This window comes from Pseudoalteromonas sp. K222D, assembly GCF_017653575.1.
Classification (GTDB): Bacteria; Pseudomonadota; Gammaproteobacteria; order Enterobacterales; family Alteromonadaceae; genus Pseudoalteromonas; species Pseudoalteromonas nigrifaciens.
In genome coordinates, this window is sequence record NZ_JAGGDL010000025.1 from 1 (window position 1) to 51,368 (window position 51,368).

At 40.6% G+C, this 51,368-nt stretch carries 50 protein-coding genes and 6 tRNA genes; 33 read left to right on the forward strand and 23 right to left on the reverse strand.

Going from position 1 to position 51,368, the window contains the following annotated elements; genetic code table 11:
• Positions 1–162: 162 nt before the first annotated feature.
• The 11 genes from rlmM to hemA all read right to left on the reverse strand — a co-directional run bounded on the left by rlmM (position 163) and on the right by hemA (position 10,046).
• Positions 163–1,248 carry a 23S rRNA (cytidine(2498)-2'-O)-methyltransferase RlmM gene (gene rlmM / locus J5X91_RS12475; protein ID WP_011327753.1) on the reverse strand — a complete coding sequence of 362 codons (1,086 nt, stop codon included), beginning with the start codon at positions 1,246–1,248 and terminating at the stop codon, positions 163–165.
• A 9-nt stretch (positions 1,249–1,257) separates the two neighbouring features.
• Positions 1,258–1,626: a DUF423 domain-containing protein gene (locus J5X91_RS12480; RefSeq protein ID WP_041454382.1), complete on the reverse strand. Its 369-nt coding sequence runs from the start codon at positions 1,624–1,626 to the stop codon at positions 1,258–1,260.
• A 19-nt stretch (positions 1,627–1,645) separates the two neighbouring features.
• Positions 1,646–2,275: an alpha/beta family hydrolase gene (locus J5X91_RS12485; protein WP_208834946.1), complete on the reverse strand. Its 630-nt coding sequence runs from the start codon at positions 2,273–2,275 to the stop codon at positions 1,646–1,648.
• 1 nt (position 2,276) lies between these two features.
• A complete protein-coding gene (locus J5X91_RS12490; protein ID WP_011327750.1) occupies positions 2,277–3,173 on the reverse strand; it encodes a transcriptional regulator GcvA in 897 nt (298 codons plus the stop codon).
• A 110-nt stretch (positions 3,174–3,283) separates the two neighbouring features.
• Positions 3,284–4,138, reverse strand: coding sequence for a 3-deoxy-8-phosphooctulonate synthase (gene kdsA, locus J5X91_RS12495; RefSeq protein ID WP_011327749.1), 855 nt, complete (start codon positions 4,136–4,138; stop codon positions 3,284–3,286).
• A 9-nt stretch (positions 4,139–4,147) separates the two neighbouring features.
• Complete coding sequence (locus tag J5X91_RS12500; RefSeq protein WP_011327748.1) at positions 4,148–5,401, reverse strand: DUF819 family protein; 1,254 nt, start codon at positions 5,399–5,401, stop codon at positions 4,148–4,150.
• 14 nt (positions 5,402–5,415) lie between these two features.
• Entirely contained in the window at positions 5,416–6,246 is an 831-nt protein-coding gene (locus J5X91_RS12505; RefSeq protein ID WP_011327747.1) for a tetratricopeptide repeat protein, read from the reverse strand.
• Between the two features lie 148 nt (positions 6,247–6,394).
• Positions 6,395–6,769 carry a SirB2 family protein gene (locus J5X91_RS12510; RefSeq protein ID WP_179808147.1) on the reverse strand — a complete coding sequence of 125 codons (375 nt, stop codon included), beginning with the start codon at positions 6,767–6,769 and terminating at the stop codon, positions 6,395–6,397.
• Between the two features lie 83 nt (positions 6,770–6,852).
• Positions 6,853–7,692, reverse strand: a complete 840-nt coding sequence (gene prmC, locus J5X91_RS12515) for a peptide chain release factor N(5)-glutamine methyltransferase (protein ID WP_086997954.1) — start codon at positions 7,690–7,692, stop codon at positions 6,853–6,855.
• Positions 7,693–7,697: 5 nt separating this feature from the next.
• Entirely contained in the window at positions 7,698–8,783 is a 1,086-nt protein-coding gene (gene prfA, locus J5X91_RS12520) for a peptide chain release factor 1 (RefSeq protein WP_011327744.1), read from the reverse strand.
• A 6-nt stretch (positions 8,784–8,789) separates the two neighbouring features.
• A complete protein-coding gene (hemA, locus tag J5X91_RS12525) occupies positions 8,790–10,046 on the reverse strand; it encodes a glutamyl-tRNA reductase (protein ID WP_208834947.1) in 1,257 nt (418 codons plus the stop codon).
• Between the two features lie 83 nt (positions 10,047–10,129).
• Between hemA and lolB the strand changes: the two genes are divergently transcribed.
• From lolB to J5X91_RS12585, 12 genes are all read left to right on the forward strand, one after another.
• Positions 10,130–10,717: a lipoprotein insertase outer membrane protein LolB gene (gene lolB / locus J5X91_RS12530; RefSeq protein WP_208834948.1), complete on the forward strand. Its 588-nt coding sequence runs from the start codon at positions 10,130–10,132 to the stop codon at positions 10,715–10,717.
• 2 nt (positions 10,718–10,719) lie between these two features.
• Entirely contained in the window at positions 10,720–11,574 is an 855-nt protein-coding gene (ispE, locus tag J5X91_RS12535) for a 4-(cytidine 5'-diphospho)-2-C-methyl-D-erythritol kinase (protein WP_011327741.1), read from the forward strand.
• A gap of 87 nt (positions 11,575–11,661) precedes the next feature.
• Complete coding sequence (locus J5X91_RS12540) at positions 11,662–12,609, forward strand: ribose-phosphate pyrophosphokinase (RefSeq protein WP_011327740.1); 948 nt, start codon at positions 11,662–11,664, stop codon at positions 12,607–12,609.
• Positions 12,610–12,779: 170 nt separating this feature from the next.
• The gene (locus J5X91_RS12545) at positions 12,780–13,394 is read left to right on the forward strand and encodes a 50S ribosomal protein L25/general stress protein Ctc (protein WP_011327739.1); all 615 of its coding nucleotides are present in this window, start codon (positions 12,780–12,782) and stop codon (positions 13,392–13,394) included.
• Between the two features lie 18 nt (positions 13,395–13,412).
• Positions 13,413–13,997, forward strand: a complete 585-nt coding sequence (gene pth / locus J5X91_RS12550) for an aminoacyl-tRNA hydrolase (RefSeq protein ID WP_011327738.1) — start codon at positions 13,413–13,415, stop codon at positions 13,995–13,997.
• 52 nt (positions 13,998–14,049) lie between these two features.
• Complete coding sequence (ychF, locus tag J5X91_RS12555) at positions 14,050–15,141, forward strand: redox-regulated ATPase YchF (protein ID WP_011327737.1); 1,092 nt, start codon at positions 14,050–14,052, stop codon at positions 15,139–15,141.
• Between the two features lie 319 nt (positions 15,142–15,460).
• Positions 15,461–15,537, forward strand: a tRNA-Met gene (locus J5X91_RS12560).
• Positions 15,538–15,602: 65 nt separating this feature from the next.
• Positions 15,603–15,687 (forward strand) — tRNA-Leu (locus J5X91_RS12565).
• A gap of 36 nt (positions 15,688–15,723) precedes the next feature.
• Positions 15,724–15,798 (forward strand) — tRNA-Gln (locus tag J5X91_RS12570).
• 5 nt (positions 15,799–15,803) lie between these two features.
• Positions 15,804–15,880: transfer RNA gene (locus tag J5X91_RS12575), tRNA-Met, on the forward strand.
• Positions 15,881–15,972: 92 nt separating this feature from the next.
• Positions 15,973–16,057 (forward strand) — tRNA-Leu (locus J5X91_RS12580).
• 38 nt (positions 16,058–16,095) lie between these two features.
• Positions 16,096–16,170: transfer RNA gene (locus tag J5X91_RS12585), tRNA-Gln, on the forward strand.
• Positions 16,171–16,446: 276 nt separating this feature from the next.
• Here the strand turns inward: J5X91_RS12585 and J5X91_RS12590 are convergent.
• Positions 16,447–17,616 (reverse strand): FAD-dependent monooxygenase, encoded by a 1,170-nt coding sequence (locus J5X91_RS12590; protein ID WP_208834949.1) that lies wholly within the window; start codon positions 17,614–17,616, stop codon positions 16,447–16,449.
• Between the two features lie 264 nt (positions 17,617–17,880).
• Here J5X91_RS12590 and miaB point away from each other — a divergent pair, with 264 nt between their 5' ends.
• Genes miaB through lnt form a run of 5 tightly spaced genes read left to right on the forward strand, consistent with a single transcriptional unit; the run spans position 17,881 to position 23,339 of the window.
• Positions 17,881–19,329 carry a tRNA (N6-isopentenyl adenosine(37)-C2)-methylthiotransferase MiaB gene (gene miaB, locus J5X91_RS12595; protein ID WP_086994706.1) on the forward strand — a complete coding sequence of 483 codons (1,449 nt, stop codon included), beginning with the start codon at positions 17,881–17,883 and terminating at the stop codon, positions 19,327–19,329.
• A gap of 50 nt (positions 19,330–19,379) precedes the next feature.
• Positions 19,380–20,438 (forward strand): PhoH family protein, encoded by a 1,059-nt coding sequence (locus tag J5X91_RS12600; protein ID WP_011327734.1) that lies wholly within the window; start codon positions 19,380–19,382, stop codon positions 20,436–20,438.
• A gap of 4 nt (positions 20,439–20,442) precedes the next feature.
• Entirely contained in the window at positions 20,443–20,901 is a 459-nt protein-coding gene (ybeY, locus tag J5X91_RS12605; protein WP_011327733.1) for an rRNA maturation RNase YbeY, read from the forward strand.
• Between the two features lie 22 nt (positions 20,902–20,923).
• Positions 20,924–21,808, forward strand: a complete 885-nt coding sequence (gene corC, locus J5X91_RS12610) for a CNNM family magnesium/cobalt transport protein CorC (protein ID WP_011327732.1) — start codon at positions 20,924–20,926, stop codon at positions 21,806–21,808.
• Positions 21,789–23,339 (forward strand): apolipoprotein N-acyltransferase, encoded by a 1,551-nt coding sequence (gene lnt / locus J5X91_RS12615; RefSeq protein WP_176359666.1) that lies wholly within the window; start codon positions 21,789–21,791, stop codon positions 23,337–23,339. The genes corC and lnt overlap by 20 nt, the downstream gene beginning before the upstream one ends.
• Positions 23,340–23,422: 83 nt before the next feature.
• On the opposite strand, the gene J5X91_RS12620 is transcribed toward lnt, so the two are convergent.
• From J5X91_RS12620 to J5X91_RS12635, 4 genes are all read right to left on the reverse strand, one after another.
• Positions 23,423–23,716, reverse strand: a complete 294-nt coding sequence (locus J5X91_RS12620; protein ID WP_086994712.1) for a type II toxin-antitoxin system RelE/ParE family toxin — start codon at positions 23,714–23,716, stop codon at positions 23,423–23,425.
• Positions 23,713–23,994 (reverse strand): type II toxin-antitoxin system Phd/YefM family antitoxin, encoded by a 282-nt coding sequence (locus J5X91_RS12625; protein ID WP_011327729.1) that lies wholly within the window; start codon positions 23,992–23,994, stop codon positions 23,713–23,715. Before J5X91_RS12625 ends, J5X91_RS12620 begins: the two co-directional genes overlap by 4 nt.
• Before the next feature lie 469 nt (positions 23,995–24,463).
• Entirely contained in the window at positions 24,464–24,775 is a 312-nt protein-coding gene (locus tag J5X91_RS12630; RefSeq protein ID WP_011327728.1) for a monooxygenase, read from the reverse strand.
• A 126-nt stretch (positions 24,776–24,901) separates the two neighbouring features.
• The gene (locus J5X91_RS12635; protein ID WP_208834950.1) at positions 24,902–28,144 is read right to left on the reverse strand and encodes a S41 family peptidase; all 3,243 of its coding nucleotides are present in this window, start codon (positions 28,142–28,144) and stop codon (positions 24,902–24,904) included.
• A gap of 338 nt (positions 28,145–28,482) precedes the next feature.
• On the opposite strand from J5X91_RS12635, the gene J5X91_RS12640 reads away from it, so the two are divergent.
• Positions 28,483–29,079 (forward strand): hypothetical protein, encoded by a 597-nt coding sequence (locus J5X91_RS12640; RefSeq protein WP_208834951.1) that lies wholly within the window; start codon positions 28,483–28,485, stop codon positions 29,077–29,079.
• Between the two features lie 113 nt (positions 29,080–29,192).
• Here the strand turns inward: J5X91_RS12640 and J5X91_RS12645 are convergent, their stop codons facing one another.
• The 5 genes from J5X91_RS12645 to J5X91_RS12665 form a co-directional block, all read right to left on the reverse strand.
• Positions 29,193–29,981 (reverse strand): hypothetical protein, encoded by a 789-nt coding sequence (locus J5X91_RS12645; protein WP_011327725.1) that lies wholly within the window; start codon positions 29,979–29,981, stop codon positions 29,193–29,195.
• Between the two features lie 141 nt (positions 29,982–30,122).
• On the reverse strand, positions 30,123–30,638 hold the full coding sequence (locus J5X91_RS12650) for a hypothetical protein (protein ID WP_208834952.1): 516 nt from the start codon (positions 30,636–30,638) through the stop codon (positions 30,123–30,125).
• A 143-nt stretch (positions 30,639–30,781) separates the two neighbouring features.
• The gene (locus tag J5X91_RS12655; RefSeq protein WP_011327723.1) at positions 30,782–31,258 is read right to left on the reverse strand and encodes an FKBP-type peptidyl-prolyl cis-trans isomerase; all 477 of its coding nucleotides are present in this window, start codon (positions 31,256–31,258) and stop codon (positions 30,782–30,784) included.
• Between the two features lie 2 nt (positions 31,259–31,260).
• Positions 31,261–33,684 (reverse strand): AAA family ATPase, encoded by a 2,424-nt coding sequence (locus J5X91_RS12660; RefSeq protein ID WP_011327722.1) that lies wholly within the window; start codon positions 33,682–33,684, stop codon positions 31,261–31,263.
• Positions 33,685–33,760: 76 nt separating this feature from the next.
• Complete coding sequence (locus tag J5X91_RS12665; protein WP_208834953.1) at positions 33,761–34,219, reverse strand: hypothetical protein; 459 nt, start codon at positions 34,217–34,219, stop codon at positions 33,761–33,763.
• A gap of 232 nt (positions 34,220–34,451) precedes the next feature.
• On the opposite strand from J5X91_RS12665, the gene leuS reads away from it, so the two are divergent.
• The 13 genes from leuS to lipA all read left to right on the forward strand — a co-directional run bounded on the left by leuS (position 34,452) and on the right by lipA (position 47,516).
• Positions 34,452–37,040 carry a leucine--tRNA ligase gene (gene leuS / locus J5X91_RS12670; protein WP_011327720.1) on the forward strand — a complete coding sequence of 863 codons (2,589 nt, stop codon included), beginning with the start codon at positions 34,452–34,454 and terminating at the stop codon, positions 37,038–37,040.
• Between the two features lies 1 nt (position 37,041).
• The gene (lptE, locus tag J5X91_RS12675) at positions 37,042–37,533 is read left to right on the forward strand and encodes an LPS assembly lipoprotein LptE (protein WP_011327719.1); all 492 of its coding nucleotides are present in this window, start codon (positions 37,042–37,044) and stop codon (positions 37,531–37,533) included.
• Positions 37,533–38,570: a DNA polymerase III subunit delta gene (gene holA, locus J5X91_RS12680; protein ID WP_192532061.1), complete on the forward strand. Its 1,038-nt coding sequence runs from the start codon at positions 37,533–37,535 to the stop codon at positions 38,568–38,570. The genes lptE and holA overlap by 1 nt, the downstream gene beginning before the upstream one ends.
• 15 nt (positions 38,571–38,585) lie before the next feature.
• The gene (gene nadD / locus J5X91_RS12685) at positions 38,586–39,230 is read left to right on the forward strand and encodes a nicotinate-nucleotide adenylyltransferase (RefSeq protein ID WP_041454377.1); all 645 of its coding nucleotides are present in this window, start codon (positions 38,586–38,588) and stop codon (positions 39,228–39,230) included.
• Positions 39,231–39,322: 92 nt separating this feature from the next.
• Positions 39,323–39,640 (forward strand): ribosome silencing factor, encoded by a 318-nt coding sequence (gene rsfS, locus J5X91_RS12690; RefSeq protein WP_011327716.1) that lies wholly within the window; start codon positions 39,323–39,325, stop codon positions 39,638–39,640.
• 42 nt (positions 39,641–39,682) lie between these two features.
• The gene (gene rlmH / locus J5X91_RS12695; protein ID WP_058372938.1) at positions 39,683–40,153 is read left to right on the forward strand and encodes a 23S rRNA (pseudouridine(1915)-N(3))-methyltransferase RlmH; all 471 of its coding nucleotides are present in this window, start codon (positions 39,683–39,685) and stop codon (positions 40,151–40,153) included.
• A gap of 8 nt (positions 40,154–40,161) precedes the next feature.
• Positions 40,162–42,030 carry a penicillin-binding protein 2 gene (gene mrdA / locus J5X91_RS12700; protein WP_011327714.1) on the forward strand — a complete coding sequence of 623 codons (1,869 nt, stop codon included), beginning with the start codon at positions 40,162–40,164 and terminating at the stop codon, positions 42,028–42,030.
• Positions 42,027–43,133: a rod shape-determining protein RodA gene (gene rodA, locus J5X91_RS12705; RefSeq protein WP_011327713.1), complete on the forward strand. Its 1,107-nt coding sequence runs from the start codon at positions 42,027–42,029 to the stop codon at positions 43,131–43,133. Before mrdA ends, rodA begins: the two co-directional genes overlap by 4 nt.
• The gene (locus J5X91_RS12710) at positions 43,133–43,906 is read left to right on the forward strand and encodes a septal ring lytic transglycosylase RlpA family protein (protein ID WP_041454376.1); all 774 of its coding nucleotides are present in this window, start codon (positions 43,133–43,135) and stop codon (positions 43,904–43,906) included. The genes rodA and J5X91_RS12710 overlap by 1 nt, the downstream gene beginning before the upstream one ends.
• Positions 43,907–44,220: 314 nt before the next feature.
• On the forward strand, positions 44,221–45,384 hold the full coding sequence (locus J5X91_RS12715) for a serine hydrolase (RefSeq protein WP_011327711.1): 1,164 nt from the start codon (positions 44,221–44,223) through the stop codon (positions 45,382–45,384).
• 218 nt (positions 45,385–45,602) lie between these two features.
• Positions 45,603–45,881: a DUF493 family protein YbeD gene (ybeD, locus tag J5X91_RS12720; protein WP_011327710.1), complete on the forward strand. Its 279-nt coding sequence runs from the start codon at positions 45,603–45,605 to the stop codon at positions 45,879–45,881.
• Between the two features lie 19 nt (positions 45,882–45,900).
• On the forward strand, positions 45,901–46,554 hold the full coding sequence (lipB, locus tag J5X91_RS12725; RefSeq protein WP_011327709.1) for a lipoyl(octanoyl) transferase LipB: 654 nt from the start codon (positions 45,901–45,903) through the stop codon (positions 46,552–46,554).
• Positions 46,551–47,516, forward strand: a complete 966-nt coding sequence (gene lipA, locus J5X91_RS12730; RefSeq protein WP_011327708.1) for a lipoyl synthase — start codon at positions 46,551–46,553, stop codon at positions 47,514–47,516. The genes lipB and lipA overlap by 4 nt, the downstream gene beginning before the upstream one ends.
• Before the next feature lie 101 nt (positions 47,517–47,617).
• Here the strand turns inward: lipA and J5X91_RS12735 are convergent, their stop codons facing one another.
• Positions 47,618–48,337, reverse strand: coding sequence for a hypothetical protein (locus J5X91_RS12735; protein WP_086998357.1), 720 nt, complete (start codon positions 48,335–48,337; stop codon positions 47,618–47,620).
• A 134-nt stretch (positions 48,338–48,471) separates the two neighbouring features.
• Positions 48,472–48,750 (reverse strand): YdcF family protein, encoded by a 279-nt coding sequence (locus J5X91_RS12740; RefSeq protein ID WP_089367965.1) that lies wholly within the window; start codon positions 48,748–48,750, stop codon positions 48,472–48,474.
• 300 nt (positions 48,751–49,050) lie between these two features.
• On the opposite strand from J5X91_RS12740, the gene J5X91_RS12745 reads away from it, so the two are divergent.
• Positions 49,051–49,290: a hypothetical protein gene (locus J5X91_RS12745; RefSeq protein WP_011327707.1), complete on the forward strand. Its 240-nt coding sequence runs from the start codon at positions 49,051–49,053 to the stop codon at positions 49,288–49,290.
• A gap of 305 nt (positions 49,291–49,595) precedes the next feature.
• Positions 49,596–51,209, forward strand: a complete 1,614-nt coding sequence (locus J5X91_RS12750; RefSeq protein ID WP_197181868.1) for a M28 family metallopeptidase — start codon at positions 49,596–49,598, stop codon at positions 51,207–51,209.
• Positions 51,210–51,368 lie beyond the last annotated feature (159 nt).

Genomic DNA, 51,368 nt, shown 5'->3' on the forward strand with positions numbered 1-51,368 from the left:
GTTACCAACAAGGCGTCATGAGCGCAGCTTTCCACGATGTGTGAAAAAGAAACCATCTAAATATCCCTATAAAAAAAAGCCAGTCAGTGTTAACTGACTGGCATTAGGTCACTTGACCCATTTTTTATTTAACCTTAACTCTGGTTATTTACTAATTCATCATTAGCTATACAAGCTTTGTGGCACTTTGGTCACATTTAAATGCACGGTCACTTCCTCGCGATCATGATATAAATGCTTAGCTTGTAACTCATAGCTTATACCGTATTTTTCTAGTTCAGCTCTGATCATGCTTAAGCACTCGTAAACACTATCAAAGCGTTTTTTCATTGGCAGCTTTAAGTTAAAAATAAGCTCTTTAGCATATGCATTTACTGCCCAGTCAATCATTAGGCTGGTTACTTTAGTTGGCTTTTCTACCATGTCACATACTAACCAAGTAATGTTGCGTTTTTCTGGGCGATATTTAAAGCCATCGGCCCTAAAATGTTTTACCTGCCCTGTTTGCATTAAATCGTCGTTCATTGGGCCATTATCTATCGCGCTTACAAACATACCACGGCGCACTAACTGATAAGTCCAGCCACCTGGACACGCCCCTAAGTCAACACTGCGCATTCCGGCTGCAACGCGTGACTCGCGTTGTTGTTCTGGAATAAACACATTAAATGCTTCATCTAATTTTAAAGTAGAGCGGCTTGGCGCATCACTTGGCATACGTAAACGTAAAATACCCATAAAAAATGGCGAGTTATTAAAGCTATACGAGTAACCCACATAAGCGGTGTTGTTAGTTAAAAACAGTACATGCATTACTGGGCGGTTTGCTTTTGGCTCGCGCAGTACAATATTACGTTTTTCGAGGGCTTTTTTAAGGGGCGTTGATATTTTTTTACAAAAGGTTAAAAGCTCTTTGCCTTCGTTGGTATCGGGGGTTTCTACACGTAGCTCAGAGCACAAGGTAAAATCTTTAGCAGCCTCTACAACCGCCCCTACACGATCTTCTACTGGCATGTTTTCGATCAGCGTACCAGCAAACCATTGACGAGCAAACACCATGTTTTTAAAATCAACTTTTTTAATTATTTCGTCGCCATGCTGCGCGTCAAAACACTCATAAATAACATAACCGGTATTTGGCTTTGCTTTAACATAACCGGCAAAACCTTGCTCGGCAGCGTGGAACGTTATTTCAGCAGCGGCATCGTTTTCAAACCCACTACGACAGTAAATCACAACACTAGACATATTAACCCTTTAAAACTTAAATCGTGCAACTTGCACTAAAATAACAATCCAACCAATAATAAAGCATAAACCACCCAATGGGGTTATTGGGCCTAGCCACTTCATACCTGTTATGGCAAGTAAGTATAAACTGCCACTAAAAAGCAGTGTGCCCGCAATAAAAAAACCGCCAGCCCAATTGAGGTTAATACCCCACTTAATTAACACCGCCACAGCTATAAGCGCTAATCCATGCACCATTTGGTACTCAGCTGCGGTTTTAAACACACCTAATGAGTACTCCGACAGTCGGCTTTTTAAACCGTGGGCGGCAAACGCCCCTAGCATTACCGACAGCATACAAAAAAAGCTCCCGGTCATTAAAAATAATTTAATCATTTATTACTCTCTCGAATACTTATTTAACAATGCATTTTATAAAGCGCACAGCACTTTGTACTGCAGTTGCTCGATTTTGCGCTTCACTAACGCCACTTTTTTTACGCGGTTTTAGTGAGTGGTCGCCATCGGGTAGCCAGCAATATTCTGGTTGCTTGGGCATTAACATAGTAGCTAGCTCCTCACGAGTACCAAACGTATCGCGCTCACCTTGTAATACCAAAAATGGGCAGCCTATATCAGCAAAGTGATCGGTGCGTAGCTTTTCAGGCTTGCCTGGCGGATGAAACGGATAGCCAAACGCTAATACACCTAAAATAGCATGCTCGCTAGTACAGGCAAGCATTGACGCCATTCGTCCCCCCATAGATTTGCCACCAATAAATAACGGCAACCCTGGCTGTGCATGGCTAAGTATTTGCTCATAGTAGCTAAGCAATTTAGGCGCACGTTCGGGTGGGCGGCGTTTATTGGTTTGTTTCGCTATTTGCATATATTCAAAATCAAATAAACCAACATCAATCCCTTGCTCACTAATGAGTTGTGCCATATTTTGCATAAACTCATGGTCGCTACCTGCTCCTGCACCATGGGCAAAAATAAACTGTGCTATAGCTGGCTGCTGTGTACTTTTAAACCATTCAATCATATTAATACTCTTGTTCTTGCTCTACTAAGCTCAGCATCCATTCTTTAAATGACACTATTTTACCCATTTCAGTTTGCGACTCGCGCAGCACTAAATAATAAGCGTTTTTACTCTCTAAACTATGATTAAACGGGATCACTAATCGTCCGGCGTCAATATCGGGCTTAGCGAGTACACTATTGCCTATAGCCACACCTTGGCCATGTACTGCGGCTTGTAACACCATAGATGAGTGACTAAAAATGGGCCCTTGGTTAACTTGCACATTACGTACACCGGCGGTTTTCATCCATGTTTTCCAATTTTTACGTGTGGTGTCGTGCAATAAGGTATGGTGCGCTAAATCACTGGGTTGATTAAGTGGCTTAATGCCATTTAATAATAGCGGGCTACATAGCGGCACTAAATACTCGGTATGTAACTTAAAAGTTTGCACCCCACTCCAATGCCCACGGCCATAATAAATAGCAACGTCGACATCGTCGGTTAAAGAGTTTTCGTCTAGATCTTGCGCTTTTATTCGCACGTCTATTTCTGGGTGTAACTCATTAAATAAACTTAATCTGGGCACTAGCCACTGAATCGCAAAGCTTGGCGTTAAGCTTACCGTTAAAGAGCCTTTTGCACCTCGTGCTAGTAATTTTTCGGTGGCGTCTATTAGTTGGGTAAATATTTCTTTTATATCGAGAAAGTAACCCTGCCCTTCTTCGGTTAATAATAGCGAGCGGTTTCTGCGTATAAATAGCTTTAAGCCCAAATGTTCTTCTAATGTTTTTATTTGATGACTTACAGCGGCTTGCGTTACATATAGCTCTTCTGCAGCTTTGGTAAAACTTAAATGACGTGCTGCTGCTTCAAAGGCTTTAAGCGCGTTTAATGGAGGGACCCGTCTTGACATGATAACCACGCTTTGAATTAGTTTTTCTTATGCATGGAATTATATATTTAAGGTGTAAAAAAAGCGACCTTAGTCGCTTTTTAAATATTACCTAATATATAGGTTATAAATTATAAATCGCTGGCACTGGTATCAAGCGGTGCGAAGCTTTTAATTAAATCATCTACGGCTTTCATTTGTGTTAAGTAGCCTTCTAATTTACTCAATGCTAGTGCACATGGGCCATCGCATTTTGCTTCATTTGGATTTGGGTGTGCTTCTATAAATAAGCCCGCAATACCAAGTGCCATACCACTGCGAGCAAGCTCTGCTGCTTGGGCGCGACGACCATCAGCCGAATCTGCACGGCCACCTGGGCGTTGTAGTGCATGGGTAGCATCAAAAATAACAGGTGCCATTACTTTCATGTCATCCATGCCTAGCATATCAACCACTAAGTTATTATATCCAAAGCTTGAACCACGCTCACACAGTGCCACGTTGTTATTACCTGCTTCGTTAAATTTAGTAATAATATGGCGCATTTCGTGTGGGGCTAAAAACTGTGGTTTTTTTACATTTATAATTGCGCCGGTTTTTGCCATAGCAACAACCAAATCTGTTTGGCGTGCTAAAAATGCCGGTAACTGAATAACGTCAACTACTTCAGCAACAGGTGCTGCTTGATGTGGTTCGTGTACGTCGGTAATTAACGGAATATTAAATGTTTTTTTAATTTCTTCAAATATTTTTAAACCCTCGTCTAAACCCGGGCCGCGGTAAGAGTTGATTGATGAGCGATTAGCTTTATCAAACGACGCTTTAAATACATAAGGGATATTTAATTTAGTGGTTACTTCTACGTAATGCTCTGCAACACGCATGGCTAAATCACGAGACTCTAATACATTAATACCGCCAAACAATACAAACGGTTTGTTGTTTGCAAGTTCTATATCATTAATTTTAATAATTTGGTTGTTCATTTTTATTCCTTATGGTGCAACTGCTTGCATCATTAATCCACAAATATAAGCCATATAAGTACCTACGCCATAGCCAAGTACCGCTAATAATACACCTACAGGAGCAAGCGATGGGTGAAATGCAGCGGCAACAACGGGTGCAGATGCCGCGCCGCCTACGTTGGCTTGTGAGCCTACCGCCATATAAAATAACGGTGCTTTAATTAGTTTAGCTACTATTAACATTAAGCTCGCATGGGTAAGCATCCATATAATGCCAATTACAAAATACATTGGTGTTTCAAAAATCGCCGTTATATTCATGTGTAAGCCGATTGATGCAACCAAAATATACAAAAATGTAGAAGCAACTTTCGACGCGCCAAACGATTCTATATGGCGTACTTTAGTAAACGATAAACTAATACCAATAGTGGTTGAGATCACGATTAACCAAAAAAACTTACTGTTTAAGCTGTACTCTTGTGCCCATGGGAAATTAGCACCAAAGTAAGGGCCTAAAAAGTCAGCACAAAAATGTGCCAAGCCGGTAATACCAAAGGCAATGGCAATAATCATCATATAATCGTTAAGCGTTGGCATGCGCGCATGCTCAGCATGATACTTTTCAACCCGGTTTTTAAGATCTTCAATGGCGCTGGTATCGGCACCTGTTCTTGCATCAATGGCTTTATGATTAGCTGCCATTAATAATAAAACGGCCATCCATAAGTTAGCAACAATGACATCTACCGTCACCATGGCCGAAAATATATCACCGCCAACTTCAAACATTTCTTTCATTGATGCTTGATTAGCACCGCCACCAATCCAGCTACCTGCTACTGTGGTCATACCGCGCCATACGGCATCAGGGCCATGTCCGCCAATTGCTTCTGGGTACACTGCGCTCATAATTAAAATAGCTAAAGGGCCACCAATAACAATACCAGTAGTACCGGTTAAAAACATAATGAGTGCTTTGGGGCCTAAGTTTATAATGGCTTTTAAATCAATACTTATAGTCAGCAGTATTAAACACGCTGGCAATAAGTAGCGTGACGCTACGTAATATACGTTTGATTTATTACCATCAACAATACCAAAGGTATTAAGTAATGAGGGCAAAAAGTAACATAACAGTAAAGCGGGTACATATTTATAAAATGCTTTAAAACCTGGGTGCTGGCTGTTAGAGGTTTTAAACACAAACCCTAAAATAATAGCCAGTAAACCAAGTACCACAGCATCGTTAGTAATTAATGCAGTTTGGGCTTCAACCATAGTTATTCCTATTTTTAATGGTGAGTTTTATTATTATTGTCTTCTAGTTCTTCTATTTGGTGTTGAATAATCTCTATTGCAGGATCGTCTGGGCATTCATCTACAAAAAACTGTAAATCGTCACGTGCCATTTTAGGGCAACCTAATTGATTGAGTAAATACCCTCTGTCGCGTCGCTCATAAGGGTCGTCACCAATTATATCCATCAGCATTTCGACGCAGTTTAACGCATGACCAAATTTATTTTCGCTAATAAACGACCACTTTTGCTGGGCTAAAAATAATTTATATACTTCGTCGTCAAAAATGAGCTCAAGTGGCTCTTGCTCTTGGGCATTATCTTCATCAACGTTTTCAGGAATGATATACCAGCTTTGTTGGCCGCTGCTTGGCTCAATGGTATAGCCTTCTTCATCACTCATAGCTACATGTATACCAATATCACCTTGGGTAATACTTACACAAGCGTCTAGTTTGGCATGTTGTAAAAAATGGCTGAGTAAAATAGCAAGTGTTGTTGGTGAACCACTGCGCATAGTTAATGTATAGCTTATGCAATTTAATTTGTACTCTGGCACTTTTAAGCTAGAAGCACTAAACAGCCATTCACTATAAAAGCGATCTAATAGCTTATCTAAACGCACATGCTCGTCAGATGTTTGCAGACACAAAGCATCTATTTCCTGTTCAAAGGAAGTTAAAATTTCATAGCTAGGCGTTAAGTCAATCTGAGGGTCCCATTTAGATTCGGCTTGAATACAACGATAAATCGCCGGTGGCAAAAAATCATCATAAGCTTCATCAAAATAAGAATCATCGTGTTCATCAAACCCGAGGGTGGTCATTCATACTACAACATTTTAGAAAACGAAGGCGTAGTTTACTACTTTTTAAGCTAGATACCAATGTAGAGGGGCTTGAATGTGAACTTATGTTTAGAAATAGTTGAGCTTTGTACACAATTATACAAAGCTCAATTGGGCTAATTATTACTTATAAAAGCAGTGCCGACTTAGCGGTTGCTAAATAACCGATAGCTAAAATAACCAAAGTGTTAAAAATGGTATATGCTACTTTTGGTGCTGTTTTTGTTTGTTTTGAGCTAACAATACCAACGGCAATATAAATAATCACTAGCACTATCTTTTCTAATAACCAATATTGCTCAAACGGATTAATTTTAGCGATCCCCATTAGCATTAATGCTGAAACAAGTAACAAAGTGTCTATGCCGTGGCTGCCAATAAACACCAGTTTATTTTTTGCCAACTTACCACTACCCATGCGTGAAAATGAGCGTACATAAAATAAAATTACACTCAACATCGCAATAGCCATGTGTGAATGTTTAACTGCTAAATAATCCATAGTTTTAATACTTCTGTTTAGTTAAATGTTTTTATTTTTAAAAACGAATAAGCTGTGCAAATATTACACTGCTGTAATTTAGTTTAAGAGCACTGTGCAAGTGTAACGCGATCGTTATTGCCTAAGTCTTTCACTGTTTTAATATTTATAAACCCCATTTGTGCAAAAAATTGGCTAACCGCACCACTTTGCTCAAAACCATGTTCGATCAAAAGATAACCTTTAGCGTGAAGATAGTCACGTGATTGGGTAATTATTTGTTTTATATCAGCCAGTCCATCATCATCTGCAACAAGTGCTGAGAGCGGTTCAAAGCGCACATCACCTTGCTTGAGGTGTATATCGGTTGTTTCTATATACGGCGGATTAGATACAATTAAATGAAACTTTTCGCCATTAAGCGCGCTAAACCAATTACTTTGCTTTACTTGCACATTATTAATGGCTAATCGCTGTTGGTTACGTGTAGCAAGTGCAACAGCATCAGCTACTCTATCTACTGCGGTAATTTGCCAAGTGGGCATTTCGCTCCCCAGTGCTAACGCGATTGCGCCAGTCCCTGTGCCTAAATCGAGCACCTTTGCATTACTTGGCACCGCCATTTCAAGCGCTTGCTCTACTAAGGTTTCGGTATCTGGACGCGGTATTAAAGTGGTGGCATTAACCTCTAGCGATAAACTCCAAAATTCACGTTGCCCTGTAATATGTGCAACTGGCTCGCCATTTAAACGCCTTTGGCAAAATGTATCAAATTGCTGCTGTTGCTCTGTACTAAGCGTGCTTTCTGGCCAAGTAAAAAGATAACTGTGAGGTTTTTGCAATATATGCAGTAGTAAAACTTGCGCGTCTAATTTAGCGCTTTCGCTGCTAGGTGCTAATAAATTAGCGCCTGCAGCAATTGCTTGTTCTAGGGTTTGGGTCACTATTATTACTCGTCGCCCATGGCCGCTAGTAAGTCGGCCTGATGCTCTTGCATTAATGGCTCTACAATACAGCTTAAATCACCGGCTACCACTTCGTTTAAGCGATATAGGGTTAAGTTAATACGGTGATCGGTAATACGACCTTGTGGATAGTTATAAGTACGAATACGCTCAGAGCGATCGCCACTGCCTACTAAGTTACGACGCTCAGAGGCTTCTGCTGCATCGCGCTTTTCGTCTTCAGCTTGTTGCAAACGCGCTGCAAGTACCGACATAGCTTTAGCACGGTTTTTATGTTGCGAGCGCTGATCCTGACACTCTACAACCACACCGGTAGGTATATGGGTAATACGAATAGCAGAATCGGTTTTATTTACGTGCTGACCACCCGCGCCTGATGCACGAAACGTATCAACTTTAAGATCGGCCGAATTAATTTCAATTGCCTCAGCTTCTGGTACTTCAGCCATTACCGCAACCGTACACGCAGAGGTATGAACTCGACCTTGCGATTCGGTTTCTGGTACACGTTGTACACGATGCACGCCAGATTCAAATTTCAGCTGACCAAAAACGCCTTCACCACTAATATTAGCAATTATTTCTTTATAGCCGCCGTGCTCACCTTCGTTGGTGGTCACCACATCTACTTTCCATTTTTTAGTTTCGGCATAACGGCTGTACATTCTAAATAAGTCGCCGGCAAATATAGCCGCTTCGTCGCCACCAGTGCCCGCTCGCACTTCTAAATACACGTTATTATTGTCTTTAGGATCTTTTGGCAGCATTAATACTTGAATTTCATCTTCTATGGTCAGTATTTGTGCTTTAGCTTCTTTGTATTCTTCTTGCGCCATTTCACGTATATCTGGGTCTGAATCTTTCAGCATTTCTTCTGCGCTTATTACATCTTGTTGCGCTTGTTGGTAGCTTAAAAACGTTTTTACTACCTCTTCTAAATCTGAGTATTCTTTAGAAAGTGCACGAAAGCGGTTTTGATCACGAATGACCGATGGGTCGCTTAGTAGCGCTTGTACTTCTTCATAACGCTCAACTAAGATTTCTAACTTATGATAAACGGATTCTTTCATTAACTGCTATTCCTGATCAATACCTAACATTTTTTTCAATTGGTTTAACTGAGCCACTTCACCTTTTTTCGCTGCATCTTGAATAGCACGGGTAGGCGCGTGCATTAAGCGATTGGTTAACTTATTGGCCAGCTCTAAAATAACTTTTTCGGCATCTTTACCTGTATTGAGCTGACTCACTGCTCGCTCTACAAGTTCGGACTTTATTGTTTGTACATCGTTTCGATAGTGGCGAATTAAATCCACCGAATCGAGTGAGCGTATCCACATTAAAAACTCTTTAGTGCGCTCGGTAATAATAACTTCAGCCTGCTCAGCGGCTTCTTCTCGGGCACTCATATTCTCGCTAACAATGGTTTGTAAGTCATCAACAGAATATAAATAAGCATCGTCAAGTTCACCCACTTGGCTTTCAATATCGCGAGGAACCGCAATATCAATAAACAACATAGGCTTATAACGACGCTGTTTAAGTGCTTGCTCCACCACACCCTTACCAATAATAGGCAGTGTGCTGGCGGTAGAACTAATAACAATATCGGCTTTATGTAAACGCTCTGGTAGCTGAGCAAGTGCAATTACATCACCCGATACTTGATCCGCTAAACTACGTGCACGCTCAAGGGTTCTGTTCGCAACCGTAATGTTTTGCGGCTCATTTTGGTACAAATGTTTGGCTACTAGCTCAATTGTTTCACCGGCACCAATGAGAAGTACATTGGTTTTATCGAGCTTGCCATAAATATGTTTAGCTAAATTAACCGCCGCATAAGCAACCGACACTGCACTGGCACCAATGTTGGTTTCAGTACGTACTTGCTTAGCAACTGAAAACGTTTTTTGAAATAATCTATCAAACGTCACGCCCACAGCATTATGAGTTTTAGCACTGTTATACGCTTGCTTTATTTGCCCCAAAATTTGCGGCTCGCCCAGTACGAGTGAATCTAGGCCACAGGCTACGCGCATTAAGTGATTTATAGCTTCACTACCTTCATGGCAGTAAATGTTTTTACTCAGTTCATGTTCATCCAAACCATGGAAACTAGATAACCACTGCAACAGTGTTTGGGAATTTTGCTGTGCAAGGCTACAATACACTTCAGTTCGATTACAGGTGGAAACAATCACTGCCTCATTAAAATGGGCGTGGCCACTTAATTGCTGTAGCGCCTCTGAAATTTGCTCAGGGGAAAAAGCCACTTTTTCACGTAATTCTACGGGAGCGGTTTTGTGATTAATACCAAGTGCGATTATGGTCATATTTGCCAAATATTGATGAGCCCTACTTTAAAGGCCGCAATTTTATCAAAAATCTCAGGAATATGGAAAGTAAGGAGCAACATTTGATTCGACAATATTTTATTTTAGCGATGTTTTTCTTGTTTTTAGCCGGCTGCGCTCAAAAAAGAAACTTAGAAACAAACACTTACGAAAACTGGAAAACACATCTTGCCGAGCAAAGTATTTGGCAAGTAGAAGGTAAACTTGCTTTTATTAGCCCCGATGAGCGCCAATCTGCAAACTTAAACTGGCAACAGAGCCAAAATAACAATAATTTAGTGCTCACCACTTTTATTGGTACACGTATATTGTCACTCAAACAAACTGCAAATACGGCAGAACTAAACTATGATGGCGAGCAGTATTTTGACACCAATGCAACGGCATTACTAAAACGTTTAACTGGCTTTGCTTTACCGGTAAATAACGCCGACAGTTGGTTAAAAGGCACCATTGATGACCAAACTTTAAAGGTTGATCAATTAGGCCGCGCTAAAAGCGTATTATGGTTTGATAGTACAGGTAAAAAATGGCAAATTGAGTACGCTAGCTTTGTGCAAAAAAGCGGCTACTGGCTTCCCAGCAGACTGACCTTAACCCATCAAAAAATTAAAATTAAAATTCAACTCTACGATTGGCAGTTTAATTAACCATGAATAATATCACTTCATTTTCACTTATTGCGCCGGCAAAGCTCAATCTTTTTTTACATATTAATGGCCGCCGAGATGACGGTTACCATGAACTAGAAACCCTGTTTACGTTTTTAAATTATGGCGACGAACTTAGTTTTGAGTTAAGCGATTTACCTGCAATTATTGTTACCGGCGACACAAATGGCATAGCCACAACCGACAACCTTATCTATAAAGCGGCTTTATTATTGCAAACACAGTGCAAAATAAAGCAAGGCGTGAAAATAAATTTAATTAAACGTTTGCCAATGGGCGGCGGTGTTGGCGGTGGATCATCAGACGCTGCCAGCACATTATTAGCCTTAAATAAGTTGTGGAAAACAGCCCTCAGTTTAGATGAATTAGCTCATTTAGGCTTACAACTAGGTGCCGATGTACCCGTATTCATACATGGTAAAAGCGCCATAGCGCATGGGATTGGTGAGCAATTAGAACAAGTAATGCTTGAGCAAAAGTGGTATTGTGTGGTCTTCCCTAATCAACATGTAAGTACTGCTAAAATATTTACTCATCCTGAACTAAAACGCGACACGCCAAAAATTTCAGGAGACTGGCAACAGCATATTTTAACTAACGATTGCGAATCTTTAGTGAAAAAGCTGTGTCCCGAGGTTGAAAAAACCCTGCAGTGGTTGCTAAAATACGCTCCATCAAAGATGACCGGAACAGGTTCATGTTGTTTTGTAGAATTTGCTACGCAAGTTCAAGCACAAGATGTACTTGCTAATCTCCCCCATACTTGGCAGGGGTTTATCGCATCAAGCGTTAATACTTCTCCCGCTCATACGGAGTTAGCCGCCATATTTGATTGAAGTAACGTACAAGTAGTCATAAGTTAACACGCAGTGGTTTAATTATTGCCTGTTAGTCCAAAAATTCAGTGCCTGAGGAACCCTACCGTGCCTGACATGAAGCTCTTCGCTGGTAACGCAACACCTGAGTTAGCTCAAAAAGTTGCAAAACGTTTATATATTGAATTAGGCGATGCTGTTGTTGGCCGTTTTAGCGACGGTGAGATCAGTGTTCAAATTAATGAGAATGTTCGTGGATCGGATGTTTTCATCTTACAATCAACCTGTGCCCCTACAAACGATAACCTTATGGAACTTATCGTTATGGTTGATGCTCTACGTCGTGCATCTGCCGGTCGTATTACTGCCGTTATTCCTTATTTTGGTTATGCTCGTCAAGATCGTCGTGTACGTTCTGCCCGTGTACCCATTACCGCTAAAGTCGTTGCCGATTTCTTATCTAGTGTAGGTGTTGACCGCGTTCTTACGGTTGATTTACACGCTGAGCAAATCCAAGGCTTCTTTGATGTACCTGTAGATAACGTATTTGGTAGCCCTGTTTTACTTGAAGATATGAAAGCACGTCATTTTGACGACGTTGTTGTTGTATCTCCAGATATTGGTGGCGTTGTACGTGCGCGTGCTATTGCAAAACTACTAAACGATACCGATTTAGCTATTATTGATAAACGTCGCCCACAGGCAAACGTTTCTCAAGTGATGCATATTATTGGTGATGTTGAAGGTCGTGATTGTATTATCGTTGATGATATGATTGATACCGGCGGTACATTATGTAAAGCAGCTGAAGCACTTAAAGAACACGGTGCTAAGCGCGTATTTGCATATGCTACTCACCCTATTCTTTCGGGAAAAGCGGCTGAAAACTTGCGCAATTCAGTGATTGACGAAGTTATTGTAACTGACTCTATTCCACTGTCTGCAGAGCTTAAAGCACTTAATATTGTTAAAGTACTTACACTTGCCGACATGCTTGCAGAAACTATTCGTCGTATTAGTAACGAAGAGTCTATCTCAGCAATGTTTGAGCATTAATTAAAGATCTACTTTAGCGAAGCTAAGTAACTTTAATTTTAAAAAGCGCCTTTTGGCGCTTTTTTCGTAACTGTTATATATTTTGCTGGGGGGCGATGTTATGATAGCGCGCCTTTTGGCTAGGGACCTTGGTCGCAAAGGCCCTATACTTTTAATTATTGGAAACTATTATGTCAAACAAAACTTATGTATATAACGCAGAACTTCGCGAGCAAACTGGTACTGGTGCGAGCCGCCGCCTACGTCGCGAAGACAAAGTGCCTGCTATCGTTTACGGCGCAAACAAAGAAGCTACTTCAATCACTTTAGATCATAAAGATGTGATTAAAGCTCAAGAAAGCGAAGGTTTTTACACGCAAATTCTTACACTTAACATTGGCGGCGAGTCTGTTGAAACTATCCTAAAAGATATTCAACGTCACCCTTTCAAGCCTAAAGTTACACACCTTGATTTCCAACGTATCGATGCAAACCAAAAGCTACATACTATTGTTCCAATCCACTTTGTTGGTGAAGACGTTGTAGAAAAACTTGGTACAACTGTTGTTCGTCAGTTAACTGAAATCGAAATTTCTTGTTTCCCTAAAGCAATCCCTGATTTCGTAACAGTAGATGTTTCAAAATTAGTTGCAGGCGATTCTCTACATATTTCTGATGTTGCATTACCAGCTGGCGTTTCATCAATAGATTTAGCAAAAGGTCCTGGTCACGATCAGTCTATCCTAATTGTTAAAGCTAACAAATCAGCTCCAACTGAAGATGAAGCTGAAGACGCTGCAGAATAATATTTAAGGCTTAACACCTTGAATTCTATTCAAATGCTTGTGGGCCTGGCTAATCCAGGCCCCGAATACGCAAACACACGCCACAATGCAGGTGCTTGGTTCATTGAGCAACTCGCTGCACGCTATAACTGCACTCTAAAACACGATCCTAAATATCACGGCCTTACAGGTAAAGTGATTATTCAAGATCAAGAATTCAAATTATTGATCCCCACTACTTATATGAACTTAAGTGGTAAAGCGGTCGGTAGTTTAGCTAATTTTTTCAAAATTCCTGTGGAAAGCATTTTAGTTGCCCACGATGAATTAGACTTAGAACCTGGCGTTGCCAAATTAAAGAAAGGCGGCGGACACGGCGGTCATAATGGCTTAAAAGACATTATTGCAAAAATGGCAAATCAAAAAGACTTTATGCGCTTGCGCATTGGTGTAGGTCATCCGGGGCATCGTGAAATGGTAACTGGTTGGGTGCTAGGAAAAGCGGCCAAAGCAGACCAAGAAAAAATGGATGCTGCCATTGATGAAGCGGTACGCTGCATGGAAATACTTGCAAAAGATGGTGTGTTAAAAGCACAAAACAGACTACATTCGTTTAAACCCTAGTAACTTGGGTACAAGTTCGCCGTTTAAACGAATCTAAACAAGGTATCTTACTATGGGTTTTAAATGTGGCATTGTTGGCTTGCCTAATGTGGGTAAATCGACACTTTTTAATGCATTAACAAAAGCGGGTATTGAAGCCGCTAACTTTCCTTTTTGTACCATTGAGCCTAATACAGGTGTGGTACCAGTGCCTGATCCTCGCCTAGACGCACTTGCTAAAATTGTAAACCCACAGCGCATTCTTACAACAAGTATGGAGTTTGTAGATATTGCCGGTTTAGTAAAAGGCGCATCTAAAGGTGAAGGTCTTGGTAACCAGTTTTTAGCTAATATTCGTGAAACTGACGCCATTGGCCACGTAGTTCGCTGTTTTAATGATGATAATATTATTCACGTAGCTGGCACTATTGACCCTGCTGATGATATTGACGTTATAAACACTGAATTAGTGCTTGCCGATATGGACAGCGCTGAAAAAGCATCGTTCCGTAATGCTAAAAAAGCTAAAGGTGGCGATAAAGACGCAAAAGAGCAAAATGCAGTACTTGAAAAAGTAAAAGTACACCTTGATGAAGGCTTAACATTACGTTCTTTAGAGTTAACTAAAGAAGAAAAAGCAGCTATCAGCTCTATTAACTTTTTAACTATCAAACCAACAATGTATATTGCTAACGTTGCTGAAGATGGTTTTGAAAACAACCCATACCTTGATGTTGTACGCGCTATTGCCGCAGCAGAAGATGCGATTGTTGTTCCTGTATGTGCTGCTATTGAATCTGAGCTTTCTGAGCTAGATGAAGAAGACAAGCTTGAGTTTATGGCTGATCTTGGTTTAGAAGAGCCAGGCCTTAACCTTGTTATTCGTGGTGGCTATGAATTACTGCAATTACAAACCTACTTTACAGCAGGCGTAAAAGAAGTACGCGCATGGACTATTCCTGTAGGTGCAACTGCGCCACAAGCAGCAGGTAAAATTCATACCGACTTTGAGCGTGGCTTTATTCGCGCACAAACGATTGCTTTTGACGACTTTATTGCCTTTAAGGGTGAGAGCGGCGCAAAAGAAGCAGGTAAAATGCGCCAAGAAGGTAAAGAGTACATTGTAAAAGACGGCGATGTAATGAACTTCTTGTTCAACGTATAAATATACATTACCCAAATTTAGTGTGGTGATGATTTTAAAGGCTCGTTTTTACGAGCCTTTTTTATTTCTTTAATACCTGCTGTGGTTTTTTAACCTCTGTATTTGTTTAGCAAAATTGAAGAACTGCGAATAAGTTTAAGTTTAGTGTTTTTAATGCAGCTAAAAAAACAGCATTTATGCTAAATTTTAGCCGCTTAGCTTACTTTTCCTGCAAACAAACCAAGTTAAGTGTTTTTTTGCAAAAAAGGTGTTGACGAATTTGGGCCATATCAGCATAATACGCCCCGCACTCAGCGATGAAGTGCTAACGAAAAAATATGGCTAAGTAGCTCAGCTGGTTAGAGCACATCACTCATAATGATGGGGTCACAGGTTCAAATCCCGTCTTAGCCACCATTATTTTTTTGTTACTCAATGAAGAGTTTAAAATAACTACCTAGTGTTTAATTACACAAAGTAATGCGGGAGTGGCGGAATTGGTAGACGCGCTGGATTTAGGTTCCAGTATCTTAGGATGTGAGAGTTCAAGTCTCTCCTTCCGCACCATTCTTGATAAGAATTAAAACTATCAATTGTTTTTGTTGGGATATCGCCAAGCGGTAAGGCACCAGGTTTTGATCCTGGCATTCCCAGGTTCAAATCCTGGTATCCCAGCCAACAATGGCTAAGTAGCTCAGCTGGTTAGAGCACATCACTCATAATGATGGGGTCACAGGTTCAAATCCCGTCTTAGCCACCATTTCTTCTTTTAGAAATGGCTCTGCAAGAGTTAAATTGCAGCTCAATGAAGAGTTTAAAATAACTACCTAGTGTTTTATTACACAAAGTAATGCGGGAGTGGCGGAATTGGTAGACGCGCTGGATTTAGGTTCCAGTAACTTCGGTTGTGAGAGTTCAAGTCTCTCTTTCCGCACCATTTCTTGATAAGAAATAAAACTATCAATTATTCTTTGTTGGGATATCGCCAAGCGGTAAGGCACCAGGTTTTGATCCTGGCATTCCCAGGTTCAAATCCTGGTATCCCAGCCAATTTGTTTATACTTCCTACTTAAATTACTCTTCCTTTTTTGTATTACTCATAAGTACTCATAACTACTCATTTTAAATCTATTTATTTTAAACTTCTGTATTTTTAATCTATCTATAAAATCTTATTTTAATAACTGTATTTAAACAGCCGTATTTTAGTGGCTATATTTTATTAGCAGCCCCTCTGCTACCGCACTTTTAATCAATAAATAAGCATAAAAAAAAGACCCATAAATGAGCCTTTTCAATAGTTCGCAAATGTTATAGCAATTAGTCTTAATTTAACTCGCCGCTAATAGCGTATTTTAAAACCCAGTTTTTTACCGGTCCGGTATTGTTAGCTATTTTTAAAAATTGGCTACGCGCCCATTTTAATGGCGCAATTTGATTAGAAAAGCCAAAGTAGCAGGCATCCATCATACTCATCATTAATAAGTTTGCTTTGCGGCGCGATTTTTCATACTCATTTAATTTTAATGGGCAACCTATGTCATCAGCACTTAATAGCACCTGTGCAAGCGCTACAACGTCTTGAAAGCCTAAATTTACGCCCTGCCCGGCTAATGGGTTAATAGTATGTGCAGCGTCACCTACAAGCACTAGTCGCCCTTGCGAATATTTGTTTGCGTGCTGGCGAGCCAGTGGAAACACCGCGTGCTTTAACACGGTAAAATCACCGACAAGCTCAGGAAATTTTTTAACAATATGTGTTTTAAGTTGCAGCGGGTTTAAACCTTTAAAGCTTTGCAGTGTATTGGCATCGTCATACCAAATTAAATTAGCGTAAGGAGCCTGCATAGGTAAAAAGGCCAAAGGGCCGGTGGGAGTAAATTGCTGCCACGTTTTTACTTGTTGCGGCGCATCAAGTTTTATAAGTACGCCCATGCAGTGCTGCTGATACTGCCAACCGGTTATACCTATGTTGGCTTTAGCGCGTAATTGCGATTGCCCGCCGTCGGCTGCAATAACTAAATCAGCGGTATACGTTTGCTCACCATACACTAGCGTAATTGCATCTGAGGTTTGCTCAATACTCGTAATAGGCGCTGCTTGCTCAATAACTTCAATGTTGTATTGCTCAAATTGCTGCCATAAACTGGCTTGAATTAGGTTATTTTCAATTAAGTGGCCTAAATGCGTGGTGTTTATATCGGCGCAATCAAATAATAAATTATCGCCACCGCGCTCAAATGCTTCTAATTGTTGATACGGTGCTAACCTGCTTTGTTTTAAAAGTGGCATTGCGCCCAATTCGTCTAGCAGCTTTTCTGAAAAACGATTTATTGCCGATACGCGAATATCAACCTGATCACTGCTTAAAACTTGCTGTGGATTTATTAGTTTTTTTTCTATTATGCGCACTGCTTTACCTTGCTGAGCAAGTTTAATTGCCATAGCAGCACCCACCATGCCAGCACCCACAACAATTACTTTATTTTTTGTCATGTTCTCATCTTTTTAATTTCTTAAAACTATTTTAATTGTATCGTAATTAGCTTGTTATGTGCCAAAGGATACGCTCAACTGTGGATAAAACTAAAGCTGCATTGATTTGAAATCACAAACATGAAAACTATACTTGGATTTACGTGTGTATCCAGCTAAAATACGCGTCCTTTAAGTGGGTATAGCGCAGTAATGCATTTCACTTAATCCTGTTTCTAGCACATTTTTGTGCCACTATCGAATTGAACACGAGGCAATATTTCAATGAGCAAAAAGCTGCATATTAAAACCTGGGGTTGTCAGATGAACGAATACGACTCTCAGAAAATGGCTGAACTTTTAGATGCCACCAATGGCTACCAGCTAACTGATGATGCAACAGATGCCGACGTAATTTTACTTAACACCTGTTCAATTCGTGAAAAAGCACAAGAAAAAGTGTTCCACCAGTTAGGTCGTTGGAAGTTGTTAAAAGACGACAAGCCAGACTTAATTATTGGCGTAGGTGGTTGTGTTGCCTCACAAGAAGGTGACTCTATTCGCCAGCGTGCGCCATTTGTAGACGTTATTTTTGGCCCACAAACGCTGCACCGTTTACCAGAAATGATTAAACAAGTGCAAGGCGATAAAGGCTCATCGGTTGTTGATATTTCATTCCCAGAGATTGAAAAATTTGACCGTTTACCAGAGCCAAAAGCCGATGGCCCATCTGCGTTTGTATCTATTATGGAAGGCTGCTCTAAGTACTGTACTTTTTGTGTTGTACCATACACTCGCGGCGAAGAAGTTAGCCGCCCAGTAGATGACGTACTATTAGAAATTGCCCAGCTTGCTGAGCAAAACGTACGTGAAGTAAACCTACTTGGCCAAAACGTAAACGCGTACCGCGGCGACACACACGATGGCGAAATTTGTTATTTTTCGGATTTAATTCGTCTTATTGCTGCCATTGATGGTATTGACCGTATTCGTTACACCACATCGCATCCAGTAGAGTTTACCCAAGATATAGTTGACGTATACGCCGATGTACCAGAGCTTGTAGATCATTTACATCTACCAGTACAAAGTGGTTCAGACCGTATTTTAAACCTAATGAAACGCGGCCATACGGCAATTGAATATAAGTCGACAATTCGTAAGTTACGCAAAATTCGTCCTAACTTAAGCATGTCGTCAGATTTTATTATTGGTTTTCCGGGTGAAACCCAAGATGACTTTGAAGCAACCATGAAGCTAATTAGCGACGTTGGTTTTGATATGAGCTTTAGCTTTATTTACAGTGCACGCCCAGGTACACCAGCGGCCGACTTGCCAGATGACGTAACCGAGCAAGAGAAAAAAGAGCGTTTATACTTACTGCAAAATCGTATTACACAAATGGCGCAACAAATTAGCCGTCAAATGTTCGATACAGAGCAGCGTATACTCGTTGAAGGTCCTTCTAAAAAGAACCCAATGGAATTACGTGGCCGTACCGAAAACAACCGTGTAGTTAACTTTGTTGGCCCACATACAGTGATCGGTCAGTTTGTTGACGTACGTATTACCGAGGCACTACCAAATTCTTTACGTGGTGACTTAATTCGTACAGAATCAGAAATGAACTTACGTCGTGAAATCGCTCCTTCAGCTATTTTAACCAAAGCTGCAAGCCTTGAGCCTAAACCTGACACTATAAACGAAATTGGCGTTGCTACTTTCGTCCCTTAGTGGAAATTTTAGCGCCAGTTAACACTGGCGCCATGCTATAGGAAGTAATTTTGAGTAATCAGTTAAAAACATTAGAGATTTATTTAGAACCTGCCGATAACAAACGCCTTTCTTCTTTATGTGGCCCGTTTGACGAAAACATCAAACAAATTGAACGCCGACTCGGTGTTGAAATTATCCACCGCGATAACTTTTTTAAAGTCACAGGCAAAACTTACAGTAGCGCCAGCGCTGTAGAAATTTTAAAAAACCTTTATATTGATACTCAACCTGTGCGCGGCGAAATTGGCGAAATAGAACCCGACAACGTGCACTTAGCCATTACCGAATCAAACGCCCTTGAACAAGACGCCACAACCAGCACTTACACCAAAGAAATGGTGATTAAAACGCGCCGTGGTGTTATAAAGCCGCGTAACGAAAACCAAGGTATATACGTTTCTAATATTTTGCATCACGATATTACCTTTGGCATTGGCCCTGCTGGTACAGGCAAAACATACTTAGCTGTGGCAACTGCAGTTGATGCCCTAGAGCGCCAAGAAATTCGCCGTATATTGCTTACCCGCCCAGCGGTAGAAGCAGGTGAAAAGCTCGGTTTTTTACCGGGCGATTTAAGCCAAAAGGTCGACCCATACTTGCGCCCGCTTTACGATGCGCTATTTGAAATGCTTGGCTTTGAAAAAGTAGAAAAACTAATCGAAAAAAACGTTATTGAAATTGCCCCACTTGCTTATATGCGTGGGCGTACGCTTAATGATGCCTTTATTATTTTAGATGAAAGCCAAAATACCACCGCAGAGCAAATGAAAATGTTTTTAACCCGTATTGGGTTTAACTCAAAAGCGGTTATTACTGGCGACATAACGCAAGTAGATTTACCACGTGGTGTGCGCTCAGGCTTACGCCATGCAATGGAAGTACTCGATGGCGTAGACGAAATAAGCTTTAACCACTTTAAAGCCCAAGACATAGTTCGCCACCCTGTGGTTGCGCGTATTGTTGAAGCCTACGAGCGCAACGATGAAAGCGAGCGACTTATGCGCCTAGAAAAGCAAAAAGCCCGAGAGCAACTTGCCGCTCAACAACCGCCTGCTACTAAAGAGTAATACCGTGAACACTGAACTTGATTTACAAATAGCCTGTGAGTTTGACAACTTACCAAGCGAGGCACAATTTGCGCTTTGGGCCGACAAAGCCCTTAGCCAATACCGCGACGAATCTGAACTCACTATTGTAATTAGTGACGAAGCGCAGTCGCAACAACTCAACAACGACTACCGTGGTAAAAACAAGCCTACCAATGTACTGTCGTTTGAGTTTGAAGCACCACCGGGAATAGATATTCCTTTAGTAGGTGATTTAGTTATTTGCCCAGCTATTGTATTGGCTGAAGCAATTGAGCAAGAAAAGTCATTTCATGACCACTTTGCTCATATGGTTATTCATGGATGCTTGCATTTGCTTGGATTTGACCATATAAAGAGTGAAGATGCTTTTGAGATGGAAAGTATAGAAAAGCAATTACTTGCTGAGCTAAACATAGCAGACCCATATCGGGACGAAATTTAAATAAACGGAGTAATCAGATATAATGAGCGACGGTAACTCGCATTCTAGCCAGGGTTCTTCTGGAAAAAGCTGGCTGGGCCGAATAGCCCAAAAGTTTCAAGGGGAACCCCAGAACAGAGAAGAGCTGGTTGAAGTAATTGCCGATGCGCAAGAGCGGGATGTAATCGATCCAGAAACCAAAGAGATGATTGAAGGTGTGCTTGGCGTGTCTAAGCTTAAAGTGCGAGACATTATGGTGCCGCGCTCACAAATGATCACCCTTGAGATCGACAGCCCGCTTGAAGAGCTCATACCTATGATGGTTCACTCTACGCACTCACGCTTTCCGGTGGTGTGTGAGGACAAAGACCATGTAGAAGGGATTTTACTCGCTAAAGATTTATTACCCCTAATCTTAAACAAAGACGACTTACTGCCCTCACTGCGCGATTATTTACGCCCAGCAATGGTAGTACCCGAAAGTAAACGTGTCGATACCCTGCTTAACGAATTTCGTCAGCAACGCTACCATATGGCTATTGTTATTGATGAATACGGCGGTGTATCGGGCTTAGTCACTATTGAAGATATTCTTGAAATAATCGTGGGCGAAATAGAAGACGAACACGACGAAGAAGAAGAGCAACAAGATATTCGCCAACTTGCTAAGCATGTTTACGTAGTACAAGCGCTAACCCCTGTTGATGACTTTAACGAGCATTTTAAAACAGGTTACAGCACAGATGACGCCGATACTATTGGTGGCACTGTATTACATGCCTTTGGCCACATGCCAAGCCGTGGCGAAACCATTGATATAGAAGGTTACCAATTTAAAGTAACCAACTCTGACAATCGCCGCATCTTGCAACTGCAAGTCACCGTTCCTAAGGTTGATGATAACTACAGTGAAGATTCTGCTAACTAAGTTCACCTTATTAGCAAAAGATAAAAAAGCATGGCTCGCATTAATTGCGGGCCTTATTTTAACTTTTGCCTATGCCCCCTTTGAAATTTGGCCCATTGCATTTTTTAGCCTTGCTGCCATCATTTTTTGTATTAATCCAAAAAACACCGGTAAAAAACACGCAAAAACAGCCGCTAAATATGGCTTTATATTTGGTTTAGGTTGGTTTGGTGCTGGTATTAGCTGGGTACATGTATCTATAGCCACTTTTGGCGGCATGCCATTAATCGCTTCTTTAGCGCTTATGGCCTTATTGTGTTCATACTTAGCGTTATTTCCTGCACTTGCCTTTTGGGCAACAACTCGCTTTGCCAGCGGCCCTAAAAGTTATGGCGCATTATTAATTGTAAGTTTTGCCATAAGCGAATACTTACGCGCACACTTACTAACAGGCTTTCCATGGTTAAGTTTTGGTTATACGCAAACCGACAGCCCACTTAGACTGCTTGCCCCTTATATTGGCGAATTTGGTTTAACCTTAGTATGTATTGCCATTGGTTTTGCATTGTATCGCCTAAGCCAAAAAGATTTTAAAACACTGGCCATAACCAGCAGTGCTTTAGCACTACTTTTTGCTGGTGCATACACCACAGGTACAGCACAGTACTCTGGCAAAAGCATGTCGACATTACTTGTACAAGGTAATATAAAACAAAATCTGCGCTTTGATCCCAGCCAGTTTTGGACCACCATGAGTAAATACCAAGACCTAACCCGCACACACTGGGACGCCGACTTAATAGTATGGCCCGAAGCCGCAGTACCCGAAATAGAAGCGCTTGCCGACTCATACCTAGCAGGCTTAGACAGCGCCGCTTCATTTAATAAAACCGCGCTAATTACCGGTGTTGTTGACTACCAACTCGACACTAAAACTATTTTTAATACCCTTATAGTAGTAGGTAATAAAAATAAAGATGATGAACACGGCCACTACCGCTACCTAGATAAAAACCGCTATCAAAAACACCAATTACTCCCTATTGGCGAATTTGTACCATTTGAAGATTTACTGCGCCCTATTGCACCGTTGTTTGATTTACCTATGTCGTCGTTTACCCGTGGCGACAAAGTACAAAACAACCTACGTGCTAACGGCTTTAATATACTACCCGCTATATGCTACGAAATAGTATTTGCCGACCTAGTGCGTGGTAATTATCAGCACAGCTCAGATTTACTCTTTACCGTAAGTAACGATGCTTGGTTTGGCGACTCCATTGGCCCCCACCAGCATATGCAAATAGCTCGCATGCGCGCTCTAGAGCTACAGCGGCCACTAATACGTGTTACTAACAACGGCGTAAGCGGCGTATACGACCCAATAAGCCACACGCAACAAAGCATGCCACAGTTTGAAGCAACCACCATGAAAGCCGACGTTAAGTTAATACAAGGCGACAGCGTGTACAGCCAATACGGCAACATGTTTGTATGGGGATTTGTGTTGTTGCTGGGTGTTGGCGGGTTTGGGATTAGGTTTAAGAGATAAATGAAAAATTCTAAACTTAGAGAATTAGCAATAGATTAAGCCCAGCGCAGTCTCTGGGCTTAACAATTAACTTTTCTGGTCAATTATTGCTCTACATCGCTCAAGCTAAGCAATTGACGCCTATTGCGTAATGTGAGTATTTTAATTTCATGTTCAACTTTATAAATAATTCGATAGCTACCAAATATTAATTCACGATATCTTGAGCCTAATAATTCTGGCACTTCCCGACCTAGTTCAGGTTGAGTACCAAGTAAATCTGTTCGATCAAAAATATCATTAACCCATTTGTCAGCCGCCGATGGTTTATCAAAAGCAATAAATTTAGCCATAGTGACTAATTTTTCTAATGCTAAAGGCGACCAAACTACTTTCAATCTTTAATACTCTTTAAAACTTGCGCACGAGCATCTGAGTTTGAAATACCCAGCCCCATAGAGAGTTGATCTTCAGCTTTTTGTATTTCCTCTAATAACTCTATTTTTTCCTGCATAGATTCATATTCAGCAACATCTAAAACCACAGCAACGCCTTTACCCCTTTGAGTTATTACAATTGGCCTTCTGGTTTCATTAACTTGGCGTATAAATGATGCAGCTCCAGCTCTAAAATCTGAAAGCGGCTGAATATCTTGATCTAAATGAAGCCTACTCATGATCGTACCTTTAGTTGTACTTTATATGGTACAAACTATAGTTAAAATAAATGTTAAATACAATACTTTATACTTAAGCTCAATAACAATATCGAGCGAAGTATATAAATCCAATTATACTAACTCTAAGGTAAACAAGCTTATTAAGTATCAAAATGATGCTAAATAAGCTTATATGACACCTTCTTTAGCGACTTATGTTTTGTGAATGTTGTTAAAAACTAAAGCATGGATGTTCTGTGTAGCAAAGCATATCTAAACACTCTGAGATGAATAGAGTATTATTAATTCCCTTGTTCGGTTTCGCTCCGCTCTTGCGTAACTCCTCTATATAAAATACGTTATTTAATTTGTGGGCTTTGAAAAAAGGCTGCACTAGGCAGCCTTTAATTTAAATGATTTTTTAACCCGTCTTATTATTTGGCTGCTTAACTATTTAACTAACTATTTAACTAACTATTTAACTAATCTATTTAACGGTAAGCGGTGCGTTATTAATCGCTGATAATGGCAGGTTTACATCGAATAATTGGCCACGAACTTGGGCAACCCCCATAGCCTTTAAGCGTGCTGTGTGCATAGTTAAATACGCATTAGCTGATGCTTCATCTTCAAATAGGTAAATACCACCAGCAAGTTGACCTTGTTGGTTTTCGGTCCAAATTTTCCAAATAATACCGGGTTCATGGTTAATTGATTCGGCTAAATCTTTTAATGCTGCTGACATTTGCTCCCCAAACGGGCCTGCAAAATCAAAGTCTACCTGTAATAATTTTTTCACTATAAGCTCTCTTTTAACTAAAGCGCGGTATCACGCTTTTAATAATACTCTAATAAATTAGTTAGCTACCAAGCACACGCAAAGTAGCTAACAGGCTGCGTAACTTAGCAGCTTAATTTATTGCAATTAGCGACCAAATTCACTCGGTGGTGCTGGCACTACCAATGGTTTTTTCGGATTTGCTTTAAGCTCTTTTAATAACTCTTTTACAGCGCGTTCAATCGACGGATCTTGTCCGGCTTGAATAAGCTCTGGGCGATCAATCACTTCTATGTCTGGGCTTACGCCTTCATTTTCAATGATCCAGTTACCTTCGTTATCTAAAATTCTAAAAGTAGCGGCAATAACTGAGCCACCATCTACAAGCCCAGGGTTGCCCGAAATACCAATTAAACCGCCCCAGGTACGCGTACCAATTAATTTGCCTAAACCTGCTTGGCGAAAGTAATACGGTAGTGCGTCGCCGCCTGAACTAGAGTAGCCATTGATCAGCATAGCTTTAGGGCCATCGTGTGCAAACTGCGGGGTTTTAGTTGGCTCTACACCACGGCGTTTCCAGTAGTTAAGCGGTTTACGCGCTAACCAGGTGATCATATGTTCAGGTATAAAACCGCCGCCATTGTAACGATCGTCTATGATCATCGCGTCTTTATTAGTTTGCGGTAAAAAGTTTTTAAATAACGAACGGTTACCTTCGTAATGGGTGTTAGGTAAATGCACGTAGCCAATACGCCCATCTGAAAGCTTATTAACATACTCAGCGCGCGATTGTGCCCACTGTAAGTAACGCAATCCAGTTTCGCTGGCAATAGGCGTTACCATTACTTTCCAGCTGTTTTTTAGGCTTGGTGATTTACTGAGTAGTAATTCAACCGATTTACCTTGGGTGTTTTCTAGTAGTTCGTAAAAGTTGACTACGCTTTTTACTGAGCGGCCATTTACTGCAATTATGTAATCGCCTACATTGGCGTTAATGCCGGTTTCGTTTAGCGGTGAGCGAAAGTTTTCGTGCCAGTTTTCGCCTTTAAAAATAGTCTCTATTTTTACAAAGCCTGATTTATGCGCGCTAATTTCTGCGCCCAATAAGCCATGCTGTAAACGAGGAGATGTTGGCATATCGCCCGAGTTAACATAAATATGCCCTGAGTTTATTTCGCCTGCTATTTCACTTAATACATAATCTAGGTCGGCTCGATGTGCAATAGCGTCTGCCATAGGTTGGTAACGCGCTAAAATAGCATTCCAATCTTGGCCATGATGGTTTTCGTCATAAAACCAGTCGCGCAGAGTGCGCCAGCCTTCACGATACATTTGTGCCCATTCGGTTTGCGGGTCAATTTTTAATACCATGTCTTGCAAGTTAAGTTGCGTAGCTTTTAAGTCTTGTTTAGCTTCTGGCTTTATTACGCTAATGTTTTTTCCTGCACGAGCAATAATATGCTCAGCATTAGCCGACACTTTATAATTACTCACTCCTGCTGCTATTGTGGCAACTTCACCATCAACGGCATTAGGCACTAACTTAAGCTCTCCTGCCGATAGTGTTAATACGCCGTCTTTTACGCCGCTTAGTGCGCCGTAGTTTCCTGCAGGTACATTTAGCGCCACAACGCGGCTCATAAAGCCGTTACTTTCTATATAATTACTGGGTGCTTTAGCTGATTTTTTATCGTCTTTATCTGCTTTTGAGTCAACAATGCTTATTTCGTCACTCAGCGGTGTATTAAGTGGCTTGATTTTACTATTTACTGCAACCGAATACAGTCGGGTTGCATTGTTAAACATGTAGTCAAACTCGTAGCTACTAAAAGTTAAATTAAAGTCGCGCTCTGATGTGAAATACAATTGCTGCCCGTCGGGAGAAAACGCTGGGTTTGTCTCACTGCTCATGTCATCAGTTAAGCGAGTAACGCGTTTGTCTTTTAAATTGTAATGCCATAATGAGGCGTAGCGATTTTCGTTATTTTTAACAAACACTATATCCTCGCTATTAGGCGACCAAATATAGCTAGTTAAACCATCTTCATTATATTTTGCGGTATCAATTTTACGCTGCTTACCGGTTTTAATATCGAGCCACCACAGGGTGTGATTCTGATCGCTAAACAATAACTTTTTATTATCTGGTGACCAAACTGGTTCAAAACGCCAAATACTGCCATTACTGGTCAGTTGCTTAATTTGGTTATTGTTAGCTCTGTCTTTTAGGTAAATTTCGTACTCGCCCGTTTCATCACTCATGTAAGCAATATAGCGTCCATTGGGCGACCATGTAGCCGATATTTCACGCCCTTTTGGCGTATGGCTTAAGTTTCGGGTTGGGCCATTTTTAACCGGCACAGAAAACAGTTCGCCGCGTGCTGTAAATAGTACTCTTTTTCCATCGTGCGATACGTCCATTGAATCAATAAAGTCACTAACATTTTTACTGTAGGCCATTGTATGTTCACGGTTACCTTGAACATTTATGCTCAGCTTTTCAGATTGCTGCGTGGCGTCATCAAAGCGATACAAATAACCACCATTTTCATACACTATGGCGTTGGGCCCAGCCGAGGGCCAAAGCACATCAAAGTCGCTGTGGTTAGTTACTTTTATCGGATTTTTGCCATCTTGATGTTTGTATAAATTTAGCGTGTATTCTCTGTCCGACACGTAGTAAATGTTATTGTTAACCCAAGTAGGCTGTTGGTCGGTTGCTCTGTTGGTTGTTAATTGCTTTGATTTGTTATTTTCTAAATCGTAAACCCATACATCTTGTGCGCGCCCGCCACGGGTGCGTTTCCAAGTACGAAATTCGCGATCAATGGGTGTATACACATACTGTTTGCCATCGGGCGATAACATGCCACCGCCAGTTTCTGGTATGGCTAATGGTTGCTCTAGGCCACCCGCAGCAGGCACTATATAAGGTCGGCCAACACGCTGACCATAAGGGGTACGGTTAGCTCTAAACACAATATGCTTACCGTCTGGGGTCCAATCAAGTACACGATAATCAAAACCTCCGCGCGGCGGCATTACACCTACGTCGTTATAATAAGTCAGTTGTTTTAAGTCGGAGCCATCGCGGTTCATTACATACACTTGGCGGCTGCCATTATATTGGGCAGAAAAAGCGATTTGGCTGCCATCTGGCGAAAATTTAGGAAAGGTTTCAAAACCAATATGATCAGTTAAGCGCGTGCTTTTACCTGTTTTAGTGTTTGCTATATAAATATCGCCCGCATAAACAAAGGTTACTGATTCTTTATGAATATCGGGAAAGCGTAATAAGCGGGTATCTTGTGTTTGATAAGCCGCAACCATCGGCGATATTGCCGGTGCAACCGCTACTGCTATTGCTGTTAATAAAGTGCGTAGTTTCAAGGTTATCGTCCTTACAATGTTATTTCATTTCATAATAACAATAAAAAGACAGTTTGCAGCTTTGTGCGACAAATTACTGTAACAAGGTGTAAATACAGTCATTGTAAAAGCTTAATAATTGGTAATATATTTCACTCACATTTTAATATTTTAAACACCTACTCTAGCTAAAAGCAGTACTTTAAGCCCATTAAAAAAATAAAAGTTAATACTGCCTTGATTTATTCAGCTTTTGTTAATACTATCTTGCCCAATAAAATCCATTACTTTCATGGTATTACCTAACGATCTGTAATTTGGTTTTATTTAATCATAAATACACATAAAAGGAATATAATGTGAACAAAATAGCTTCAATCTTTATCGCTGTTACCCTACTTTTAACTACCGGCTGTACGGCCATTATGACTGCAGAACAAGCAGCTCCTACGTTAAATAAGCCCCAAGTTGATGAAATACAAATTACAGTGGTAGATCATCGCCCATATGTTGTAAATGGTGACAAACTCTCTGGTTTTGAAGGATTAAGTCGCTCTGGCTTTGGTATACCTTATACACAAAACATCATTACTGGCGAAACTATGCCACAACACTTAGGTAAACGCCTTGCTGCTGGTTTTATTCGCTCTGGTATTAACGCTAAGCTAATAGCTACCACACCACAGGTCGATATTAATGACATTAAAGCAGATAGCGATACTGCGACTATTATAATCGTACTTAACGAATGGAAGTATGATCACCACGCTTTTACTGATAACTCATGGTATAACTTTGATCTAATAATTAAGGATCGCACTGGTGCTACGCTTATAAATAAAAACTTTACTGGCGAGCAAGACATTCCAAGTATGCATACCAACGACTTACAAATGCTTTATAAAGAGCGCTTTGAATTAGCGTTTGCAGATCCTGAGGTTAAAGCGTTACTGTAATTTTAAACTACGCGAACATTTTTATTGGCGAACTAAATAAGTATTTAGTTCGCCAAAGCAGCAAACAATATAACTGTTATTTACGCGCTTAAATTAAAACCCCTTCTTTATTACTATTTAATATTTTCTGAAACCTCAATCATTACCGTTTGATCTACTTGTATAAGCCCGCGCTTTGGCCGGTCTAAATCTATAATAATAAATACGATTAAAGTAATTAACAAAGAAACCAATACTATGGGCACAATCATTCGCTTACCACTGAGTCCTGCGGAATAACCCATAATGCCGCCAGACGAAATAAAAACAATAAAGAGCAGTATTAATACCACCTCAGGTACATGCATTTGCAATAAAGCATTTCGCTTTCCTTGGCTGTCTATTACATCATTAAGCGATTTTACAAACGCTCCTGTAGTTACAGGCCTTGGGTCAACATTTGTGGCTGCGATAGCCAATGACCATAACTGACGCTGTAGGTTGGCTATTTTATTATTGTAGTCGTTACGCTGCGCGTGTTTGGTTAAATCTAATTGGCCTATAGCAACTCGTAAGTCTACATACTCTTTAAATAATTCATTGGCTTGTTTTTTGTATTCTTGTGGCAGTAATTCAACCCGTAATATGGCTGTGCCGATTGTGTTTGCTTCATCTATTAACGCCATGCTGCGGTTATCATACCGTTGCATCGACATGCTAAATGTAAAACCCAGTAGTAATGCTAACAAACCTAATATACTGCCCTGAATAGAACCCGTTAGCGTCTTAACTTCACTGTCGGTTCTGCCTTGAATAAACCGCCCTGCTCTAAAGCCTATTTCGTTAAAAATAACGATCGCAATAAACAATGTAACTGCAATTAATACACTGCTGTATCCATAAAGTAATTCATCTTCGAACATAATTTAGTAAATTCCACTGGCCATTATTTGGGTGTACTTTTTAAAGCGTACTCAACAAAGTTATACTTTAAAGATACGGTAAATTTAAACTGGAAGTAAGTAAAATTAAGTTAAGGGCTGATTCACCAACCTGCCTTAACGCTAAACATTATAGTCGTGATCGCCTCGTCTTTTCATTTCACTCATAACCAGCTCAACCATTTGTTGTTTTATTGCTGCTTGCTCTGATTTTAACTCCCCTAATTGCCGCTCTAGTATATCTATTTGCTCTTGTTGTTGTGAGTTTTTATATTTTTTAGACCCTAAATGCTCAACATCAATAGCTAAACTAGCATCACTTTTATTTGGCTCATTTGCGGTGCTATTTATGGTTAAACTGCTTTGAATTGGACTTTGTTTGAGTTTGTTAATTTGCTCTTGCAATGCAATAACCCGCCCTAAAAAGTGCTTATACACTTTTTCTAGGTTTTTATATTGATCGCCAAACATTGCGTTATCTTCACTGTACTTTTGTGCTTTAGTGTCTAAGAACTTTGATAAAACATATTTTGGCTCATCCTCTGTCTCACCTTCAGCAAGTTGCTTACCTGGTTGTGTTAAAGGCTGAGTATTAAGTCTGTATGCATGGTGTAAAGGGGGCGCTGGTGAAATCTTCATTACTTTATCCCTAAAATAGCTTTGTCACTATTATAGGTATCGACCTAACATTAAAATTCTTGAGTAACGTTTACAGGCTGGCTAAAAGCAAAAAGCCCCACTTTATGAAAGCAGGGCTTAAGTAATTATTACTTAAAATAATATTACGACTCAATAGCCAATAACTCAACTTCAAATATAAGCAGTGATGCCGGTGGAATGCTGCCCACACGTTTTTCACCGTAAGCCAGTTGATGCGGTACATAAAGTAGGTATTTATCGCCGGGGCTCATAAGTTGCAGACCTTCGGTCCACCCTTTAATAACTTGATGTAAACCAAAGCTAATAGGGGCTTTACGCTCAACTGAGCTGTCAAATACTGTGCCGTCTATTAACGTACCGTGGTAATGCACATTAACCATGCTTTTGGGGTTAGGCTTGTCATCGCTTTGCCCTTGGTGCAATACTTTGTACTGCAAGCCTGAAGCGGTCTCTTGTACGCCATCTACTTTTGCATTAGCTGCCAAAAAATCAGCTTCTATTTGCGCGTTAATACCCACTTGTTGTTTGGCTTTTTTGCTGTTTTTAAATATTAAAAAGCAAAATATGGCGATAATTACCGCTAATATTATATTAAGCATAGTTAATTTTTTTCCTCTTCTGGTTCTGCGTCTTTTTCATCTTCGCTATCGCCGTTTACAATGTCTGCAATATCTTTAAGTCGTGCTAAGGCTAGGCCGTTTACTGAGTTTTCAGGATAGTGCCCGTCAACTAAATCGCCAGCTTCTAAATCCATCAGTAAGTTAAGTGCCTGATCTACCGTCTCTACTGCGTAAATATTAAATTTACCAAGTTCAACTGCATTAAGTATTTCCTCATCTAACACTAAGTTAACTTGGTTAGATTTAGGAATGATCACGCCCTCTTCGCCAGTTAAACCGCGCATTTTACACAGTTTAAAAAAGCCTTCTATTTTTTCGTTTACGCCACCAATAGCTTGTACATCGCCATGTTGGTTAATTGAGCCTGTAAGCGCAATTGATTGACTCAGTGGTAAACTAGTAATAGCCGAAATTAACGCGCATAACTCGGCAAGTGACGCGCTATCGCCATCTATGTAGCCATAGCTTTGTTCAATTGCAATATTTGCACTGAGCGTTAAGCTAAAGTGCTGCGCGTATTTATTGCCTAAATAGCCGGTAAGTAGCATTACCCCTTTAGAGTGAATTGCTTTACCTAGCTCGGCTTCGCGCTCTACATCTAAAACGCCATCGGCACCGGCATAAACTGTTGCCGTAATACGCGCAGGTGTACCAAATGAGGTATCGCCAATATGCAGTACAGTTAAACCATTTACTTTGCCTATGGCTTGGCCTTGCGTGGCAATAAGGGTGTGCCCTTCTTTAATATCACTGAGCATGTTTTCGCTAATTTGCCCAGTACGATACTGTTTACCTTCAATGGCTTCGTCAATATGATGAGCGTCTATAACCGTTAGCTTGTCTTGTTTGGCATAATAACTTGCTTCGGCTACCAGCTCTAACACATCGGCAAAGCGGGCAGAGAGTTTATTATGATGCTCGGCTTGGCGATAACTAAATTTGAGCAAGCGCACCATTGCTGCTTCTGTAGTGGTGCATTTTAAAACGTGCTCACAATAGTCAGTTACTTTGGTAATAAATTGGTACTGTAATTTATCGCTACTCGGTAAGTAGTAGTCAAAGTCGGCTAGTATTCTAAACAGCTCAGCAAATTCTTCGTCGTACTCACCTATGGTGTAGTACAGCTCGCGCGAGCCTAATAATATTATTTTTACATCTAGCGGAATTAACTGCGGGCGCAACGTAAAACTGCTGCCTACAACGCTATCTTGATACGGTAAGTCATTTTTAATTTGATGGGTTTTAAGCGATAGTTTTAAACCATCCCACACTTGTGGGTTAGCCATTACTTTTTCGGCGTCCATCATTAAATAGCCACCGTTAGCGCGATGCAATGCGCCGGCCTGAATTGAGCGATAGCTAGTTATAAGCGAGCCTTGTGAGGTAGCGTACTCAACCTTGCCAAATATGTTGCCAAACGTTGGGTTAGGTTCGTAAACCACAGGAGCGGCGTCGCCTTCTTTAAACTCAACTAAAATATTGGGCGCAAAAAAGTCTGTAAGCATGCCTTTGCGATCAAAGTCTTCTTTGTTTTCTTCGCTTTCGCCTTCATCGTCTAACCACTCAAGCACAGCGTCAATAATTTCTACGCGAATGTCTTTTAAATAACGCAGCACGCCAATATGGCTGGCATATTTATGCTCTAAGTCTTTTAATAAGGGCTTAGTTGCTTGCTCGGCAGTCGACTTTTTAAGGTTACGTAGTTTTTCGGTAGATTCACGCTTCCAGCGCGGCAGCTCAATAAGTGCTTCTATTAATGTGTCTTCGAGTTTTTCAATTCTTTCAAAAAAGGTTTCACGTAGCTCATCTTCAAGGTGCGAAAATTCATTATCGCTTAGCTGCTTGCCACCTATTAATGGAGCAAAACCTACTACGCCTTTTTCTTCAATAAGCGCCACACTTTGTTCAAGCGCCGCAATTTCTACCGCGGTAATAGCACCGTCATAGGCGTCGTTAAATTCACGGTCTATGGATTTCTTTTTGCGCTGGTACGCAGGGTTGTCAAATGCGGCAGGAAAGGTGTCGAGCACTTCGTCAATAAAAGCATCAATGTCATCGGCAAGCTTTTTACTTTGCCCAGCTTGCATAAACAGTGCGATAGGCTCGCGGTGGTCGTCGTAATTATTTACATACAACCACTCATTAGGCGTTACTCTGCCTTTGGCATGCTCTTTTAGTTTGTCTTTTACTAGGGTAAAACGTCCATGTGCAGCTTCGCCCATTACGTATACGTTATAGCCAGGTAAATCCATACCGAGTGAAAAGTCTAATGCACTTTGCGCCCGTTGTTGGCCTATAAAAGTAAAATGCTCTGGGTATGGGTTGCTCATGCAAGTATGCACGTGGCTAGTAGAAATGCTCGGCGCAAGCTTTGATACAGGTAGTGGCAGTAATTTTTTCGTCATTCTAACTTCTTTGTTTACCAGCGTATTCACTGGCTTTTGGCGTATTAAGTGGCCTGCAGCCACTTAATACTTATATTTAGGGTTGCAAAGCCTTACGGCTAAAATAGATTCCATCACACTCTAAACAAGGTGTTATTTGCGTAGCATGATAAACATCGTAACTATGGTTACAATTCTTACATACTAATGTGCCTATGGCTATCCATTCGCCTACGTGATATATGCCATTGTGCTTAAAATCTTGGCTAAGTGAGTGCCACTCTAGCTGTGTTTTGTCTTCTATGTGCGAAAGCTCATACCATAATGATTCTTTAAGCTCTTGCCATGCAAGCGAATTATAGTGGGTTTCGTGCTCTTGCAAGTGTTCTAAATCGCGCATTAAGTAGTTACGATAAAGTTGATACTTTTCTTCTCCTAAATTTTTAAGTGCCTGCTCAGATTCAACAAATCGTTTTACCGCCTCTTTTAATTCATGATCTTTTACATCTTTTAACCAAAGCGTTAAATCGTTTAGCCATGTTTTGTAGTCAGCCATTTTCTTACTCCTGCAAATTTAGGGCATATTTAGATTTGTAGGTTGAACCTATTAGGGCTGTTAAATCAACCTTTAACCTATGCTTTTCAGCAACTAGCTTACAAAAGTATAGGTTAACCTGCACTGAAAGTTATAATTTAATAAAAGCGTGTTTATGGCGCTATAAATAGCGGTTTATTTGGGTTATCCTAGAGCTAATTTTTTATTAGTCGTAAGAAGTCTGGAACCGTAGATGCAAGAGCAATATAACCCTCAAAAAATAGAGTCAAAAATCCAACGTTACTGGGAAGAAAACAAAGTATTTAAAGTTACGGAAGATGAGAGTAAAGAAAAGTATTACTGCCTTTCTATGTTCCCCTACCCGAGCGGTCGACTCCATATGGGTCACGTGCGTAACTACACTATTGGTGACGTTGTATCTCGCTTTCAGCGCTTAAAAGGCAAAAACGTAATGCAACCTATGGGTTGGGATGCGTTTGGTTTACCTGCAGAAAACGCGGCTATTAAAAACAAAACAGCCCCTGCAAAATGGACCTACGAGAATATTGACTACATGCGTACCCAACTTAAGCAGTTAGGTTTTGGTTATGACTGGGATCGCGAAATTGCCACCTGTCATCCAGAATACTATAAATGGGAACAATGGTTTTTCACTAAGTTGTACGAAAAAGGCTTAGTGTACAAAAAAATGTCGACGGTTAACTGGGATCCGGTAGATCAAACTGTATTAGCTAACGAGCAAGTTATTGACGGTCGCGGTTGGCGTTCGGGCGCTGTGGTTGAGCAAAAAGAAATTCCACAGTGGTTTATTAAAATTACCGACTACGCACAAGAACTACTTGACGATTTAGACAAGTTAGAAGATTGGCCTGAACAAGTTAAAACCATGCAGCGCAACTGGATTGGTCGCTCTGAAGGGTGTGATATTGAATTTAAACGCACTGATAACAACGAAACATTTAGCGTTTATACCACGCGTCCAGATACCTTTATGGGTGTGACTTATGTAGCGGTTGCTGCAGGCCACCCAATTGCTAAAGAAGCGGCTAAAAATAGCGATTCTGTGGCACTGTTTGTTGAAGAGTGTAAAAACAACAAAGTAAGTGAAGCCGACATGGCAACCATGGAGAAAAAAGGCATAGCAACAGGCTTTTTTGCTACTCACCCACTTACTGGTGAGCAAGTACCAATTTGGATCGCTAACTTTGTATTAATGCATTACGGCTCAGGCGCGGTAATGGCAGTGCCTGCACACGACCAACGTGACTTTGAATTTGCAACAGCCTACGGCCTTGATATTAAACAAGTGATTGCGCCAGTTACGGGCTCTGACCTTGAAGTAAACCTAAACAAAGAAGCGTTTACCGATAAAGGTGTATTGGTTAACTCGGGTGAATTTGACGGCCTTGATTTTGACGCGGCATTTAATGCCATTGCCGATAAGTTAGAAGCCTTGGGTGTGGGCGAGCGTAAAGTAAACTTCCGCCTGCGTGATTGGGGCGTAAGCCGCCAACGTTATTGGGGTTCACCAATTCCAATGCTTAGCGACGAAGACGGTAACGAACTTGCTGCAACCGACGATATGCTGCCAGTACGCTTACCAGAGGACGTAGTAATGAATGGCGTTACATCGCCAATCAAAGCTGATCCTAACTGGGCAAAAACCACCATGAATGGCGCACCAGCGTTTCATGAAACCGATACCTTTGACACCTTTATGGAATCGTCTTGGTATTACGCTCGTTACTGTAGCCCACGTCATGACGAAGGCATGCTAGACCCAGCAGCGGCTAACTATTGGTTACCAGTAAACCAATACATAGGCGGTATTGAACACGCTATTTTACATTTATTGTACTCGCGCTTTTTCCATAAACTATTACGCGACTTTGGTTTAGTTGATTCAGACGAGCCATTTGACCGCTTACTTTGTCAAGGTATGGTATTAGCCGAAACGTTTTATCGTAAAGATGAAAAAGGGGCTGATATTTGGATTTCGCCAAGCGACGTAAATACCGAAACAGACGACAAAGGCCGCGTAACTAAAGCATGGCATAAAGTTGATGGTAACCCGGTGTTTTCATCTGGCATGAGCAAAATGTCAAAATCGAAAAATAACGGTATTGACCCACAGCATGTTATTGCACAATACGGCGCCGACACTGTACGTTTATTTATGATGTTTACAGCACCACCAGAGCAAACGCTAGAATGGTCTGACGCGGGTGTTGAAGGGGCACATCGCTTCTTAAAACGTGTGTGGAAATACGCGGTTGATGTTAAAACAGTTGGTTTTCAACCACTCAATAAAACAGCATTAAATAACGAGCAAAAAGTACTGCGTCGCGATTTACACAAAGCAATTGCTAAAGTGAGTGATGATGTTGAACGTCGTCAAACCTTTAATACTGCTATTGCGGCAATTATGGAGCTGTCTAATAAACTATTAAAAGCACCGTTAAATAGTAAGCAAGATGTAGCGATAGCTAACGAAGCGCTTGAAGCAATGCTTATTATGCTTGCACCTATTACGCCGCATTTGTCGCACCAATTATGGCAAGAGCTAGGTAAAGAAGGCGATATAGTTAACGCTTCATGGCCAGAGGTTGATCAGTCGGCTTTGGTTGAAGATGAAAAGTTAATTATTATTCAAGTTAACGGAAAACTACGCGCTAAACTAACCGTTGCAGCCGATGCCACAAAAGAGCAAGTAGAAGCACTCGCTTTTGAACAAGCAAGCGTAACTAAATACACTGACGGCGTTACCGTTCGTAAAGTTATTTACGTACCGGGTAAACTGCTTAATGTGGTAGCTAATTAATATGGCCGCTTTTAACGCCATTAAAAACGGACTAGCCTTAGTGCTAGTCTGTTTTTTATTAACTAGCTGTGGCTTTCATTTAAAAAAAGCCTCTAGCTTGCCAGACGATCTAAAACAAATAACCCTCATTGGCGACGATGAAAAGTCAGCGTTATTTAGCGCCTTAAAAAGTGAGCTTATTGCCAGTGACGTTAAACTAGTTGCGGCTAGTAAAAAGTCGGCACAGCTTTATTTATTTAAAGATCAGCTTGAACGTCAAACCTTGTCGTTGTTTCAAAATGGCCAAGTAGCAGAATACGAACTTACTTACAGTGTTGCGTTTGTGATCAATCGTCCTAATGCTGAGCCAATAGAAAAGCGCTTTGAGTTATATCGTAATTATCAAGACGATCCTGACAATGCATTAGCCAAAGCAAAAGAGCTTGCACTCCTTATTAGCGAAATACGCCAACAAGCTAGTCGTCGTATTCTTAGAGAGTTGTCGCAACTATAATGCGCTGTTACGCTAATCAATTACCGAGTGAACTAAAAAAAGGCTTAAAACCCTTTTACTTAGTGTTTGGTGAAGAGCCTTTTCAAGAAGCGCAATGTGTACAACAAATTCGCGCAATTGCTAAAGAGCAAGGCTTTGATGAAGTAATTAAATTTACTTTAATGCAAGGTTTTGATTGGCAAGAAATTATAGCTCAATATCAAAGTATGTCGCTGTTTAGCGCCCGCACTATTATTGAGCTTGATTTAAACCAGCAAAAGCCAGGAATTATTGGCAGCAACACGTTTAAAAAAATTATTGAGCTAATAAACCCCGATACCATTTTAATTATTAAAGGCGCTAAAGCCAGCCAAGACGTACAACGCAGTGCTTGGTTTAAAGCGCTTGATAAACACGGTTTATTTGTACCTTGCTATCCGCTTACCGGTACGCATGTAAAGCGTTGGTTAGATGAGCAATGCCAGCGTTTATCTCTTAATATGCAAAATGAGGCAAAGCTGAGTTTAATTAGCGCCACTGAAGGTAATTTACTGGCGTGTTTTCAAGAACTCGAAAAACTCTCATTACTACACGCCAATGCGCTCATTACACAACAATTAGTAATGCAAGGGCTATTAAATCAAGCCAAGTTTGATATTTTTGATTTAAGCGACGCACTATTAAACGGCCAAGCTAAACAAGCAATAAAAGTGCTGAATAAACTGGCCAGCGATAACACCGAAGTGGTGAGTATTTTATGGGCAATAACCAAGGAGCTTAACACCTTAATTGATGTGCAAATTGGTTTACTTAATGGCGAGCCCATTGCTAATTTATTTAAGCAAAAAGCAATATGGAAAAACCAACAAGCGCCAGTACAAAGTGCTATAAACAGGTTAAGTATTCATACCCTTGAGCAAATTAGCTCTGAGCTTGCAATATTTGACGCCAGCTACAAACAAGGTAACTTAATTGCGCCCTATCAAGCACTCGCGCATATTTGTATTAAGTTTTGCCAACCGATGAATATTTCGCTGCCATGTCATCCTGTTAATTAAAATGCAGAATTTAACATGATCGCAATTTTTGGTGGCACTTTCGACCCCGTTCATTTGGGGCACATTAATATGGCAAAGCAATGCGTAAATGCACTTAACTTAAATACGTTGTACTTTATGCCTTGCGCACTGCCCGCCCACAAAATGGCTCCTGGCATTAGCACCGAGCACCGAGTAGCTATGCTCAATGCAGCAATTGCGCCTTACCCTTTTTTTCAACTCGATTTAAGAGAGTTGCACCGCACTGGGCCTTCTTATTCTTTATTGAGTTTACAAGAATTAAGAGCACAGCATCCAAACACGCCAATTGTGTTTTTAATTGGCATGGACTCGTTTAATAACCTCGATAAATGGTATCAGTGGCAAGCAATCACGCAACTTTGCCATATTGTGGTGTATCAACGCCCTGGGCAGCAATGTGCTGTTAGTGGCCATTTACAGCATTATATGCAACAAGCGCAAGTTAATAATGCAAAAACCCTTTCACATACGGTTGCCGGTAAACTTTATTTTTTACCCGGTGAAATGCTCGATGCAGCATCGAGTAATATTCGCCAACAACTTAAAAATACTAATAAAAAGAATGAACTATTACCCGATGCAGTGAGTCTGTATATAGAGCGCCATGCGCTTTACCAAAATGATGATAATACTAATTAACCTTGACAAGTGAATACTCTGCAAGAGTCATTGGTATAAAACCCCTAGCATGTTAAAATGCACGCTATTAAATTTAAAATTGAGACAAAACCTTGGATTCGAAACAACTACTCGCTTTTGCAATAGATAAAATTGAAGATATGAAAGCACGCGATGTGATTCATATTGACGTAACAGCAACATCAGACATTACAGACTACATGGTTGTATGCTCTGGCACATCTAAACGTCATGTTCTGTCAATTGCTGATAATTTAGCAAAAGAGGCTCGCCACGCAGGTGAAGAACCTTTAGGTTATGAAGGCCAAAGCGACGGTGAATGGGCATTGGTTGATTTAGGTGATGTGGTTGTACACGTGATGCAAAACGAAGCACGTAGCTATTACGATCTAGAAAAACTGTGGGGCTAGTAATAAACACCCACTTATTTTAGACAGGCTTGGAAGTAACACGTGAAAATACAAATGATTGCCGTTGGTACAAAAATGCCAGCTTGGGTAGAAACCGGATTTACAGAGTATCAACGTCGTTTTGCTAAAGATATGGCACTTGAACTGATTGAAATCCCAGCCGGAAAACGTGGTAAAAATGCAGATATAAAACGCATTTTACATATTGAAGGTGAAAAAACCTTAGCAGCTATTCCTAAAGGCAACCGTATTGTTACTCTAGAAGTAACAGGTAAACCACTTGATACCCACGAACTTGCTAAAAACATGGAAAAATGGCAACTCGATGGCCGCGATGTAAGTTTACTTATTGGCGGTCCTGAAGGACTTGCACCAGAGTGTATTGCTGCCTCTGAGCAAAAATGGTCGTTATCTAACTTAACTTTACCGCACCCTTTGGTGCGTATTATTGTTGCTGAAAGCCTATACAGAGGCTGGAGCTTAAATAACAACCATCCTTATCATCGCGAGTAATCCTTGCCATGTTAAAACAAAGACCCACTATTCGCGACCATTCAGCAGAGGCAAACTTATTTGCACGGCGTGCGTTTGTGGGTTTTATTTTTATATTAGCTCTAATTGCTATTTTACTCTCGAATTTATATAAAATTCAGGTAGATGATCATCAAAACTACCAAACTCGCTCCAATGACAACCGTATTAAAGTTATTCCAATTGCGCCTAACCGAGGTTTAATTTACGACCGCAATGGCGTATTACTTGCCGAAAACAAACCCGTTTATAATCTTGAGGTTATTCCTGAAGATGTTGCAGACCTGCCGCTATCGCTTGAACAAGTAAGTAAAATAATAACCATAAGCGAGCAAGAAAAAACCGACTTTTTAGACGATATAAAACATACGCGGCGCTTTAAAAGCCAAGTACTAAAAGCACGTTTAGATGAAACAGAAGTTGCTAAATTTTCAGTAAACCAACATAAATTCCCAGGCTTTAGTATTGAAGCTCGCCTCGCACGCTATTATCCGTTTGGCGATACCCTTACCCATGCACTGGGCTATGTGGCTAAATTAAACAGAAAAGAGCTAAATAAATTAACTCAAGAAGATCAAGCTACAAATTATCGCGCCACTCACGACATTGGCAAACTCGGCATCGAAAAGTATTACGAAGAACTCTTGCATGGCCAAGTGGGCTCGCAGCATGTTGAAGTCAATAATCGCGGTAGAATAATTCGCACTTTAAGCATGCTCCCCCCGCAACCAGGGAGCGACTTAGTACTCACACTCGATATTGGTTTACAGCAAATTGCCCAACATGCGCTTAAAGATATGCGTGGTGCTATTGTCGTTATGGACGCTAAAGATGGCGGTGTACTTGCGCTTTATTCTAACCCTAGTTACGACCCTAATTTATTTGTGCACGGCATAAGCAGCAAAAACTATAAAGCGTTACTAAACCCAGACCGCCCGTTAATTAATCGTGCAACTCAAGGTCGTTATGCACCTGCCTCTACTGTAAAACCACATATGGCTATTTTAGCCCTAGAAGAGAATATAGTCAGCGAAAGTACTTCTATGTGGGATCCTGGTTTTTTTCAAATTCCAAATGTAGAGCATAAATGGCGCGACTGGAAACGTTGGGGTCATGGTCATGTTGATGTATACAAAGCAATTGAAGAGTCGTGCGATACCTATTTTTACGATGCAGCTTATCGCTTAGGTATTACTAAAATAAGTAACTTTATGTCGCGTTTTGGCTTTGGTGAACTCTCTGGTATTGATATTCATGAAGAAACTACGGCAATACTGCCCTCAAAAGAGTGGAAAGAAAATCGCTTTAAAGAGTCGTGGTGGCGTGGTGACACTATTTCTGTAGGCATAGGCCAAGGCTATTGGACCGCCACTCCAATTCAGATTGCAAATGCGACAAACATTTTAGTAAACCGTGGTATTAACCATCCGCCACATTTAGTGCAAGTGGTTAAAAAAGATAACGACATTATACAAATCAATAATGAAGAAAAGCCCCCTGTAATATTAAAAAACCCTCATCATTGGCAAATTGCTTTAGATGCAATGCACAACACAGTAAAAAAAGTATCGGGTACTGCGCATAAAGCATTTAAAGGGACTAATTATGACTCTGCTGGTAAAACGGGCACAGCACAAATAGTAAGTATTGCTCAAGGCGAACGCTACGATGCTGATGCGTTAAAAGAGCGACAACGCGACAACACTATTTATATTGGTTTTGCACCGTATAACGATCCCAAAATTGTAGTGTCTGTAATATTAGAAAATAACCATGGTGGTGTGCAAATTGCTCGGCAACTTATGGATTACTACTTTGCAGCCAACCCCGTTAATCTTGCAAGGAATAACATCCCATGACCGCTTTGCATGATAAACGCTCAATTTGGATGCGCCTACATATAGACTTACCCTTATTTATTGCGCTGCTAATAATGATGGTCGGTAGTATCACTATTGTGTACAGCGCCAGTGGCCAAGATAACGCCATGATGATCCGCCATATTACGCGTATGGGCGGTGCAATTGTAGCTATGTTCGTATTAGCGCAGCTATCTCCTGCTACTTTAAAGCGCTTAGTTATACCGCTTTATTGCTTAGGGCTATTAATGCTGGTTGGAGTGTTATTATTTGGAGTGAGTTCTAAAGGTGCTCAGCGCTGGCTAGACTTAGGTATCACTCGCTTTCAACCATCTGAATTAATGAAGCTTGCAGTCCCCATGATGGTTGCTTGGTATATAGGACGTAATCACTTACCCCCTCGCCCACTGCATTTAATTATTGGTTTTGTAATTATGATGCTACCGACGCTACTAATTAAAGAGCAGCCCGACTTAGGCACTTCTATATTAATTGCCAGCTCAGGTGTTTTTGTATTGTTTTTATCGGGTTTGAGCTGGCGTTTAATTGGTTTTTTAAGCTCTATAGTAGCACTCGCTGCATGGCCTTTTTGGCACTATGGTATGCACGATTATCAAAAGCAACGAGTACTTACTTTTTTAGATCCTGAAAGCGACCCGCTTGGCTCTGGCTATCATATTATTCAGTCTAAAATTGCGATTGGCTCTGGTGGCATTGAAGGTAAAGGTTGGTTACAGGGTACGCAATCGCAACTTGAGTTTTTACCAGAGCGCCATACTGACTTTATATTTTCGGTGTTAAGTGAGGAATTTGGCTTATTTGGGGTGTGTATTTTACTCAGTTTATATTTATTTATTATTGGCCGCGGTTTATACATTGCCGTTAATGCACAAGATGCCTTTGGCAAGTTATTAGCTGGCTCACTTACACTGACATTTTTTGTTTATGTGTTTGTAAATATAGGCATGGTATCGGGTTTATTACCCGTTGTAGGTGTACCGCTTCCACTAATAAGTTATGGTGGTACGTCTATGGTGACGCTGATGGCCAGTTTTGGCATTATTATGTCTATTGCAACTGATAAAAGGATGCTTTTAAAATAATGCAATTTTATACTCGATTTTTTACTATCAGCTTTGTCCTAATACTTTTAAGTGCTTGTAGTAGCTCAAATAACACCCCAAGCAGTCGCTACAGCATGCGCCATGATGCTGCACCATTACGTGCGCCTACCACATTAGAAATGCAAGACGCTGTAGTGGTTAAAGTTACTAAAAGTGCCAGCGCAAGCCGGCCTTATACCGTATTAGGTAAAAGTTATACGCCTATGCTTGACGAGACTGGTTATGCAGAGGAAGGCATTGCATCGTGGTACGGCCGTAAATTTCATGGTTATCATACTTCAAATGGCGAAATATACGATATGTTTGCCATGACCGCCGCTCATAAAACACTGCCCTTACCTAGCTTTGTAAAAGTAACAAATACCAGTAATAATAAATCTGTCATTGTGCGCGTAAATGACCGTGGCCCATTTCATGAAGATAGAGTGATTGATTTATCCTACGCAGCCGCATACAAACTAGGTTATTACACCCATGGTACAGCCAAGGTTAAGCTTGAAGCAGTTACGCTTGACAATTCGACTGCGCATTTAACCTATATTCAGGTAGCAGCAGGTAGTACACTAGCAAATATTGAAGCACTGGCTAGTCGTTTACGCCTCGATTATAAATTACCCACTAATATCGTGCAAAAAGACGATATTTTCAGGTTGCATTTAGGGCCAATTAAAGACGCCCAGCATGCACAGCAAGTATTAACACAATTAAAACAAAACCAATTTAAAAACGCGTTCTTGCTTTACACTCAGTAAGACTAATACCCAAACTACCCTAAGATGCAGAATTCAGCGTTGTACTGGGACTTAATATCTAGGCGTTACTTTGCTGAAATGGTAATCCCTTTTAAAAAGTAACAACACAGAGAGTAAGCTCCAGTGAAACGCCCTGGAGGTTGGTTTAAAAACGATTTATACTGCGTTATTGATTTGAACAATAGAGTGACTATTATTTGTAATCAATGCCTTGCCTAAATCGTTTTTAATTCCAACGACGCCCGCATCTAGGGGTAGTTTGGGTATGTGAATGGGCTAACGCAAATCTTTAACTTTAACCATTAATGAGTATGATGAAATCTATTAAACATAAAATTCTCAACGGGGTATGCGGCCTAGTTTGTTCTGCCGCCGTATTTTCAGCCACCGCACAAATTATTCCAGCACCTCCTCAAGTTAATGCTAAAGGTTATTTTTTAGTAGACTTTACAACTGGTAAAGTTATTGCCCAAGGTGAAGCTGATACAAAGTTAGCACCTGCTAGTTTAACTAAAATGATGACCAGTTATGTTATAGGCACAGAAGTTAAAGCCGGTAATATTGCACCTACCGACATGGTTACGGTTAGCGAAAAAGCATGGGCTAAAAACTTTCCAGAATCATCTAAAATGTTTATTGAAGTAGGTAAACAAATTAGCGTTGATGACCTAAACCACGGAATAATTATTCAATCAGGTAACGATGCCTGCGTTGCTATGGCAGAGCACATTGCCGGTAGCGAAAGCGCTTTTGCTGATTTAATGAACGCCCACGCTGCAAAATTAGGCATGAGCAACACTCACTTTATTAATAGCCACGGCCTTGATACCGACGCGCACTATACAACACCGCGTGATATGGCAACACTTGGCGGCGCACTTATTCGCGATGTACCCGATGAGTACGCACTTTATAAGAAAAAGTCATTTACTTATAACGGCATTAAACAATACAACCGCAACTCATTATTATGGGATGAAAGCCTAGACGTAGACGGTATTAAAACCGGCCATACATCAGATGCAGGCTACAGCTTAGTAACCTCTGCAACTAAAAACGATATGCGTTTAATTGCCGTTGTTATGGGTACTTCAAGCGAGCGCGCACGTAAAGAAGAAAGCAAAAAGTTACTTAACTATGGCTTTCGCTTTTATGAAACAATTACACCGTACAAAGCAGGCGATAGCTTTGCAGAGCAACGTATTTGGATGGGTAATAAAGAAAATGTTTCTTTAGGTATTTTAGAAGATACCCCTATTACTATTCCACGTGGTCAGCATAAAAATTTAAAAGCGAACTTTAAATTAGATAACACGCTTGAAGCGCCATTAGCTAAAGGCACTAAAGTAGGTACTTTATTTTTACAACTAGAAGGCGAAGATATTGCACAATATCCGCTAGTTACACTTGAAGAAGTGGAAGAAGGTAGCTTCTTTAGTAAAATTTATGACTACTTACGTTTACAGATTATGCAATAGCCGCATAAAACAATATTAACGCCTCTGCTATGAGGCGTTTTTTTTTGCTTGAAAAATGCTAGAATGCGCCCCATATAAGTCAATTATGTTGAGTTGTAACTTTTTTGGCACAGCCAAACAAGCTTAACTCAGATTGCCATTAGCCCAATAGTATTAAGCTTAGGGTTTGCCACTTAGCAAAATTAAGCCAACACTTTTTTGTATGAGGAGTCACTGTCGTGGTTCAACCAGTTAAAGATACTAAATTTGATGAGTATTTAGAGTTCCCTTGCCCGTTTACATTTAAAATAATGGGTTTAGCCAATGTAAACTTAACGGATCAAATTTTAGCTAAGTTACAAGTTATTGCACCTGGCGACTATGCCCCAAAAGTAAAACCAAGTAGCAAAGGTAATTACGAATCAGTTTCGCTTGTTGCAACCGTTACTAGTGGCGCTCATATTGAAGAAATTTATAACGTGATCAGTAATCTAGATGACGTACGCCACATGCTTTAAGCCATAATTGAGATTTGTTGTGAAAGAAAACACCTTAATCGTGCGCCAACTTGGCCGCCAGCGTTACTTGCCAATTTGGCAGAAAATGCAAGACTTCACCGATACCCGCGACGACGATAGCGCGGATGAAATTTGGTTAGTAGAGCACGAAAGTGTATTTACTCAAGGCCAAGCAGGTAAAGACGAGCACTTACTCGCACCCGGCGATATAGAAGTGATTAAAGTTGATCGCGGTGGGCAAGTAACCTACCACGGCCCCGGCCAGCAAATGATGTATGTACTATTTAACTTACGTCGTTTAAAAATTGGTGTACGCGAATTAGTTACTTGGCTAGAGGAGTGTATTATTGAATCCCTCGCCGAGTACGACATTCAAGCATACGCCAAAGCCGATGCGCCCGGTGTTTACGTTAACGACAGTAAAATAGCCTCTTTGGGTTTACGCGTTCGTCGTGGTTGCTCGTTTCATGGCTTAGCATTAAATGTTAACATGGACCTAAGTCCATTTTTACGCATTAACCCATGTGGTTATGCAGGCATGAATATGGTGCAAACTAAAGAATTAAAGGGTCCTCAAAACCTAGAAACAGCAGGTGCAGGACTGGTAAAACACATGATTAAAAAGCTTAATGCAACACAGGTTAAGCATACTGAAGGGTTTGAAAACGAATGAATAAACCAGTCAAGATGGAACCAGGTGTAAAACTACGCGACGCAGCAAAAATGGCGTTGATCCCCGTAAAAGTTTTACCAACAGAAAAAAACGAAATGTTACGCAAGCCAGAGTGGCTAAAAATTCGCTTACCTAAATCAACAGAGCGTATTGAGGGCATTAAACAGGCGATGCGTAAGCATGGGCTGCACTCGGTATGCGAAGAGGCTTCGTGCCCTAACCTATCTGAATGCTTTAACCACGGTACAGCTACCTTTATGATTTTAGGTGCAATTTGTACTCGTCGTTGCCCATTTTGTGATGTTGCCCATGGTCGTCCATTAACACCTGATGCAACTGAGCCTGAAAAACTAGCGCTTACAATTAAAGACATGAAGCTAAGCTATGTGGTTATTACCTCGGTAGATCGTGATGATTTACGTGATGGCGGCGCGCAGCATTTTGCCGATTGTATTCGCGAAATTCGCAAGCACAGCCCAAATATTACTATTGAGATTTTAGTACCCGATTTTCGTGGCCGTATGGACCGCGCACTCGAAATACTAATCGAAACCCCACCAGATGTGTTTAACCATAACCTAGAAACTGCGCCGCGTTTATATAAGCTTGCGCGTCCAGGGGCTGATTACAAATGGTCACTTGAGCTACTGCGTCGCTTTAAAGAAGCGCACCCAGAGATTAAAACTAAGTCTGGTTTAATGGTTGGTTTAGGTGAAGAAATTAGCGAAATAGAAGAAGTACTTCGCGACTTACGTGCCCATAACGTTGATATGCTTACAGTAGGCCAATACTTACAGCCTTCTAAGCACCACTTACCAGTAAAACGTTACGTGCCACCTGCTGAGTTTGATGCACTAAAAGCCTACGCTGATGAAATTGGCTTTACTCATGCAGCCTCTGGCCCATTTGTGCGCTCTAGCTACCATGCTGACCAACAAGCGGCAGGTAAAGAAGTAAAATAAGTCGTTTTTATAAATTAAGCAAGCCGTTAGTGATCAATAGTCATTAACGGCTTTTTTGTTGCAGTTTATTACCCATAAGTAATAAGGATAATTGAATTATTTTAATTTTTAATTGCTTTTCTTCTAAGCTGAAATGAAATATTATCGTTTAACTCGAGCCAACTAAAGTCCTTATTCCAAGCCTGCTTAAAGCTTTCTCCGCCTTGCGAATTATCCAGGATTTCTTTTAAGTCAAATATTTTGGAGAAATTATCTTCGTTTACGTCGTAACTTGACCACCCCCTAACTCCCAAGTCAATATGCCCTAGAAAGCTCGATTTAAACTCGTTAGCTGCGGCCACAAAATCCCCGTTGCCATTTAATTTTTCAGATATAAGACTTTTCTCTTTATCACTAATTGAACCTGTAACTTCTAGCTCACCTAATTGACTGATTGATATACCCCAATCTTTATTCGCTAATGATGGTTGTCCAGCCGCTATTTCAGTCATAATATTGTCATACTGAGTAAACATTTTTTCAACCGAGTTAGAAACTTCACCACCCGGCATATAAAGATTAACAGTAGCTATTCGAATATTATTTAACGCTTTTTCTTCTGCTTCCCTTGTTGATACAACATTATTTGTTATTATTTTCATTGACTTATTATAAGTCGGCTCTGGCTCTTTAGGCTGATCTTTATGATATATATCCTTAGCTAGTCGCTCCATTTCACTATTTAATTGCTCTTTACCATTTGCAGGTTTATTAACTTTTACTTCTGAACCGTTCGATATAAACTGCGATGCTAAATTAGTATCATTTGAATTAACTTTCATATCATTTTCCTTGTTCGTTATTACTAGCTATCGGCAGGTTACTATCTTACTTTAGTTGCTTGTATGGCCAGTGTTGGTAACTTAGGTAAAATAAACTGCCGAATATTTTCCTCCTCTCTAATCATTACTACATATTAATGGCCATACAACTGCGATAATTTAATACCTGGTAATGGTGCCTTAGTACTGACTAAAGTTAGATTTAATGTTGGTAGAACATGGTTAAATATATAATGCGCACGCTGCATATGAAACTCCGAGCTGAACAAAATTGCATGGCTGATATTAGCACTCGCTAAAATAGGTTTAGCCAGTAGAGCATTCTCAAAGGTAAAGCGGCTTAATGGAATATCTAAAAATACAACTGTAGGTATTCCAAGCTCAATAAAATAATTATTTAGTGTATCGTTCATGCGCGCAATCAGTGGTATTAAAATGCACGCCAAAACCTCCTGTGCATAATATTTTAGCCTTGGGATTATGCAAATATGCTTGATATGACTGAGCGCATCGGATTTTCGCTATTACTGATAAACGGCTGTCACTACTGTTGGGCGCACCTAAAACTATAATTACCGCATTCATTTAGTCGTCCTTCACCACAAAACGAAGCTATTAAGTTTAAACTATTTTTACTGATCGCAATTTATCGTTAGGTCAATCGGCTTTTACTTGAGACAATCGCGGTAGTTATTTTTAAAACATGGTTCATTATGAAACTATTAGTTCGCAACTTATCTCGTGCTACTTCTGAGCACGACCTTCGTACTTTATTTGCAGAGCACGGTAAAGTGACTACCTGTAACTTAGTACTTGATAAAGAAACTGGCCAATCTAAAGGTTTTGCCTTTGTTGAAATGCCAAACGACATAGAAGTTAAAGGTGCAATTAAAGCCCTTAACCAAGCAACTGTTGATAAAAGCAAAATCCGCGTTAAATTGGCAGATGCTTAATTAGTTAGCCGCGGCTATTATTGCCCTTAATATTATAAACACAGATGTGTTTTATTATTAGGGCAGTATTAATTTAGCCTACATTTATAACACTGCCACAACTAATTTTTGCTCCTTGCTCCCCCTCCTAAGTTCTAAGTTCTAAGTTCTAAGTTCTAAGTTCTAAGTTCTAAGTTCTAAGTTCTAAGTTCTAAGTTCAATATTGTGCAACAGCTAAAACTTAAGTCTATAAAATTATATCCTGTATAGACACTTTAAAGTTCGCTGTATATAGTCGAGCTATGTATTACCTACCCTCAGTTATTATGACAATTATAAAAACAACCAGCCTTTTTTTATTTCTAACGCTCATAGGTTGCTCAGAGCAAGCTGCAGACACAACTAAACTTGAGAATTCCCAAGCACTTAGTATTAATAATATTAAGCAGCACATTAAAACACTCGCCTCAGACGAATTTGAAGGTCGTGGCCCCCTTACAGCCGGTGAAGTAAAAACGATTGGTTATTTAACTAAGCAATACCAAGCGTTTGGTTTAAGCGGTGCTTATAACGATAAGTACTTACAACCGGTGAAAATGGCAAAAGTAACTGCTGATCAAAATATGCAATTAACTATTGGTGAGCTCACTTTTAGTGCAGGTAAAGACTTTACTGCCCGTACCGAGCAGCTACAAAGCGTTATTGATGTGCGTAATTCTGACGTGGTATATGTAGGCTATGGTATTAATGCACCAGAATATAACTGGAACGATTATAAAAATCTTGATGTAACAGGCAAAACCGTGGTGGTGTTAGTTAACGATCCTGGCTTTGCAACTCAAGACGACAGCCTGTTTACCGGTAATGCTATGACCTACTACGGTCGTTGGACTTACAAGTACGAAGAAGCGGCTCGTCAAGGTGCTGCTGCCGTTCTTATAGTGCACGAAACTGCACCAGCAGCTTACCCGTGGAGCGTGGTAGAGAGCTCAAATACGGGTACTAAATATACGCTAATTGATGACACCAACAACACCTCAAAACTTCCCGTTATGGGATGGTTACACCTTGAGGCTACCGAGCGCTTATTTAATGCTGCAAACCTTAACTATCAGCAATTAAAACAACAGGCTTTAAATGCTGACTTTAAAGCGCTGCCGCTTAATGTAAAAGCCAACCTGGCTTTTAAAAATGAAGTATCGCATGCAAAATCGCATAACGTAGTAGCACAACTTACCGGTAGCGAACTGCCAGACGAATACGTTGTAATTAGTGCGCATTGGGATCACTTTGGCACTAAACAAACAGATAGCGGGCCTAAAATTTATAATGGTGCGGTAGATAACGCATCAGGTACAGCCGCCACGCTCGAAATTGCCAGAGTAATGAGTAAAATGCATCAACAAACGCCATTTAAACGCTCGATCATTTTTGCCAATTTTACCGCAGAAGAAACTGGCCTAATTGGCTCAGAAGAATTTGCATCTGGTGCGGTGATCCCAACTAAACAAATGGTTGGCTTATTAAATATTGATGGCATGAACGTACTTGACGCTACTGACTATGTTTTACAGTATGGTAAAGGGCTTTCTGAAATGGAAGATTACTTAGCCAAGGCCGCTAAGGCACAAGGTCGAACGGTAAAAATGGATCCTCGCCCGCAAAATGGTTTATTTTTTCGCTCTGATCACTTTTCGCTTTCTAAGCAAGGTGTGCCCAGTTTATTATTTATGAGCCTTGGTGATACCGACCCTGATTACATTACTCATAAGTACCACAAAGAAGCCGATGATTACTCTACCGACTGGTCGCTTGGTGGTGTAGAGCAAGATAGCCAACTGATCATTAATATAGCCACACAGCTGGCTAACAGCAACGATTGGCCAAAGTGGAAAGCAGAGTCTGACTTTAAAACAAAACGTGAGCAAGATAAGCGCTAGCAATTGCGTTTTAAACACACATAAAAAAGCAGCCAATTGGCTGCTTTTTAGTACGTATTATCATTATTTAGTTAGAAATGGGGTAACTATTCACCAAGACAAATTATTTTCTAAGGATCTTTTTTAGCTATTGACTGATCCTGCCAGTATGCCAAGCTA

What these genes read in the sequence shown, in the direction of transcription:
- rlmM (WP_011327753.1), bottom strand. Translation starts at nt 1,248, where the DNA reads ATGTCTAGTGTTGTGATTTACTGTCGTAGTGGGTTTGAAAACGATGCC.
- J5X91_RS12480 (WP_041454382.1), bottom strand. Translation starts at nt 1,626, where the DNA reads ATGATTAAATTATTTTTAATGACCGGGAGCTTTTTTTGTATGCTGTCG.
- J5X91_RS12485 (WP_208834946.1), bottom strand. Translation starts at nt 2,275, where the DNA reads ATGATTGAATGGTTTAAAAGTACACAGCAGCCAGCTATAGCACAGTTT.
- J5X91_RS12490 (WP_011327750.1), bottom strand. Translation starts at nt 3,173, where the DNA reads ATGTCAAGACGGGTCCCTCCATTAAACGCGCTTAAAGCCTTTGAAGCA.
- kdsA (WP_011327749.1), bottom strand. Translation starts at nt 4,138, where the DNA reads ATGAACAACCAAATTATTAAAATTAATGATATAGAACTTGCAAACAAC.
- J5X91_RS12500 (WP_011327748.1), bottom strand. Translation starts at nt 5,401, where the DNA reads ATGGTTGAAGCCCAAACTGCATTAATTACTAACGATGCTGTGGTACTT.
- J5X91_RS12505 (WP_011327747.1), bottom strand. Translation starts at nt 6,246, where the DNA reads ATGACCACCCTCGGGTTTGATGAACACGATGATTCTTATTTTGATGAA.
- J5X91_RS12510 (WP_179808147.1), bottom strand. Translation starts at nt 6,769, where the DNA reads ATGGATTATTTAGCAGTTAAACATTCACACATGGCTATTGCGATGTTG.
- prfA (WP_011327744.1), bottom strand. Translation starts at nt 8,783, where the DNA reads ATGAAAGAATCCGTTTATCATAAGTTAGAAATCTTAGTTGAGCGTTAT.
- hemA (WP_208834947.1), bottom strand. Translation starts at nt 10,046, where the DNA reads ATGACCATAATCGCACTTGGTATTAATCACAAAACCGCTCCCGTAGAA.
- ispE (WP_011327741.1), top strand. Translation starts at nt 10,720, where the DNA reads ATGAATAATATCACTTCATTTTCACTTATTGCGCCGGCAAAGCTCAAT.
- J5X91_RS12545 (WP_011327739.1), top strand. Translation starts at nt 12,780, where the DNA reads ATGTCAAACAAAACTTATGTATATAACGCAGAACTTCGCGAGCAAACT.
- ychF (WP_011327737.1), top strand. Translation starts at nt 14,050, where the DNA reads ATGGGTTTTAAATGTGGCATTGTTGGCTTGCCTAATGTGGGTAAATCG.
- J5X91_RS12590 (WP_208834949.1), bottom strand. Translation starts at nt 17,616, where the DNA reads ATGACAAAAAATAAAGTAATTGTTGTGGGTGCTGGCATGGTGGGTGCT.
- miaB (WP_086994706.1), top strand. Translation starts at nt 17,881, where the DNA reads ATGAGCAAAAAGCTGCATATTAAAACCTGGGGTTGTCAGATGAACGAA.
- corC (WP_011327732.1), top strand. Translation starts at nt 20,924, where the DNA reads ATGAGCGACGGTAACTCGCATTCTAGCCAGGGTTCTTCTGGAAAAAGC.
- J5X91_RS12625 (WP_011327729.1), bottom strand. Translation starts at nt 23,994, where the DNA reads ATGAGTAGGCTTCATTTAGATCAAGATATTCAGCCGCTTTCAGATTTT.
- J5X91_RS12645 (WP_011327725.1), bottom strand. Translation starts at nt 29,981, where the DNA reads ATGTTCGAAGATGAATTACTTTATGGATACAGCAGTGTATTAATTGCA.
- J5X91_RS12650 (WP_208834952.1), bottom strand. Translation starts at nt 30,638, where the DNA reads ATGAAGATTTCACCAGCGCCCCCTTTACACCATGCATACAGACTTAAT.
- J5X91_RS12655 (WP_011327723.1), bottom strand. Translation starts at nt 31,258, where the DNA reads ATGCTTAATATAATATTAGCGGTAATTATCGCCATATTTTGCTTTTTA.
- J5X91_RS12660 (WP_011327722.1), bottom strand. Translation starts at nt 33,684, where the DNA reads ATGACGAAAAAATTACTGCCACTACCTGTATCAAAGCTTGCGCCGAGC.
- J5X91_RS12665 (WP_208834953.1), bottom strand. Translation starts at nt 34,219, where the DNA reads ATGGCTGACTACAAAACATGGCTAAACGATTTAACGCTTTGGTTAAAA.
- leuS (WP_011327720.1), top strand. Translation starts at nt 34,452, where the DNA reads ATGCAAGAGCAATATAACCCTCAAAAAATAGAGTCAAAAATCCAACGT.
- lptE (WP_011327719.1), top strand. Translation starts at nt 37,042, where the DNA reads ATGGCCGCTTTTAACGCCATTAAAAACGGACTAGCCTTAGTGCTAGTC.
- holA (WP_192532061.1), top strand. Translation starts at nt 37,533, where the DNA reads ATGCGCTGTTACGCTAATCAATTACCGAGTGAACTAAAAAAAGGCTTA.
- nadD (WP_041454377.1), top strand. Translation starts at nt 38,586, where the DNA reads ATGATCGCAATTTTTGGTGGCACTTTCGACCCCGTTCATTTGGGGCAC.
- mrdA (WP_011327714.1), top strand. Translation starts at nt 40,162, where the DNA reads ATGTTAAAACAAAGACCCACTATTCGCGACCATTCAGCAGAGGCAAAC.
- rodA (WP_011327713.1), top strand. Translation starts at nt 42,027, where the DNA reads ATGACCGCTTTGCATGATAAACGCTCAATTTGGATGCGCCTACATATA.
- J5X91_RS12710 (WP_041454376.1), top strand. Translation starts at nt 43,133, where the DNA reads ATGCAATTTTATACTCGATTTTTTACTATCAGCTTTGTCCTAATACTT.
- J5X91_RS12715 (WP_011327711.1), top strand. Translation starts at nt 44,221, where the DNA reads ATGAAATCTATTAAACATAAAATTCTCAACGGGGTATGCGGCCTAGTT.
- lipA (WP_011327708.1), top strand. Translation starts at nt 46,551, where the DNA reads ATGAATAAACCAGTCAAGATGGAACCAGGTGTAAAACTACGCGACGCA.
- J5X91_RS12735 (WP_086998357.1), bottom strand. Translation starts at nt 48,337, where the DNA reads ATGAAAGTTAATTCAAATGATACTAATTTAGCATCGCAGTTTATATCG.
- J5X91_RS12740 (WP_089367965.1), bottom strand. Translation starts at nt 48,750, where the DNA reads ATGAACGATACACTAAATAATTATTTTATTGAGCTTGGAATACCTACA.
- J5X91_RS12745 (WP_011327707.1), top strand. Translation starts at nt 49,051, where the DNA reads ATGAAACTATTAGTTCGCAACTTATCTCGTGCTACTTCTGAGCACGAC.
- J5X91_RS12750 (WP_197181868.1), top strand. Translation starts at nt 49,596, where the DNA reads ATGACAATTATAAAAACAACCAGCCTTTTTTTATTTCTAACGCTCATA.